General features: G+C 42.7%; 37 protein-coding genes and 1 tRNA gene. 19 read left to right on the top strand and 19 right to left on the bottom strand.

Features of this window, described 5'->3' with window-relative positions; genetic code table 11:
- Nucleotides 1–175, top strand: a 175-nt coding sequence (locus tag KTR07_RS22765; protein ID WP_217315514.1) for a PCMD domain-containing protein, incomplete at its 5' end; no start/stop codon positions are given.
- An 88-nt stretch (nt 176–263) separates the two neighbouring features.
- Here KTR07_RS22765 and KTR07_RS22760 read toward each other — a convergent pair.
- Both KTR07_RS22760 and KTR07_RS22755 read right to left on the bottom strand, forming a co-directional pair.
- Entirely contained in the window at nt 264–1,049 is a 786-nt protein-coding gene (locus KTR07_RS22760) for a porin family protein (protein WP_008766969.1), read from the bottom strand.
- A 12-nt stretch (nt 1,050–1,061) separates the two neighbouring features.
- Nucleotides 1,062–2,186, bottom strand: coding sequence for a PCMD domain-containing protein (locus KTR07_RS22755; protein ID WP_217315513.1), 1,125 nt, complete (start codon nt 2,184–2,186; stop codon nt 1,062–1,064).
- 1,342 nt (nt 2,187–3,528) lie between these two features.
- Between KTR07_RS22755 and KTR07_RS22750 the strand changes: the two genes are divergently transcribed.
- Nucleotides 3,529–3,942: a hypothetical protein gene (locus tag KTR07_RS22750; RefSeq protein WP_008762684.1), complete on the top strand. Its 414-nt coding sequence runs from the start codon at nt 3,529–3,531 to the stop codon at nt 3,940–3,942.
- Nucleotides 3,943–4,063: 121 nt separating this feature from the next.
- Here KTR07_RS22750 and KTR07_RS22745 read toward each other — a convergent pair whose 3' ends face one another.
- Nucleotides 4,064–4,264 (bottom strand): DUF2007-related protein, encoded by a 201-nt coding sequence (locus KTR07_RS22745; RefSeq protein WP_008762685.1) that lies wholly within the window; start codon nt 4,262–4,264, stop codon nt 4,064–4,066.
- Between the two features lie 324 nt (nt 4,265–4,588).
- Between KTR07_RS22745 and KTR07_RS22740 the strand changes: the two genes are divergently transcribed.
- The 6 genes from KTR07_RS22740 to KTR07_RS22715 all read left to right on the top strand — a co-directional run bounded on the left by KTR07_RS22740 (nt 4,589) and on the right by KTR07_RS22715 (nt 13,694).
- Nucleotides 4,589–5,131 (top strand): RNA polymerase sigma-70 factor, encoded by a 543-nt coding sequence (locus tag KTR07_RS22740; RefSeq protein WP_008762686.1) that lies wholly within the window; start codon nt 4,589–4,591, stop codon nt 5,129–5,131.
- Between the two features lie 154 nt (nt 5,132–5,285).
- A complete protein-coding gene (locus KTR07_RS22735; protein ID WP_008762687.1) occupies nt 5,286–6,254 on the top strand; it encodes a FecR family protein in 969 nt (322 codons plus the stop codon).
- A gap of 258 nt (nt 6,255–6,512) precedes the next feature.
- Nucleotides 6,513–9,767 (top strand): SusC/RagA family TonB-linked outer membrane protein, encoded by a 3,255-nt coding sequence (locus tag KTR07_RS22730; RefSeq protein WP_072066767.1) that lies wholly within the window; start codon nt 6,513–6,515, stop codon nt 9,765–9,767.
- Between the two features lie 14 nt (nt 9,768–9,781).
- On the top strand, nt 9,782–11,347 hold the full coding sequence (locus KTR07_RS22725; protein ID WP_072066768.1) for a SusD/RagB family nutrient-binding outer membrane lipoprotein: 1,566 nt from the start codon (nt 9,782–9,784) through the stop codon (nt 11,345–11,347).
- A gap of 23 nt (nt 11,348–11,370) precedes the next feature.
- The gene (locus KTR07_RS22720; protein WP_072066769.1) at nt 11,371–12,474 is read left to right on the top strand and encodes a glycoside hydrolase family 18; all 1,104 of its coding nucleotides are present in this window, start codon (nt 11,371–11,373) and stop codon (nt 12,472–12,474) included.
- Between the two features lie 29 nt (nt 12,475–12,503).
- Nucleotides 12,504–13,694 (top strand): BT_3987 domain-containing protein, encoded by a 1,191-nt coding sequence (locus KTR07_RS22715; protein WP_117981091.1) that lies wholly within the window; start codon nt 12,504–12,506, stop codon nt 13,692–13,694.
- A gap of 114 nt (nt 13,695–13,808) precedes the next feature.
- On the opposite strand, the gene KTR07_RS22710 is transcribed toward KTR07_RS22715, so the two are convergent.
- The 8 genes from KTR07_RS22710 to KTR07_RS22675 all read right to left on the bottom strand — a co-directional run bounded on the left by KTR07_RS22710 (nt 13,809) and on the right by KTR07_RS22675 (nt 21,374).
- Nucleotides 13,809–15,464, bottom strand: a complete 1,656-nt coding sequence (locus KTR07_RS22710) for an AMP-binding protein (RefSeq protein ID WP_008762692.1) — start codon at nt 15,462–15,464, stop codon at nt 13,809–13,811.
- A gap of 7 nt (nt 15,465–15,471) precedes the next feature.
- Nucleotides 15,472–16,026, bottom strand: coding sequence for a helix-turn-helix domain-containing protein (locus KTR07_RS22705; RefSeq protein ID WP_048698562.1), 555 nt, complete (start codon nt 16,024–16,026; stop codon nt 15,472–15,474).
- 39 nt (nt 16,027–16,065) lie between these two features.
- Nucleotides 16,066–16,839: a pyrroline-5-carboxylate reductase gene (gene proC, locus KTR07_RS22700; RefSeq protein WP_016269833.1), complete on the bottom strand. Its 774-nt coding sequence runs from the start codon at nt 16,837–16,839 to the stop codon at nt 16,066–16,068.
- A 135-nt stretch (nt 16,840–16,974) separates the two neighbouring features.
- Nucleotides 16,975–18,096, bottom strand: coding sequence for an aspartate aminotransferase family protein (locus KTR07_RS22695; RefSeq protein ID WP_061473581.1), 1,122 nt, complete (start codon nt 18,094–18,096; stop codon nt 16,975–16,977).
- Nucleotides 18,097–18,109: 13 nt separating this feature from the next.
- Nucleotides 18,110–19,078, bottom strand: a complete 969-nt coding sequence (gene argC, locus KTR07_RS22690) for an N-acetyl-gamma-glutamyl-phosphate reductase (RefSeq protein ID WP_008762696.1) — start codon at nt 19,076–19,078, stop codon at nt 18,110–18,112.
- Nucleotides 19,075–20,283, bottom strand: coding sequence for an argininosuccinate synthase (locus tag KTR07_RS22685; RefSeq protein ID WP_008762697.1), 1,209 nt, complete (start codon nt 20,281–20,283; stop codon nt 19,075–19,077). The genes argC and KTR07_RS22685 overlap by 4 nt, the downstream gene beginning before the upstream one ends.
- Nucleotides 20,284–20,296: 13 nt before the next feature.
- A complete protein-coding gene (locus tag KTR07_RS22680) occupies nt 20,297–20,875 on the bottom strand; it encodes a GNAT family N-acetyltransferase (protein ID WP_008762698.1) in 579 nt (192 codons plus the stop codon).
- Between the two features lie 25 nt (nt 20,876–20,900).
- On the bottom strand, nt 20,901–21,374 hold the full coding sequence (locus KTR07_RS22675) for an arginine repressor (RefSeq protein ID WP_008762699.1): 474 nt from the start codon (nt 21,372–21,374) through the stop codon (nt 20,901–20,903).
- Nucleotides 21,375–21,607: 233 nt separating this feature from the next.
- Here KTR07_RS22675 and rhaB point away from each other — a divergent pair, with 233 nt between their 5' ends.
- The 7 genes from rhaB (at nt 21,608) to KTR07_RS22640 (ending at nt 29,073) form a co-directional block, all read left to right on the top strand.
- Nucleotides 21,608–23,065, top strand: a complete 1,458-nt coding sequence (rhaB, locus tag KTR07_RS22670; RefSeq protein WP_011108961.1) for a rhamnulokinase — start codon at nt 21,608–21,610, stop codon at nt 23,063–23,065.
- A gap of 59 nt (nt 23,066–23,124) precedes the next feature.
- Nucleotides 23,125–24,381 carry an L-rhamnose isomerase gene (locus tag KTR07_RS22665; RefSeq protein WP_010536410.1) on the top strand — a complete coding sequence of 419 codons (1,257 nt, stop codon included), beginning with the start codon at nt 23,125–23,127 and terminating at the stop codon, nt 24,379–24,381.
- Between the two features lie 3 nt (nt 24,382–24,384).
- Nucleotides 24,385–25,404 (top strand): L-rhamnose/proton symporter RhaT, encoded by a 1,020-nt coding sequence (rhaT, locus tag KTR07_RS22660; protein ID WP_008762702.1) that lies wholly within the window; start codon nt 24,385–24,387, stop codon nt 25,402–25,404.
- A gap of 12 nt (nt 25,405–25,416) precedes the next feature.
- Nucleotides 25,417–26,226: a rhamnulose-1-phosphate aldolase gene (rhaD, locus tag KTR07_RS22655; RefSeq protein WP_008766960.1), complete on the top strand. Its 810-nt coding sequence runs from the start codon at nt 25,417–25,419 to the stop codon at nt 26,224–26,226.
- Between the two features lie 95 nt (nt 26,227–26,321).
- Nucleotides 26,322–27,476: a lactaldehyde reductase gene (gene fucO, locus KTR07_RS22650; protein ID WP_008766959.1), complete on the top strand. Its 1,155-nt coding sequence runs from the start codon at nt 26,322–26,324 to the stop codon at nt 27,474–27,476.
- Between the two features lie 141 nt (nt 27,477–27,617).
- A complete protein-coding gene (locus tag KTR07_RS22645; protein WP_008762705.1) occupies nt 27,618–28,517 on the top strand; it encodes an AraC family transcriptional regulator in 900 nt (299 codons plus the stop codon).
- A 124-nt stretch (nt 28,518–28,641) separates the two neighbouring features.
- The gene (locus tag KTR07_RS22640; RefSeq protein WP_011108962.1) at nt 28,642–29,073 is read left to right on the top strand and encodes a DUF4890 domain-containing protein; all 432 of its coding nucleotides are present in this window, start codon (nt 28,642–28,644) and stop codon (nt 29,071–29,073) included.
- Between the two features lie 321 nt (nt 29,074–29,394).
- Here the strand turns inward: KTR07_RS22640 and KTR07_RS22635 are convergent.
- Nucleotides 29,395–29,467, bottom strand: a tRNA-Met gene (locus tag KTR07_RS22635).
- 238 nt (nt 29,468–29,705) lie between these two features.
- Between KTR07_RS22635 and KTR07_RS22630 the strand changes: the two genes are divergently transcribed.
- The 4 genes from KTR07_RS22630 (at nt 29,706) to KTR07_RS22615 (ending at nt 34,177) form a co-directional block, all read left to right on the top strand.
- Nucleotides 29,706–30,296, top strand: coding sequence for a TetR/AcrR family transcriptional regulator (locus tag KTR07_RS22630; protein WP_011108963.1), 591 nt, complete (start codon nt 29,706–29,708; stop codon nt 30,294–30,296).
- 16 nt (nt 30,297–30,312) lie between these two features.
- Nucleotides 30,313–31,059 (top strand): 3-oxoacyl-[acyl-carrier-protein] reductase, encoded by a 747-nt coding sequence (gene fabG / locus KTR07_RS22625; RefSeq protein ID WP_008762708.1) that lies wholly within the window; start codon nt 30,313–30,315, stop codon nt 31,057–31,059.
- A 9-nt stretch (nt 31,060–31,068) separates the two neighbouring features.
- On the top strand, nt 31,069–31,740 hold the full coding sequence (locus tag KTR07_RS22620) for an RluA family pseudouridine synthase (protein WP_008766957.1): 672 nt from the start codon (nt 31,069–31,071) through the stop codon (nt 31,738–31,740).
- A gap of 175 nt (nt 31,741–31,915) precedes the next feature.
- Nucleotides 31,916–34,177: a GH92 family glycosyl hydrolase gene (locus KTR07_RS22615; protein WP_070750582.1), complete on the top strand. Its 2,262-nt coding sequence runs from the start codon at nt 31,916–31,918 to the stop codon at nt 34,175–34,177.
- Nucleotides 34,178–34,441: 264 nt separating this feature from the next.
- Here the strand turns inward: KTR07_RS22615 and KTR07_RS22610 are convergent, their stop codons facing one another.
- The 7 genes from KTR07_RS22610 to KTR07_RS22580 all read right to left on the bottom strand — a co-directional run bounded on the left by KTR07_RS22610 (nt 34,442) and on the right by KTR07_RS22580 (nt 44,769).
- Nucleotides 34,442–38,038: a glycoside hydrolase family 38 C-terminal domain-containing protein gene (locus tag KTR07_RS22610; protein WP_371737222.1), complete on the bottom strand. Its 3,597-nt coding sequence runs from the start codon at nt 38,036–38,038 to the stop codon at nt 34,442–34,444.
- Between the two features lie 595 nt (nt 38,039–38,633).
- On the bottom strand, nt 38,634–39,308 hold the full coding sequence (locus KTR07_RS22605; protein ID WP_008766953.1) for a glycosyltransferase family 32 protein: 675 nt from the start codon (nt 39,306–39,308) through the stop codon (nt 38,634–38,636).
- Between the two features lie 21 nt (nt 39,309–39,329).
- Nucleotides 39,330–40,031, bottom strand: coding sequence for a glycosyltransferase family 32 protein (locus tag KTR07_RS22600; protein ID WP_008766952.1), 702 nt, complete (start codon nt 40,029–40,031; stop codon nt 39,330–39,332).
- Nucleotides 40,032–40,036: 5 nt separating this feature from the next.
- Complete coding sequence (locus KTR07_RS22595; protein WP_008766951.1) at nt 40,037–40,837, bottom strand: hypothetical protein; 801 nt, start codon at nt 40,835–40,837, stop codon at nt 40,037–40,039.
- Between the two features lie 83 nt (nt 40,838–40,920).
- Nucleotides 40,921–41,865: a hypothetical protein gene (locus KTR07_RS22590; protein ID WP_055229899.1), complete on the bottom strand. Its 945-nt coding sequence runs from the start codon at nt 41,863–41,865 to the stop codon at nt 40,921–40,923.
- 83 nt (nt 41,866–41,948) lie between these two features.
- Nucleotides 41,949–43,370 carry a DUF6734 family protein gene (locus KTR07_RS22585; protein ID WP_008762716.1) on the bottom strand — a complete coding sequence of 474 codons (1,422 nt, stop codon included), beginning with the start codon at nt 43,368–43,370 and terminating at the stop codon, nt 41,949–41,951.
- 247 nt (nt 43,371–43,617) lie between these two features.
- On the bottom strand, nt 43,618–44,769 hold the full coding sequence (locus tag KTR07_RS22580; RefSeq protein ID WP_070750583.1) for a glycoside hydrolase family 130 protein: 1,152 nt from the start codon (nt 44,767–44,769) through the stop codon (nt 43,618–43,620).
- Between the last annotated feature and the right edge of the window lie 509 nt (nt 44,770–45,278).

Here is a 45,278-nt window from a genome sequence, read left to right as displayed (position 1 = left end):
TGTTCGATTTGCTATAGCGATTCTTTTTTATACGGGTACTTTATCGGGGGCTTACGAAGAAGGAGCAAAATATAAATTGGCCATTGTTTGTTCTTCAAGTAAAGAAGGTGATTTGTTTAAAGGTGCTGGCGGAAGTACCTTAATTCTTGATGAACTAGAAGTTATGGGAGAATAATTTATCAATGATTAAAAAAGGCGAGAAACTTTTAGTTTCTCGCCTTTTTTAATAGCTATAATGAGATTAATGTAAAGATTGTTTTTTATTAGAATGCATACCCGAATCCTACATTTAAATAAATAGGATACATAGCAAATGAAATCGTATCAAAATCCTTCTTAAAGATATCGTTCAATCCCCATGTTAAATCAGCATACACATTTAAATGTTTGAATGCTCTCCACTCACCGCCTAATTGCAATCCCCATTGGAATTTACGCAGATTGTCAGAGAAATCATAAGTAGCAATGCTTTCACCAGTAAAATCTACTCGCGAACCTGTCTGATCCGGAGTACGCAAGTGACCTTCATATACATGTCCGGAGAAATTTCTTTCAATAAGATAAGATACATACGGACCTGCTGAGACTTTCCAACGTTTGCTTACTTTATAGTTGGCAACTACTGGGATAGTCAGATAAGAGTTTTTGACTTTAGTCTTTACGCCACCGGTCCATAAGCCTTGTAACTCTCCGCCGTTGGTGTTGATAATCTTCATTCCATAGTTCTTTACTGTAGCTTCTGTGGTCATATTCTTGTTTTCAAGTCGTACCCCTACAGTCATTCCCCATTTCGTGTCAAACCATTTAGTTGCGTTTCCTTCAATTGAAATGGCGAGGCCACCAGGGGCATAGCTATCTATTTTACGAATTTCTTCAGGTAGAGGCAATGGAGAAGTTCCTCCAATACTGAAACCTGCCTTGATTCCATATTCCCATCCGTGTAAGTACGACCAGATGATACCTTGATTTCTTTCTTCTTGCGCCTGCGCTGAAAGTGTACTTACTAATAGTAGTACAGCTATAATATTGAGTAATTTATATCTTTTCATTTTCTTGTTTTTTTAGTCTTCGCAAATAAGTTCTACTTCATCGACATACAGTGTACTGCCTACTGCTCCCTTAAAATAAGCACCGTCTACACTGGACGAAAGCACTATACCTAATTTGTATTTTCCATTCTTTAATTTGGTATCATCAATTACTCGTCCTTTTACCGGTTCGAAAGGAATTTCAAAATCAGTCCATTGATCTGATTCAACAACATCTTCCGGTTTAATTCGCGCTAATGATACTAACTTATCTGAAGTAAATACATCATCACCATTAAGCATGACAGAATTGTTCTCAGCTTCATACATAACAGCATAAATATCACATTTGTCTCTTACACCCTCTTGTGGTTTTCCTTCTACGGAATATACATCTCCTGCTTTAAATTTATAATGTCCTTTGAGCGTTTTAGGGCGTTTATAGAACTGGAAACCGAAATTAGTGGCTTTTCTAGGATCTGTTAATGCATTTCCTACCTCAAATGTTCCGATAAATAAGTTACCGGCAGCAATATACATCTTTACCATTGCTCCAAAACTACCGGTATCACGAGTTTCCAATTTAACTCCTTTACCTCTGAAACCATTGGCTACCTGTACAGTTGGGTAATCTGTTTTGGAGTTTGCCATACCTGTCAATTTAAAACCCGGATTACCACTTGACCATTGTAATACTTTAGATATTTCTTGTGAAGTGCCCGGCTGGAATTCATAAAAGATATCGTAGTCATTGGAAGATAATAACTCTTCAAAGTTGAAAGAAGTAGGTAATTCTGCTAAAACAACCTTGACGGTATAAACAGGTTTCCATTGACCGTCTTCTGATGTGACAGTGAATTTCCGGGAATGTGTCTCTTCACTAAAGTCATATGTGGCTTCTGTATCTCCAGCAACTTGATCATTTATTTTTATAGTGGCTCCTTCCGGAATTACAAATTCTAACTTTTGTTTGGACAAGTCAGCTCCCTTGTTTACATATACATTGATCAGCTTTGAATCAGCATTGATGTTTGCTAATTGTACATCATCACCTGTACAAGCATCAATGGCTGCTTCTGAGTTCAGTGCTTCATCCTGTATGCAGGAAGTTGCAGCACAAGCTAGTATGAAACAGGCTATTAAAGTCTTAATTTTCATGCGGTTTAATCTTTTTAGTTACTAATTCAGTCTCTTTATATAAAACTCGGGTGCAAAGTTAAGTTTCTTTTTGAAATCTAGCGCTCTGTTAGTGAGGTAATTCAATAAAATTAGTGCCTTTTATAAAAATAGTGTGGACTAAAAGATGAAAAAGGCTTTTGCTTAGTTTACTAATAATTCATTCCAAAATACCAAAATGGGATAGATCGAATGGGTGCTATATTCGTGCTCGTACTCTTTAAATAACTTGTTGAAGTTTTCGTATAAGCAATTCATAGCTGAAGTGCATTTATCTGCAATGATGCGATAATTGCACAACAAAAGTGCAGTATTATGCATATTTCTGCACTTTTGTTGTGCAGAGAATTATCAAGGATTGCTCAATAGTAATTTAGCATCACTTTTGCTCTCATGCTCTAACAAACTGTCTGTATCCCTTTATTCATCGTGGTTTTCGGTGTGGTAGCAACTGTGGTAGCAGGTATGAGAGCAAATGCTTGCTCTCACTTTTCCAAATCCAATCTCTAACCTTTGTAGTATCTTCGTTTTATTCCTGTAATTCCAATGTCAATTTAGGATAAGACAACTAAATTAGTTTCCTCGTCTTGAAACTATAGTTTCAGCGAAGAGAAACCATAGTTCCAAAGGCTTGAAACCATAGTTCCAAAGGCTTGAAACTTTAGTTCCAACAGCTTGGAATCATTAGTTCAAGCGTTTGAAACTTTCTGAAACATCTGTCGATTGGATTCACTTTGACCGTATGTTTGGATTGACTCGACCATGTTAGTTATTTCAATTGACCAGTTCTTTTAGGAGAAGCATTGAATCATTTATTGGCTAATAATGTATGGGGTATCAGTCATTAATAGCTGAGATGTCAGATATTAACATCCTGTAAATCAAAAGATAGCAATGTAGAAACGATACTAGTCAGGACGAAACAGAGTGAGAGCAACCGTTTGCTCTCATACCTGCCACCACAGTTGCTACCACACCGAAAACTACGATGAATAAAGGGATACAGACAGTTTGTTAGGGCATGAGAGCAAAACTGCTGTCAAATTACTATGGAGGCTATTGTGGAAATTCTGATTAATAAATCTACAGATATTCCATACTTATATTTGAAAAATAGTATCTTTGCAGTGACTAACATTTTATAATGGGACGCAGGGAATCCTGCTTTTGATAAGTTGCAGGCATTTTTTGCTTGTAGCTTTCCTCATAGGCGGTTTCGTACCCCCGTGGGGAGTATGTAATGTACCTCCAGCGTCCTAAGATGTGTTAGTCAACGGGAAAGGCGAAACCGTTCTTTTTTGCCCCTTTATTAAACTTTTATCTTATGGATACTGAAAACGCTTTGACTAACGCGAAAGAAAGTCCCAATGAAATTTTTTTTGAAGAAGAAGCCCGTCTATGGGCAGAGGTGTATGGCAAGCAATCTGATAAGCCGGACCTTGAGTCTCTTCAACGTATGCTGGAGAATATGAACCATTTGTTGCTTAGCTTAGAACTTCCGTGGGAACGCTTTATTCCTATCTTATACCGAAGTTTTGCCCTTTATATGCGTCGTCCGGACGAAAATACAAATAATCGGAAAGCCTACCAACTGTCTGCCCAACTTATGGACTCTGTCGTTTACTTGTCACAGAATACTAACTTGATTCATCACATACACCTTTTCTGTAATATGCAGATTGCCGCTCTTGAAAAGCTAAAGAATGAAAAAGTAGAAATTGAGCAAACTGAAGATTAAACAAACAGAAAGTCAACCAATCTAAAGGTTACTTCGTTTTAAAAGAATCATACAAAGACTGAAAAGCCGAGTGCGATCTCCCATCGTACCCGGCTTTAATCTTATATGTTTAACCTAAAACCTATGAAACTTTTCTTTTATTAATCACACGCATTGCTGCTGTATAATATTCGCATGGAACAGAAATGAGTATACTGTTCAATCCATTGTCTTTCATTGATGCCTCGATATACGCTGCTTTCAATAAACTCTTTACGCTGGCTACTTCCCAGGGACTACCAGCAAAAACATTGACCTGAGAAACCTTTCTACTTGTAATCATATTCTTTTTGTGTTTTAATTGTTATGGCTGCAAATATAGGAAGTTGGATTTATAGATTAGAGCAATTTTGAGTCATAATAGTATAGAAATGATGCAATGATCTGATTTTAGCATAAATTGGTCAGTTTTTAGCATTGGAAAAAAGTGGAGAGAAAGGAGTGAAAGCTATATGCTAGTCGTCAGCCTTCTGATGATTTACCGGCTTATGTCCCATTTTCTCTTCAAAAAGTTCTTTTATTCAATTAAAATATATTTCTTTGCAATCATTAAAGACCTTTGGATATACTTAAACTATACGCATAAGCGCCATTAATATAGATCGAAATGACTGCAATTAATTTTAATTCGATATATACTACCTATTATAGGAGAGCATTCCTGTTTACCTTATCATACGTCCATAATGATTTGGTAGCTGAAGATATTGTATCGGAAGCAATCATTTATTTGTGGGAATTAAGTAAAAAACAGGAAATTCCGAGTATCGAAGCTGTATTAATCACTTATATACGTAGCAAGTCACTCAATTACCTGAAACATTTGCAGGTTCAGGAGAACGTCTACCAAAACCTGACAGATAAGGGACAACGGGAATTGGAAATCCGTATTTCAACCTTGGAAGCCTGTGATCCGAAGGAAGTTATGTCCGAAGAATTACGCTCAAAGGTGAAAACATTGTTGGCTGGTATGCCGGAAAAGACGCGCATTGCATTTATATCCGATCGTCTGGATGGAAAATCTCATAAAGAAATAGCTGAAGAATTGGGTATCAGTGTCAAAGGAGTGGAGTATCATATAAGCAAAGCTGTGAAGCTGCTGCGTGATAATCTGAAAGAGTATGCTCCTTTCCTGATATTTTTTATTTGATGATCTTGAAAATATCTTTTTCTCCTCTTTTTTTAATAACAGCAAAAAAAGTTGTATTTCTCACTAGGGATTATTTTTAGTGAGTGGTATTCTATATGAAAGGGGGAGCAAATATACTCCTGTTTATTACTTATAAAGTAACTCAACTTATAGTATGAATCAGAATTTACTTTTAAAATATATATCCGGAAAAGCCTCTCAAAGGGAGAAAGAAGAAGTTGCAGCATGGATTGATGCCGATGCCGCTAATCTCAAAGAATTTATGTCACTCCGCAAAAGTTATGATGCACTTGTTTGGCAGGATGCGGATGAGTTGAAAACGGGGCGTGACAAGCTGCTTTCACTACGCACTTTTACGATGAAGGCGATGCGGATTGCGGCTATATTTGTTTTGGCTTTCGGATTAAGTTATATACTGATACAAACTCTGCAAAAGGAAAATGTAGAAATGCAGACCGTATATGTGCCTGCCGGACAACGTACGCAAGTGACGCTTGCTGACGGAACAATGGTATGGGTAAACGGAAAAAGTACGCTGACTTTTCCCAGTCAGTTCGCTTCCCGTACCCGTAAAGTGGAACTGGACGGGGAGGCCTATTTCGAAGTTCAGAAAGACCCGGAGAAACAGTTCATTGTTTCCACAGCCCATCAGTCTGCGATTAAAGTGTTGGGCACAAAGTTCAATGTAAAGGCGTATAGGGATTCCGAAGAGATTACTACCACTCTGATAGAAGGGAAAGTGCATTTCGAATTTAATAATACCGCACAGAAGCCTCAGTACATTACTATGGCACCCGGTCAGAAGCTGATCTATTATTCGCAGAGTGGAAAAACGGAGCTCTATACTACTTCCGGTGAGGGAGAACTGGCATGGAAGGATGGTATTATCGTCTTTAAGCAGACATCTTTGCAGGATGCTCTGGAGATTTTGGCAGACAGATATGATGTGGAATTTATCGTTCGACGCAATGTGCCCGATGATGACCTGTTCTCCGGGACATTCACGAGCAGGAGCCTGGAGCAGATACTGAATTATATAGAAGCTTCTTCGAAAATACGCTGGCGTTATCTGAACAGTGTACAAGGAAGTAAAGAGAAGATGAAGATAGAAATTTTTATTTAGTGTTATTAATAACCTTATTTCAAAAAAGCTTATTGCCATGAAAAACAAAGACCCTTGAAACTAAAAAAGATACGGGATGATATTGGTCGTATCTTCCCGTATTGAGCCCAGTAATCGTGAATCTACTTGTTTCCCGACAAGTATAACTACTAGTTTTTTAATTAAACTCGTTACAAATTTATGCAAAATTATTGTATCGTCCAATTTCTTGGAGGATTAAACCTTCTTAGGCGGTCTTCAAGGAAAATATCACTATCTATGAAGTTACTATTTATACTCATTGTCTGCTCATTCGGACTGGCATATGCGTCCGATGGATATGCGCAAAAGACTTCCATCACATTGAAGGCAAACGATTGTACCATAGAGGAAGTGCTTCACAAAATCGAACTTGAGTCCGGATTCGGCTTTTTTGTAAACAGTAAGAATCTTGATTTGAAACGCAAGGTGTCGGTGTCAGTGTCTAATAAGAATATATTCCAGGTTCTGGAGCAAGTTTTTAAAGGTGTGGGCATCGAATATAAAGTTTTGGATAATAAAATAGTACTGGCTGCAAAAGAAAAAGACGTTGCACAGCAGAGAAAAGAAAGACTTATTGCCGGCACGGTAAAAGATAAGAATGGAGAGCCGTTGATTGGTGTCTCTATCCGGGAGAAGAGTTCCGGTGAGGGAACCATCACCGATATGGATGGAAACTATAAGCTTTCCACTTCATCGGCGAATCCTGTTCTTGTATTTTCCTATGTAGGTTATCAGTCAAAAGAAGTACCCGTAAAAGGAAATGTTGCCAATGTGGTGCTGGAAGATGCGACGCAGGAACTGAATGAGGTGGTAGTGACGGCATTGGGTATCAAACGCTCGGAGAAGGCATTGTCATACAACGTGCAGCAGCTGAGCGGTGATGAACTGACTACTGTGAAAGATGCGAACTTCATCTCTTCTCTGAATGGTAAGGTGGCCGGTGTTAATATTAATTCGTCCAATACCACGGGAGGTGCTTCGCGTGTCGTGATGCGTGGTGTCAAATCTATCACTTCTTCCAATCTGGCGCTTTATGTGATCGACGGTGTACCGATGTATAACATGATGAATGGGGGTGGCGGTGGTATCTATGACCAGCAGGGTACGGATGGCGCTGCCGACATTAACCCGGAAGACATCGAATCTATCTCTATGCTGACCGGACCTTCTGCCGCAGCTCTGTATGGTAATGCTGCCGCTGCCGGTGTTGTGCTGATAACCACCAAGAAGGGGTCTGCGGACAAGACTTCTGTCACGGTCTCCAATAATACTACTTTCTCGAAGGTGTCAATGATGCCCGAGATGCAGAGTAAATATGGCAACCTGCCCAACAGCCTGGATAGCTGGGGACCGATTGTAAACAGTGACTACGATCCGCGTGACTTTTTCCAGACCGGAGCGAATGTCATTAATTCATTTGCTTTGTCAACCGGTAACAAGAAGAATCAGGCGTATTTGTCGGCTTCTACTACCAACACCACCAATATATTGCCCAACAGCGGATACAACCGCTATAACTTCACTGTCCGTAATACGACCAGTTTTCTGAAAGACAAGATGACACTCGACGCCGGTGCCAGTTATATTCTTCAGAATGACAAGAATATGATGTCGCAGGGATATTACTATAATCCTCTGCCGGGACTTTACCGTTTCCCTCGTAGTGAGAATTTCGATGATGTACGTATGTTCGAACGTTATAATTCCGGTATGGACCTGATGGAGCAATACTGGCCTTATGGTGGTACTTCAAGCGGTCTTGCCAATCCCTACTGGATACAGAATCGTCAGTTGCGGGAGAATAAGAAGACCCGTTATATGATCAACGCTTCCCTCAAATATCAGTTGTTCGACTGGCTGGATGTAGTAGGACGTGTGAAAATAGATAATTATGATAATCGTAGTACTTATAAGGCATACGCTTCTACTAGCAGTTTGGCATCCGGTAGTCGTGGAACATATGCTGACACATCTTCGCAATCAAAGAATACGTATGCGGATGCGATTGCTACACTGAATAAGAGTTTTAATGACTGGTCGGTCAATGTCAACCTTGGTGTGTCACTGAGCGACAGCCGTTATGAAATGATAGGATATGAGGGCGGATTGAAACTTATCAATTTCTTTGCTGTCCACAATATCGATTTCAATAAAGCATGGAAAGCAAAACAGTCCGGCTGGCACGATCAGACACGCGCTATCTTTGCCAATGCGGAAATTGGTTGGAAATCGATGATCTATCTGACTGCTACCGGACGTAATGACTGGGATTCCAGACTGGCTTTCTCCGATTACAAGTCTTTCTTTTACCCGTCAGTAGGACTTTCTGCCATTCTGACGAGTATGTTTAATGCTCCTGATTGGCTGACATACCTGAAGGTTCGTGGTTCGTACACTGAAGTAGGTAACTCTTACGGCCGCTTCATGACTACCGTTACTTATCCTTATGATGAACAGACCCAGAATTGGACTAGTACATCTTCTTATCCGAACACGAAATTGAAACCGGAACGTACCAAGTCATGGGAAGTTGGTTTGGACGCACGAATTCTTAATGATATCAGTCTTAACCTGACTTATTACCGTTCCAATACATATAATCAGACATTCTATGCGGACTTGTCGCTTTCTTCGGGATATTCTAATATTCCTATCCAGAGTGGAAATATTATGAATGAAGGTATAGAAATGGCATTGGGCTATAATAAGCAGTGGAAAGATTTCTCTTTCAATACGAATTATACATTGACATGGAATAAGAATCGGGTAAAACGGTTAGCTGACGGTGTGTACAACTATGCTACCGGACAATCTATCCAGATGCCGGAGCTGTCTCCGCTTACTTATGGACATACGGATGCCCGCTTGATTTTACGTGTCGGAGGATCAATGGGAGATGTATACGGACAACGCCTGCTCAAACGTGACTTGAATGGTTACATTCTCAATGAGGAAGGTGTCGGACTGACTATGGAGAACAAAGAAACATATCTGGGATCTATCTTGCCTAAGATGAATATGGGCTGGAGTCTTGGGTTCGGTTATAAGGGAGTTAATCTCGGTATGACTTTCACCGGACGTTTCGGAGGTATTGTCATTAGTGAGACGCAATCTGTACTTGACGCTGCCGGAGTTTCCAAGGTCAGTGCGGATGTACGTGATGCAGGAGGTGTGCAGATAAATCAGGGTAAAGTCTCTGCACAGACTTATTATCAAGCGATTCAAGGCACAGCGGCTTATTATACGTATAGTGCTACGAATGTACGACTCGGTGAACTCTCACTTAGCTATACATTGCCTAAAAAGTGGTTTGACAATAAAGTTGGAATGACTGTTGGTCTGGTAGGAAAGAATTTATGGATGATTTATTGTAAGGCTCCTTTCGATCCGGAGCTGACCACTTCGGCTGCATCTAACTTCTATCAAGGATTTGATGCCTATATGCTCCCAAGTACAAGAAACTTCGGATTCAACATTAAATTTCAGTTTTAAATAATAAAATAGGTATGAACAAAATAATAAAATATATCGGGGCAAGTGCAATCGTATGTATGATGGCGGGGTGTACTACTAATTTTGATGATTTTAATACTAATCCTTACCAGCCTTCAAAGGTACCGGCAAGCAACTTACTGTCTACGATGTTTAACGTATATGCTTGTCCACAACAAAATGCTTGTCAGGAGATAAACTGTATGTGGGCTAGTTTTAGTGGTCAGGTAACTGCGACTGCTAACTGGAGCTTTGGAAAAAATGTTTTTGCTTATTATAATGCTTCTGAAAAACATAATGATAGTTCATGGGGAAGACTTTATGGTTATATCTATCCTTCTTTCTTTCTAGTTGAAAACTCCACGGAAAAGAAAGGTGTCATTTACGCTATGGCTCAGTTGACCCGTGTTTATGGTATGCAATTACTTACTTCTCTACAAGGTCCCATTCCTTACACACAGATGAAAGCTGGTGATACGGAAGCACCTTATGACAATGAACAGACTGTATGGCATGCCATGTTTGATGATCTTGATAATGCGATCACTATTCTGAAGTCAGCGGCTACATTCGGAGTGAATCAGGATTTGGCTGTGGTAGATCAGTTTTATAAAGGAGACTGCTCAAAGTGGTTGAAGTTTGCCAATACACTGAAGCTTCGAATGGCTATCCGGATATCAGGAGTAGAACCGGAATATGCTCAGACTAAGGCTGAGGAAGCTGTACTTGGCGGTGTGATGGAAAGTGTGGGCGATAGTTCTTATGATACGACTAATGGTGGAATCAATGAAAACGGATATGCTATTGTCAGCGGATGGCCTGAGGTAAGAGCCAATGCTTGCCTTGTGTCGTACATGAATGGATATAACGATCCTCGCCGTCCTGCTTATTTTACTCCACAGACCCAGACTGCTGCCGGTGGGTATGTAGGTGTTCGTTCGGGGTCGGCAGAAATACCTGAACCTACGGTATACGCCAACTATAGCAAACTTTTTATCGCTACCGACAAAACTTTGCCACAACCCGTAATGTACGCTGCCGAAGCTGCTTTCCTGCGTGCGGAAGGAGCACTGAAAGGCTGGAATATGGGTGGAGATGCCAAGACTTTCTATGAGAAGGGAGTCAGATTGTCTTTTGAGGAATTCGGAGTGTCGGGGGCCGATGATTATCTGGCTGATGCAACATCTGTGCCGGGAAATTATGTGGATAATTTAATTGCCGGACATACCGGAAATAATTATACTAACCAGTCGACCATTACGATCAAGTGGGAGGAGGGAACTGATGATGCGAAGAAACTGGAAAGGGTACTTACCCAGAAATGGATTGCCTGTTATCCCGACCCAATGAACGGATGGGCAGATTTCCGTCGCACAGGCTATCCCAGAATCTTCCCGGCAACTGAATCCATGAATGCCGATTGTAATACGGGGCGTGGACAACGTCGCCTTCGTTTTACACGGAGTGAATACAATAACAATAAGGCGAATGTGGAAGCGGCCGTCAGCATGCTTAGCAATGGAAAAGATTCTAATGGAACTGACCTTTGGTGGGCAATGAAAGAGAATGGTACTTATTAATAGCTTAAATTAGGAATTAAGATATGAAGAAATTATTATATATCATATTGGGAGTAATGGGTGCACTGTTTTTTATACAGTGCAGCGACTGGACTGAAATGGAACCGAAGTTCACCGAACCGGTGAATATCAATGGTGAAGACTATTATAAGGCACTGAGAGAATATAAGAAATCCGATCATCCGATTGTTTTTGGCTGGTACAGTGAATGGACCGGAGCTGGAACGAATATGAACAACCAGTTGAGGGGAATTCCTGATTCAATGGATATCATTTCTCTTTGGGGAGGGGCTTTCAATCTGACTGAAGCACAAAAGAGTGATCTTAAGGAAGTGAGGGAGAAGAAAGGTCTCAGAGTTTTATACTGTCAACATATCACAGATATAGGCAGAAGTCATACGCCCGCTTCTGTTGAGAATGATTTTATCGTTGATGGCGTACAATATAACTCAAAGGAAGAGGCAATGGCTGCTTATTGGGGTTGGTATGGCAATTATGGTGACACCTCGGAAGAAGGACAAGAAAAAGCGATCCGTAAATATGCGCGAGTAATTATAGACTCAATCAATAAGTATAACTATGATGGGTTTGATATTGACTTCGAGCCGAATTTTGGTTATTCCGGTAATCTAAGTGGAAACTCGGACCGTATGCATATTCTTTTGGATGAATTATCGAAAGAATTCGGACCGAAATCAGGAACAGGACGCATATTGATGGTCGACGGAGAACCACAGACACTAAACAAGGAGTCGGGTCCTTTATTAGATTATTATGTGGTTCAGGCTTATTACTGTAGGTCGGATGAAGGATATAGTGATGCTTTGGACGGTCGTTTTGAAAGGTTATTAAATAAATTCGGTTCGATAGAGGATGAGGCTACGATTCTTAGCAAAACAGTGTGGTGTGAGGACTTTGAGAAGCATAAAAGCGATGGAGGACCAGAATTTACAACTCGGGACGGTATTGTGACTTATTCATTGAAAGGAATGGCGATGTACTATCGTCCGGGAGTGGATGCCCGCATTGGCGGAGTGGGCGCCTATCGCTTTAATCTTTGTCGTCCGGTGAATGACTATTTCTTTATGCGTGAGGTTATTCAGGTTTTGAATCCCGCTAATCATTAATTGCAAGAACATAACTAAAAAGGATAATTATGAAGATGATTAAATTTACCAGATATGTTGTACTCGGAGCAGCGTTATTGGCTGTCACCGGATGCGACGACGCAAAATTGTCAACTATTGATAATGGGATATATATTGCAGAAGCTGCTCCTTCCAATACGTTTGGTCAGCAGATAGAGGCACAATTGGTGGACGAGGGAGATGTGATAAAGACATTGACCGTCCGTTTGGTTCGTGCTATTGATCAAGATGTAACTGTAACACTGGATATCGATCAGCAACTCATTGATGAGTATAATCAACAGCATGAAGCGTCTTACGAACTTTTGTCGGAAGAATTCAGAAGTTTTGAACGCACAGTTACGATTCCCGCAGGCGAAGTGTCTGCACCAGTCATTAATCTTACTATAAAGCCGTTTACCACCCCCAATAACGAGGCTTATGCGATTCCGGTACGGATTACTTCCGTAACCGGTCCGATAGGACTTGTTGGTAATGCAAACCATATTCTTTATCTGCTTACTTCCCCTAATAAGCAAAAAGCAGTGATTCTGAAATCAGGTAATAAAACCAGTTTGAAGTTTCAAAATGAGATTCCTGTTACTCAATGGACTATAGAATATTGGATCAGATTCGACAATATAACCGGCAGACCGACTGGAAATTGGGTGGGACTTGCTAATAAGTCGTTCAGGGAAATGATGTTTCCCGGCAATGTAGCTCCTCTTTCTTTTAATGGTATATTGTTACGTTATTGGCCGCAGGGCGTTAAACAAATAGCTCCTGTTCTTCAGTGTCAATTAGATGGAAATTATTTTGATAGTGAAGAATTCTGGTGGCCTGATACATGGTATCATATTACTTATACTTATGATGGATCTACTATTCGTCTTTATAAAGATGGTACAATAAACGCCAGTAAGACAGACTCTAGAGATTTTACATTCAATACAATATCTTTAGCGCAGAGCTTTGGTTGGCGCGTGCAGGTAGAACTTGCTCAGATTCGTCTTTGGAGCAAATGCCTGACAGAGAACGCCATTCAGGAAGGAATGTCACGCCAGATATCCGGAGATTCGGATGGTTTGATTGGGTATTGGAAGTGTGATGAAGGAGAAGGAAATGTATTGAAGGATAATAGTCCGAACGGTAATGATATAACGCTTGCCGGAACTCCTGCATGGAGTGAACAATACAATTTCTATCATCCTAATGATTAAGCGGATGGTCGGAGCTTTATCAATTGATTAGAGAATCCGATACTTACAGATAGTGAAAAGAAAAGCCGGCTGCAAAGGATTACAGCCGGCTTTTTGATAAATGGGTTTTATGCCTTATTTCTCATCGTTCTCGCGAATCTCCACGCGACGAATCTTGCCGCTGATAGTCTTGGGCAGTTCGTCAACGAACTCGATCACACGCGGATATTTATAAGGAGCAGTCACCTTCTTGACGTGGTTCTGCAATTCCTTGATCAGTTCTTCTCCGGCACGTGCTTTATAGTCTTTGGACAATACGATAGTTGCTTTTACTACCTGTCCGCGAATCTCATCGGGTACTCCGGTGATGGCACATTCTATGACGGCAGGGTGCGTCATCAAAGCGCTTTCCACTTCGAACGGGCCGATACGGTAACCGGAACTCTTGATTACGTCGTCTGCACGTCCTACAAACCAAAGGTATCCGTCTTCGTCTTTCCACGCTACATCACCTGTGTAGTAAATGCCGTCGTGCCAAGCCTCGTGTGTACGTTCCGCATCCCGATAGTACTCTTTGAAAAGTCCTAGAGGTTTGCCTTTGCTGGTACGGATCACAATTTGTCCTTGCTCTCCGGCTTCCACGGAGCGGCCTTCACTGTCGATCAGGTCTACGTCATACTGCGGATTGGGCAGTCCCATGCTTCCCGGTTTCGGTTCCATCCAAGGCATGGTGGCAACTGTCAGTGTCGTCTCCGTCTGTCCGAAACCTTCCATCAGCTTGATGCCTGTCAGTTTCTTGAACGTTTCGAATACGGCAGGGTTCAGCGCTTCTCCGGCAATGGTGCAGTACCGCAGTGAAGACAAGTCATATTTAGTCAGGTCTTCATGAATCAGAAAGCGGAAGATGGTTGGAGGTGCGCAAAGGGAAGTCACCTGATACTCCTGTATCTTTTCCAGAATAGCTGCAGGCGTGAACTTTTCGTGGTCATAGACGAAGATGTTGGCTCCGGCAATCCATTGTCCGTAGAGTTTTCCCCATACGGCTTTTCCCCAGCCGGTATCAGCGATGGTGAGGTGGAGGCTGTTTTCGTCCAGATTGTGCCAGAAGCTACCTGTAACGATATGGCCTAACGGATACGTAAAGTCATGTGCTACCATTTTAGGTTCGCCGGTAGTGCCGGAAGTGAAGTACATCAGTGAGATGTCGTCATTCGTATTGGCATGTCTCGGGCGGATGAAAGGGGCAGCGTTATCGATTCCCTGATGGAAATCTTCGAATCCTTCCGGAACTTCCGGACCTACACTGACCAGCTTTTCCACGCTCGGACACTCGGGAAGAGCATCTTTGATGTGTTGCAGTATGATTCCTTCGCCGGCAGCCACAATCATTTTGATGTCGGCAGCGTTGCAGCGATAGATAATATCCTTCTTTGTCAGCAGGTGAGTGGCGGGGATTACCGTTGCTCCCAACTTATGCAGGGCGATGGTGCTGTACCAGAACTCATAGCGGCGCTTCAGAATCAGCATCACCATGTCTCCGCGACCGATGCCGAGGCTCTGGAAGTAAGAGGCCGTCATGTCCGTATAGCGTTTCATATCGGCAAAGGAGAACTGACGGCTTTCGCCCTGGTCATTGGTCCAGAGCAGAGCGTTCTTGTCGGGTTGTTCGGCAGCCCAGGCGTCTACTACATCGTAGCCGAAGTTGAAATTCTCCGGTACGTTTATTTTCAGGTTCTTGATGAAATCCTCTTGTGAGGCAAAGCTAGTCTGTGCTAAAAATCTTTCTACCATAACGTTATTACATAATTACGGCCAGAAAACGTACCGTTTTGCCATCGAGCGCTTTCATGCCATGTGGAAGTTTTGAATTAAAATAAATACTGTCTCCTTGGTTCAGGATGATTTCTTTGCCCTCGATGTTGATCAGCATACGGCCTTCAACCACCAGGTTGAATTCCTGTCCGTTGTGGTGATTATAATGGATCGGCTCATCGTCTCCTTTCGGTTCGACTGTGACGATGAAAGGATCGGCGGTGCGGTTCATGAAGCCCGACGCCAGTGACTGGTATTTGTAAGCCCTGGTACGTTCGATGCTGACTCCTTTGCCGGCACGGGTCACGAAGTAGCTGCTCATTTTCGGCTCTTCGCCAAACATCAAAGCATCCAGTGCGATATTGTAGGTACGGGCTATCTTTTGTAGCATACTAACGGAAATGTCGTATTGTCCTGTCTCTGCGAGCTGGTATTCTTCGGCAGATATGTCGCAGTCGCGGGCGATATCTTCAGACGTTAGTTCCAGTACGTCACGTAATCCGCGAAGGCGTTCTGCGATCTGTTTAATTTGGTCATTCATACAAGTGGTTGTTTTTTGATTATTAATAATTTTGCGGTATTATTTGGATGCTTTCATCGCTTTGATGACGGCGGAGGTAAATCCGTTGTGTTCCAGTTCGTTGATTCCCTTGATCGTAATTCCGCCCGGAGTAGTCACTTTGTCGATTTCTACGCTGGGGTGGGTGTCATTGTTCAGAATTAATGCGGCGGCTCCCTTGACGGACTGGGCCACCATTTCCATCGCATCTTTGGGACGGATGCCCATTTCGATGCCGGCCTGCATGGCTGCCTGGATGTATTTCAATACGTAAGCGATGCCGCAGGAAGTCAGTGCCGTGGTGGCGGCTATCTTATCTTCGGGGATGAGCATGGCCATTCCCATTTCGTTGAACAGACGGAGCATAAACTGGTTCTGTTCATCGTTCGTGTTGCGTGCCGCGATAAGCGTCATACTTTCCAGTTCGCTGATGGCAGTGTTCGGAATCAGGCGGAACATCGGCATCTCCGGAGCTATCACAAAGTGTGCGAGTTCTTCAAAACTGATACCAGCCGCTACGGATACGAGCGTCTGTTTGCTCTTCAGCTTCAACTCGCGCATGACGGACTCCACAAACCAAGGCTTCACGGCGAGAATGACAACATCTGCTCCCGTTGCCGCTTCCGTATTGCTCAGAGTGGTGGAAATGCCCGGAAATTCTTCTTTCAGTTTCTCCAGTTTGCCTGCGCTGGGGTTGGATACAATGATATCTGAGTCTGCTATCAGACTTCCTTTTGCCAGGCCGCGGGCTATAGAACCACCCATGTTTCCTGCACCGATAATAGCTATTTTCATATGCGCTTCTTTTTTAATGTATTCTTACAGACAAAGGTAACGGTAAATTGCGAAAAAACAAAAAGCAGCCTGAATAAGAACTGTTTTTCTGTTCGAGGCTGCTTTTTTGTTCGCTGTTTATTAATCAAATATCAGTTAGAGTACTCTTTTGAAACGGGCAAGGAACTCGTCCGCTTCCTCCATGCTGAGGCAGAGAGGGGGTAATAAACGGAGTACATTCGTTCCGCTGGCTCCCGTAAATACGTGTTCGTCGTAGATGAGGCGGCTGCGCAATTCCTTGATCGGTTCTTCAAATTCGAGTCCGATCATCAGTCCGCGTCCGCGCACTTCTTTGATTTGCGGGAATTTCTTGAGTTCTTCCAGCAGGTAGTCGCCGACTGCTTTTGCATTTTCTACCAGATTGTCCTGTTCGATGACGTCCATTACGGCAAGAGCTGCCGAGCAGGCCAGGTGATTTCCGCCGAATGTAGTTCCCAGTTGTCCGTAGACGGGCTTGAACATCGGGCTGATCAGTACAGCTGCCATCGGGAATCCGTTTCCGATGCCTTTGGCTACGGTGATGATGTCTGGCTGGATATGGTTGTATTGATGGGCAAAGAATTTTCCGCTACGGCCGTATCCACTCTGGATTTCGTCCAGAATCAGAATCGTTCCGGTTTCGGTACAAACCTTGCGAAGTTCCTGCATAAATTCGGTAGTCGGTATTTTGATACCGCCCACTCCTTGTATTCCTTCGATGATAACAGCGCATACGTCACCTTTCGCCAGTTCCTGCTTCATCGCTTCGATGTCATTCAGAGGGAGATAGGTCACATGACCGTTGTTGTTGATTGGAGCAATGATGGTGGGGTTGTTCGTAGCCTCCACTGCAAGGGATGTACGTCCGTGGAAGGCTTTGCTGAAAGAAATGACTTTGGTGCGTCCGTTATAGAAAGAAGCCAGCTTCAGCGCGTTTTCATTGGCTTCGGCTCCGCTGTTGATCAGAAACAGCGAGTAGTCTTCATAACCGGAAATCTTTCCCAATCGTTCGGCTACTTGTTGCTGCAGCTTATTGATCACCGAGTTTGAATAGAAACCAAGGGTTGCTACCTGATTGCTGATCATCTCCACATAGTGGGGATGCGCGTGTCCGATGGAGATGACGGCATGCCCTCCGTAGAGGTCCAGATATTCCGTACCGTTTTCATCCCATACCTTACAGCCTTGTCCTTTGACTATATTGATGTCATATAAAGGATATACGTCGAATAATTTCATAATTCTTCTGTTTTTAGAAAGCGGAAGGTTTCAGCCGTAATCCTACGGTTTCTTCCAGGTTGAACATCAGGTTCATGTTATGAACTGCTTGTCCGCTGGCACCCTTCAGCAAGTTGTCGATACAGGAGATAATCAGCAGTTTGTCACCATGTTTCTCCAGATGTATCAGACATTTATTGGTATTTACGACTTGTTTCAAGTCTATATTCTTATCTACAATATGCACGAAGGAGTCTTTTGCATAATATTCCTCATACATGCGAACGATTTCTTCGAGTGCAACTTTCGTTTTTACGACAAGAGTGGCAAAGATGCCGCGCGGGAAATCTCCCCGATAAGGAATAAAGTCGATCTCTGAATCGAAGCTGTTCTGCAACTGCTTCAGTGATTGCTTGATTTCCGGCACGTGCTGATGATCGAAGGCCTTGTATATACTGATGTTATTGTTACGCCAACTGAAATGACTGGTAGCACCGGGCTTCACGCCGGCACCGGTACTTCCAGTGATGGCATTGACCGAAACATCGCCTGTCAACATCAGATTCTTGGCTAGCGGAAGCAAACCTAACTGGATGCAGGTAGCAAAACAACCGGGGTTGGCTACGTGCTTCGCCGTACAGGTAGCACGACGGTTCAGTTCCGGCAGACCGTAGATGAAGTCATGATCGTCACTCTTGATGCGATAATCCATCGAGAGGTCGATGATTTTCAAATCTTCCGGCACGTTGTGGCTTTCCATGAATTTCTTCGTGTCACCGTGGGCGGTACAGAAGAATAGTACATCTATTGCGTCCAGAGGTAACTGGTCGGTAAATCTCAGGTCGGTTTCTCCGTATAGTCCTTCGTGTACGTCGGTGATTCGGTTTCCGGCATTACTGCTGCTGTTGATGAATACGATTTCAGTTTCCGGATGGTTGAGCAGCAGACGGATTAATTCGCCTGCTGTATATCCTGCGCCACCAATGATTCCTGCTTTAATCATATCTCTTCGTCTTTATGGTTATTGTAGTAAACACGCAGCGGAGTAGAAGTTACCTTAATAAAGCCCTTAGCATCTTCGGCTGTCCAGCCTTTCTGCATTTCACCATATTCGCCGAACTTCGTTTTCACGAGGTCGTCTTCCGATTCTACACCGACGGTAGAGAAAGAAAGCGGGCGGAGCTCGAGGATTGCCGTACCGTTAACGTTACGCTGGCTTTCCTGAAGCATGGCTTCGATGTCACGCATCACCGGTTCGAGATACTGGCTTTCGTGGAGGAACATTCCGTACCAGTTGGCCACCTGATCTTTCCAGTATTGCTGCCATTTGCTCAATGTGTATTTTTCGAGGAAGCGGTGAGCACCGATAATCAACATCGGAGCGGCAGCCTCGAAACCCACACGGCCTTTGATGCCGATAATCGTATCGCCCACGTGCATATCACGTCCGATACCGTATGCGGCACCGATCTCTTCTACCTTCTGGATAGCTTGGATCGGATCATCGAATGTTTCGTCATTGACAGCTTTCAGTTCTCCCTTTTCGAAAGTGAGACGGAGTTGTTCGCTGCCTTCTTTTTCCACATGTTTCAGGTAGGCTGTTTCCGGTAATCCCTGTGCGGAGTCGAGGATTTCGCCACCACAGATGGATGTACCCCACAAACCTACGTTATAAGAGTATTTCAGCTTGGTAAAGTCTGCACTGAAACCATGTTTGTTCAGATAGTCGATTTCTTCCTGACGGCTCAATGCCATATCACGGGTCAGCGTGATGATTTCTACATTCGGAGCCAGTACAAGGAAAGTCATGTCAAAACGAATCTGGTCGTTACCTGCTCCGGTAGAACCGTGGGCGATGGCATCCGCACCGATTTCGTTGGCATAACGTGCGATGGCCAATGCCTGGAAGATACGTTCCGAGCTGACGGAGATCGGGTAAGTACCATTACGCAGCACATTTCCGAAAACCATATATTTCAGACTCTTTTCGTAGTATTCCTGAGTAACGTCCAATGTTACATATTTCACTGCTCCCAGTTTGTAGGCGTTTTCTTCGTTTGTCTTCAGCTGTTCTTCGCTGAAACCGCCCGTATTGGCACAAGCTGCATATACTTCGTAACCTTTTTCTTTAGCGAGGTACATGACGGTGAACGATGTGTCCAGTCCGCCGCTGAATGCCACCACTACTTTTTTCTTCTTTTCTTCCATAGTGCTGTATATATTAAATGTTATTTCTTTCTTGTTCTTTTTTTATGTTCCGCGGGTCTGTCGGATCGTACAGCATGGCTGTGCAGATGCAGAACTTACGGTTTTTAGCTACCAGTATATCGTGGTTGGTGCAGCCTTCGCATCCTTTCCAGAAAGCCTCGTCGTCTGTCAGTTCATTGAAAGTGACGGGGACATATCCTAGTTCGGTGTTCATTTTCATCACTGCAGCTCCGGATGTCAGACTGAAAATCTTAGCTTTCGGCCATCGGAGACGTGCCAGTTGGAAAGATGCTTGTTTGATGCGCTTTGCCAATCCTAATCCGCGAAAATCGGGATGTACAATCAGACCGGAGGTTGCTACGTATTGCTTGTTTCCCCATGATTCGATATAGGTGAAACCTGCGAATGTGTCGCCACAGAGCGCGATTATTGCTTTGCCCTCTTTCATTTTAGTCGCTACGTATTCGTGTGTGCGCTCTGCGATTCCGGTTCCTCGTACGGCAGCAGCATTTCTGATAGTTTCCAAAATAGTGTCAACGTAAACCTCATGTGAGGCGTCGGCTACCATAACATCTATTTGTTGAGTGTCCATTTCTTTATATATAATATAGGTATAGTTATTCGATATTCGGAATGATGAGCGACAAAAGCTGACGTACTTTGCTTGTGGCTACTCCTTCACGCAGAACCAGCATGATGGTATCGTCGCCGGCAATAGTTCCCAGAATCTCGCTGAACTCATTGTTGTCAATATCATAAGCCATGCTGCTGGCGTAACCGGGACGGGTACGAATGACAGCTATATTGCCGGAAAACTGTAGGGAGATAAATCCATTGTTGCGCAACATCTCACCGGCACTCTGGTCAGTGGAACGTTTATACATGATGTTATTCGGCAATACATATACATACTTACCGTTCATACTTGCAGCTTTGGCTACTTTCAGTTGTTTCAAGTCGCGGGAGAGGGTGGCTTGTGTCAGTTCGAAGCCTTCACGGTTCAGCTCTTGCAGTAGTTCTTCCTGCGAGCCTACCTCCTTGCTTGAGATAATCATTTTGATGGCGTCTAACCGATTTGCTTTCTTCTTCATTGTATAATTATTCTAAGAATGGCGCAAAATTATGCATTATTTCGGAGAAAACATGCATAAATCATGCTTTTTTTGCATAAAAAGTAAAATTTATACTGATGTAAGGTTTGGCTATGCAGATTTGTGTCAAAATGCACATCCTTTCTATCAAAATGCGTAAGGAAAAGGAGGAAGGAACCGCCTATCTTTGCAATGTAGGTAAATGGATACCTTAAATATATAGACAAAATACCATGAAACAGAACTTTTTTGCAGTCGACCTGGGCGCAACAAGCGGCCGTACAATCTTAGGCTCTTTTATTGAAGGCGGATTAAATCTGGAGGAGATTAATCGTTTTCCTAACCACTTGATCGAGGTGGGTGGACATTTCTATTGGGATATTTATGCATTATACCGTCACATTATCGACGGATTGAAATTGGTAGCTCACCGTGGCGAATCTATTGCCTCTATCGGTATAGATACATGGGGAGTAGATTTCGTCCTCCTTGGAAAAGATGGAAACCTGCTTCGCCAGCCTTATGCATATCGTGATCCGCATACGGTAGGAGCACCGGAAGCCTTTTTCTCTCGTATCTCTCGTAGCGAGGTATATGGTAAAACTGGTATTCAGGTAATGAATTTTAATTCACTTTTCCAATTAGATACTTTGCGTCGCAATCATGACAGTGCATTGGAGGCAGCAGACAAAGTTCTGTTTATGCCGGATGCGTTGAGCTATATGCTGACCGGGAAGATGGTAACCGAATATACCATTGCTTCCACTGCCCAATTAGTGAATGCACATACGCAACGTCTGGAACCGGAGTTGCTGAAAGCAGTCGGACTGCAAGAAGAGAATTTCGGTCGTTTTGTCTTCCCAGGTGAGAAGATAGGAACATTGACTGAAGAAGTGCAAAAGATAACAGGATTGGGGGCAATTCCTGTGATTGCGGTGGCCGGACATGATACCGGATCTGCTGTAGCAGCTGTTCCCGCACTTGATCGTAATTTCGCATATTTGAGTAGCGGTACTTGGTCGCTGATGGGGGTGGAAACAGATGCACCGGTAATCACTGCTGAAACAGAGGCTTTGAACTTTACGAATGAAGGTGGCGTAGAAGGCACAATTCGCCTTTTGAAGAATATTTGTGGAATGTGGTTGCTGGAACGTTGCCGTCTGAATTGGGGAGATACAAGCTATCCGGAATTAATAACCGAAGCGGATTCGTGTGAACCATTCCGTAGTTTAATCAATCCGGATGACGACTGTTTTGCAAATCCTGCGGATATGGAACAGGCCATTCGTGAATATTGCCGGACTACTGGGCAGCCGGTTCCTGAGCAACGTGGACAAATAGTACGTTGTATCTTTGAGAGTCTGGCTTTGCGTTACCGTCAGGTGTTGGAAAACTTGCGTGCGCTTTCTCCTCGTCCTATCGAAACTCTGCATGTGATTGGTGGAGGTAGCCGTAATGACTTGTTGAATCAGTTTACTGCTAATGCTATCGGCATCCCGGTTGTGGCAGGACCGTCTGAGGCAACAGCTATCGGTAATGTCATGATTCAGGCAATGACGGTGGGAGAGGCGACGGATGTTGCCGGTATGCGTCAGTTGATAAGCCGTTCAATTCCGTTGAAGACTTATCACCCACAGGATATGGCAGCTTGGGATGCGGCTTATATCCATTTTAAAAACTGCGTTCGATAAATTCCGGAGAATCAAAAAATAATCGACAGAATAATATTAACTTTTAATAATAGAATATCATGAAAAAAGAAGAAATGATTCAGAAAGCGTATGAGATTGCTGTTGAACGCTATGCAGCAGTAGGTGTAGATACTGAAAAGGTACTGAAAACCATGCAGGACTTCCACTTGTCACTTCATTGCTGGCAGGCTGATGATGTAACGGGATTTGAAGTGCAGGCAGGTGCACTGAGCGGAGGTATTCAGGCAACCGGTAATTATCCGGGCAAAGCTCGCAATATTGATGAACTGCGTGCCGACATTCTGAAAGCCGCTTCTTATATTCCGGGTACACACCGTTTGAACCTGCACGAAATCTACGGGGATTTTCAAGGTAAAGTGGTAGACCGCGATCAGGTAGAGCCTGAACATTTCAAGAGCTGGATTGAATGGGGTAAAGAGCATAACATGAAACTCGATTTTAACTCTACTTCCTTCTCACATCCGAAATCTGGTGATTTGTCACTGTCTAATCCGGATGAGGGCATCCGTCAGTTCTGGATTGAGCATACCAAACGTTGTCGTGCCGTTGCCGAAGAAATGGGTAAGGCGCAGGGTGACCCGTGTATCATGAATCTTTGGGTACATGACGGAAGCAAGGATATCACTGTAAACCGCATGAAATATCGTGCATTGTTGAAAGATTCTCTGGATCAGATATTTGCTACTGAATATAAAAACATGAAAGACTGTATTGAATCAAAAGTATTCGGTATCGGTCTGGAAAGCTATACAGTAGGTTCCAATGACTTCTACATCGGTTATGGCGCATCCCGTAATAAGATGGTAACTTTGGATACCGGTCACTTCCATCCGACTGAAAGTGTTGCCGACAAAGTATCTTCTCTTTTGCTTTATGTGCCCGAATTGATGCTGCACGTAAGCCGTCCGGTTCGTTGGGATTCCGACCACGTAACCATTATGGATGATCCTACAATGGAACTGTTCAGTGAAATTGTTCGTTGCGGTGCGTTGGAACGCGTACACTACGGTCTCGACTATTTCGATGCTTCTATCAACCGTATCGGTGCTTACGTTATCGGTAGCCGTGCTGCTCAGAAATGTATGACACGCGCTTTGCTCGAACCGATTGCCAAGCTGCGTGAATACGAAGCTAACGGACAGGGATTCCAGCGTCTGGCTCTGCTCGAAGAAGAGAAAGCGCTTCCATGGAATGCAGTATGGGATATGTTCTGCTTGAAGAACAACGTTCCGGTAGGCGAAGATTTCATTGCAGAAATCGAAAAGTACGAAGCGGAAGTAACTTCTAAACGATAAGTGATGGATATTCTAATAGGCTTGTTGATTATAGCCATCGGTAGCTTTTGCCAGTCCAGTTCCTATGTACCTATTAAAAAGGTGAAGGAATGGAGCTGGGAAAGCTTCTGGTTAGTACAAGGTGTGTTTGCCTGGTTAGTGTTCCCGTTTCTGGGATCACTGCTGGGGATACCCGCAGGAGGCAGTTTGTTCGACTTGTGGGGAGCCGGAGGTGCTGGAATGAGCATCTTTTATGGTGTATTATGGGGAATAGGCGGATTGACTTTCGGACTCTCCATGCGTTATCTGGGTGTTGCGCTTGGACAAAGTATCGCATTAGGTACTTGTGCCGGATTCGGAACCCTTTTTCCTGCCATCTTCGCCGGAACCAATCTGTTCGAAGGTAACGGACTGATTCTTCTTCTAGGAGTTTGTATTACGCTGGCGGGTATTGCTATCATTGGTTATGCCGGTGGCTTGCGTGCACAGAATATGAGCGAAGAAGAAAAACGGGCTGCCGTAAAAGACTTTGCATTGACAAAAGGTTTGCTGGTAGCACTTCTTGCGGGTGTGATGAGTGCCTGCTTTGCTTTGGGACTGGATGCCGGAACTCCTATCAAGGAAGCTGCTTTGGCAGGTGGTGTGGATGGACTTTATGCAGGTCTTCCTGTTATCTTCCTCGTGACTTTAGGCGGATTCATGACAAATGCCGCTTACTGCCTGCAGCAGAATATAGCTAATAAGTCTGTCGGTGACTATGCCAAAGGAAAGGTATGGGGTAACAATCTCGTCTTCTGTGCGTTGGCCGGTGTGCTGTGGTATATGCAGTTCTTCGGATTGGAAATGGGTAAGAGCTTCCTCACGGAAAGTCCCGTGTTGCTGGCTTTCTCATGGTGTATCCTGATGGCGCTGAACGTAACCTTTAGTAATGTATGGGGAATCATCCTGAAAGAGTGGAAAGGAGTATCTGCCAAAACAATCACAGTGTTGATCTGTGGTTTGGTAGTCTTGATCTTCTCACTGGTATTCCCGAACTTGTTTTAATAATAAATAGATATGAAATCAATTTTAGAAAATCGTCCGGCACTTGCCAAAGAAGTAAACAAGGTAGCTGAAGTTGCCGGATACTTGTGGCAAAAAGGATGGGCTGAACGTAACGGTGGTAATATCACTGTAAATATCACAGAGTTTGTAGACGATGAAATCCGTCGGATGGAACCGATTAGCGAAGTAAAATCCATTGGCGTTACATTGCCTTATCTGAAAGGATGTTACTTTTATTGCAAAGGAACCAACAAACGCATGCGTGATCTGGCTCGCTGGCCGATGGAAAATGGTTCGGTGATTCGCATTTTAGATGATTGCGCCAGCTATGTGATCATTGCCGACGAAGCGGTGGCGCCGACTTCGGAACTGCCTTCCCACCTGAGCGTACACAATGATTTGCTGAGCAAGAATTCTCCTTATAAAGCATCTGTCCATACTCACCCGATCGAACTGATTGCCATGACTCATTGCGAGAAGTTCCTTCAGAAAGATGTGGCAACCAATCTGTTATGGAGTATGATTCCTGAAACGAAGGCGTTCTGTCCGAGAGGTCTGGGTATCATTCCTTATAAATTGCCTAGTTCGGTAGAGTTGGCGGAAGCCACTATCAAGGAATTGCAGGACTATGATGTAGTCATGTGGGAAAAACACGGTGTTTTTGCCGTAGACTGCGATGCTATGCAGGCTTTTGATCAGATTGACGTGCTGAATAAGTCGGCGCTGATCTATATTGCTGCGAAGAATATGGGCTTCGAACCGGATGGTATGAGTCAGGAACAAATGAAAGAAATGTCCGTTGCTTTCAATCTTCCTAAATAATACTTGTATTAATCACTGAATTTATCTACTTTAGCGACCGCAGCATTTTCTATCGATGGAGAATGTTGCGGTAACTTTAAAATTATGACACAACTATGAATCGCATTATTCTGAATGAGACCTCTTATTTCGGTGCAGGATGCCGGAGTGTAATTGCTGTGGAAGCAGCCAGACGTGGCTTTAAGAAAGCCTTTTTCGTAACAGATAAAGACCTTATCAAATTTGGTGTTGCAGCCGAAATCATTAAAGTATTTGATGACAATCATATTCCGTATGAACTTTATAGTGATGTAAAGGCTAACCCTACCATTGCTAATGTGCAGAATGGTGTGGCTGCCTATAAGGCTTCCGGTGCAGACTTTATCGTAGCTTTGGGTGGTGGTTCTTCTATCGACACGGCAAAGGGGATTGGTATTGTTGTGAATAACCCGGATTTTGCCGATGTGAAATCTCTGGAAGGTGTGGCTGATACCAAACATAAGGCTGTTCCTACCTTTGCATTGCCTACTACTGCCGGAACTGCTGCTGAAGTGACTATCAATTATGTGATTATCGACGAAGATGCACGCAAGAAAATGGTATGTGTAGACCCGAACGATATCCCTGCTGTAGCTATTGTAGATCCGGAACTGATGTATTCCATGCCGAAAGGACTGACTGCCGCTACAGGTATGGACGCGCTGACTCACGCCATCGAAAGTTATATAACTCCGGGTGCATGGGCTATGAGCGATATGTTCGAACTGAAAGCGATTGAAATGATTGCTCAGAACTTGAAAGCAGCGGTAGATAACGGTAAAGACACAGTTGCCCGCGAAGCAATGTCGCAGGCTCAATATATTGCCGGCATGGGATTCTCCAATGTAGGTTTGGGAATCGTACATTCCATGGCTCACCCGTTGGGCGCTTTCTATGATACTCCTCACGGCGTTGCCAATGCGCTGTTGTTACCTTATGTCATGGAGTACAATGCTGAGTCTCCGGCTGCTCCGAAATATATCCATATTGCCAAGGCGATGGGCGTCAATACAGACGGTATGACAGAAACTGAAGGTGTGAAGGCGGCTATCGAGGCAGTGAAAGCGCTTTCTCTGAGTATCGGTATCCCACAGAAATTGCATGAAATCAATGTGAAGGAAGAGGATATTCCGGCATTGGCGGTGGCTGCATTCAATGACGTTTGCACAGGTGGTAATCCGCGTCCTACGTCAGTAGCGGAGATTGAAGTATTATATCGGAAAGCATTCTGATTTTAATTGTATAAGGTTTGTTTTTTATAAGCATCCGGAGGATCTGGACAGGTGCTCTGGATGTTTTTTTACTGTTTAGCGTGTGTTTTTTGAAAATAATTCCTACTTTTGTTCAATTCAATTGTATGAAAACACGCCTGTATGACTGAGGATAATAATTTGGGATTAGAATTTAAATACTTGATAGTTAATGACATGGACCGCAAATTCGGTCTGTGGGTGAATACGGTTGGCTATCAGTCTATCCCTCCCGATTCTCCTTATCCGCTGAAGGAGCATCCGTCCGGTTACTATTTCAATGCCGAAAAAGGAAGAGTATTGCGGGAATATCAATTGGTCTATATTACAAAAGGGCGCGGTTTGTTTTCTTCCGATTCTACTCCTGAAAGACAAGTTTGTAAAGGTCGGCTGATGGTGTTGTTTCCCGGACAGTGGCATACTTATTATCCATTGCGGCAGACCGGATGGACGGAATATTACATTGGTTTTGAAGGTCCGGCGATTGATACGATTGTGGGCGATGCCTTTCTTTCTCAGGAAAGACAGATATTGGAAGTCGGTATTAATGAAGAACTGGTATCTTTGTTTTCCCGCGCTTTGGAAGTGGCAGAAGCGGATAAAATATCTGCCCAGCAATACCTTTCCGGAATCGTACTTCACATGATTGGTATGATTCTTTCGATTTCCAAGAATAAGGTCTTCGAGATGAGTGATGTCGATCAGAAGATCGAGCAGGCAAAGATACTTATGAATGAAAATGTATCCGGCAATATTGATCCGGAGGAACTGGCGATGAGACTGAATATCAGTTACTCATGGTTCCGCAGGGTTTTTAAGGAATATACCGGCTATGCACCCGCCAAATATTTTCAGGAACTGAAACTTCGTAAAGCCAAGCAAATGTTGGTGGGAACTTCCCAGTCAGTAAAAGAAATTTCTTTTTTTCTGGGCTTCCAGTCTACCGAATATTTTTTCTCCTTTTTCAAAAAACGTACCGGGCTTACTCCGCTTGAATACCGCTCGTTCGGTCGGGAAGAATAAACATAAAGTTATTTATTGTTAATCTCCTCGATGTGATTTAACCTTTCCGTTTTAATCTGGTCAAATATAATATTGCAATGATGCAATCGGTTTATTATCAGATTAACTATAAAAGAAAAAAGAAATGAAAAGAATCGTATTTTGGATGGTAGCTTTGCTACTGATGAGTGGTGTGGCAATGGCACAAGGAAATCGCCAGGGTGGAAGACAACAGATGGATCCGAAAACCCGTGCGGAACGTATGACAGAGCGTATGGTGAAAGAATACTCTTTGAATGAAGATCAAAAGCAACAATTACAGGATGTCAACCTTACATGGGTGCAAAAGATGGCTGCTAATCAGGGCGGACGTTCGAAAGATAATAAAGCTGCCAAGATGACTAAGGAAGAGCGGGAAAAGAAGATGGCGGAAATGAAGAAGTCCCGTGAAGATTATGATGCCCAGTTGAAGAAGATTATGACTAAAGAACAATACGATAGCTATGTGAAAAAACAGGCTGAACGTGAGAAACAGATGAAAGAAGGGCGTCAGAACCGGCAAAAAAGACAAGGGTAATATAGATTGTAATGAATGGATGTACTTCCTTTCGGAAGAAGAATTAAGGAGATACTACTGATTTTTGAGGTAGTATCTTTTTTGTATTCGGGTGATTCTTATTTTGCTTTTTGAGGTTGTGAACAAGTCACATCCTGCTTGTTTAAAAATGAGTCTCTTATATAGTTAATTTGTTTGTTACTAATTAATTAACCTGTTAATAACTTTGTTGATAACGTGGTTAATATAAGATTGGGGTTGTGAATAAAGGAACTGTAATCAGTAGAATCTTACCGGAGAGAGATAAAAAAAGAACCACTTAAAAAGCGATTCTTTAGTAAGTTGCGGAGATCCGACTCGAACGAATGACCTTTGGGTTATGAGCCCAACGAGCTACCAACTGCTCCACTCCGCGATGTTTAACGGGTGCAAAGGTACGGCTTTTCTTGAATAAAACAAATTATTCTCCAATTATTTTTTAGAAAAAAGATCGAATTATCTATATTGTGCTGAAAATGAGAGAGGTATTGATGGAACTTTTTTTAGTACCTATTAATATACAAATGTTAATATTCTGTGCGTTTTCTTGTGTGGTCTAAAGAAAAGAATTACTTTTGCTCAAAATATTCAGCAATGTGCAATTTGTATAACCTATGACCGTATCAAAAACGAAAGCCAAGTTAGTAGACGTTGCCCGCCAGCTTTTTGCAAAGATGGGGGTGGAGAACACTACGATGAATGATATCGCCCTCACTTCGAAAAAAGGTAGAAGAACGCTTTATACCTATTTTAAAAGTAAGGATGAAATCTATTTGGCTGTTGTAGAATCGGAATTGGATATCTTGTCGGATATGATGAAGAGGGTGGCTGATAAAAACATTTCGCCGGACGACAAACTGTTGGAACTGATATATACCCGATTGGATGCAGTAAAGGAGGTCGTTTATCGGAATGGAACCCTGCGTGCTTATTTCTTCCGTGATATATGGCGGGTAGAAAAAGTGCGAAAGAAATTTGATGCGAAAGAAATCCAGATTTTTAAAGCTGTGTTGTTGGAGGGACAGGCGAAAGGAGTGTTTCACATTGATGATGTGGAGATGACTGCCGATTTGATACATTACTGTGTGAAGGGAATTGAAGTTCCTTATATCCGTGGGCATATAGGAGCTCATCTGGACGAAGAAACAAGAAATAAATATGTGTCCAACATTGTGTTTGGCGCACTGCATAGAACAGAAATTTAATTAAATAACTTTTAGTATGGGATTATTAGACGGAAAAACAGCCATTGTAACCGGTGCCGCCCGTGGTATTGGCAAGGCTATCGCTCTGAAGTTTGCTGCCGAAGGTGCAAACATTGCATTTACTGACCTGGTCATTGACGAAAATGCAGAAAAAACAAGGGTAGAACTGGAAGCAATGGGTGTGAAAGCCAAAGGTTATGCTTCTAACGCTGCTAACTTTGAAGATACTGCAAAGGTCGTAGAAGAAATCCATAAGGACTTCGGACGTATCGATATTCTGGTGAACAATGCCGGTATCACTCGTGACGGTCTGATGATGCGTATGAGCGAACAACAATGGGATATGGTAATCAATGTGAACCTGAAGTCTGCATTTAACTTCATCCACGCTTGTACACCTGTTATGATGCGTCAGAAAGCTGGTAGCATTATCAACATGGCATCTGTAGTGGGTGTTCACGGTAATGCGGGACAGGCTAACTATGCTGCTTCCAAAGCCGGCATGATTGCATTGGCCAAGTCTATCGCACAAGAACTGGGCTCTCGTGGCATCCGTGCCAACGCCATTGCTCCGGGATTCATCCTGACAGATATGACTGCTGCTCTTTCTGACGAAGTGAGAGCTGAATGGGCAAAGAAAATTCCTTTGCGTCGTGGCGGTACTCCTGAAGATGTGGCAAACATCGCTACCTTCCTGGCATCAGATATGTCTTCTTACGTATCAGGTCAGGTGATTCAGGTAGATGGTGGTATGAATATGTAATCGAACAGTATGACTGTCGTATACGAAGACAACCATATAATTGTAGTCAACAAGACCGCTTCCGAGATTGTCCAGGCAGACAAGACGGGCGATACACCGCTTTCGGAAACTGTGAAGCAGTACCTGAAAGAGAAGTATCAGAAACCCGGAAATGTTTTCATCGGTGTGACACACCGGCTGGACCGCCCCGTAAGCGGCCTTGTTATTTTTGCCAAAACGAGTAAGGCACTCACTCGTCTGAACGAGATGTTCCGTACCAGTGAAGTGAAAAAGACTTACTGGGCAGTAGTAAAGAATGCCCCCAAAGAGCCGGAAGGTGAATTGGTGCATTATCTGGCACGTAACGAGAAGCAGAACAAGAGTTTTGCTTATGACAAAGAAGTGCCGAATAGCAAGAAAGCGATTCTGAATTATCGGCTGATCGGACATTCGGAGAATTACTATCTGCTTGAAGTAGACTTGAAAACCGGACGTCATCATCAGATTCGTTGCCAGTTGGCAAAAATGGGATGTCCCATTAAAGGAGACCTTAAATATGGCGCTCCGCGTTCCAATCCCGATGGCAGTATTTGCCTGCATGCGCGGAAGGTACGCTTCATCCATCCCGTGTCAAAAGAGCTGATAGAGCTCGAAGCCCCTCTTCCCGAAGGAAATTTATGGAAAGGATTTGAACTGCTTTAGTCAGTGCAAGTCCTTTTTCTTTTGCCAAAAGAGTAAATATCCCTGCCATCCATTCGGTAAACTCTGGCGACAGCCTGATAGTTCCGGAATAGAGTTTATATTTGCATCATGAAAACTATAATTCATGAAGTAAATCCTACCATGAAACAATTTCGAATTAACAAGAAAAATACAGATGAACGCATTTAAACTTTTAATGGCTGCTTCCTGCTTTTTAGGTCTGGCAACGAGCGGAGTGGCAAAACAGGACTATTCAAAGAGTGAGGGATTGTTACAGTATGTCGATCCTTATATCGGCTCCGGTTTTCACGGGCATGTATTTGTCGGAACGAGTGTTCCGTACGGCATGGTGCAACTCGGACCCAACAATATCCATAAAGGCTGGGACTGGTGTTCGGGATATCATTATTCCGACAGTATTCTGATTGGTTTCTCTCATACTCATTTAAGCGGTACGGGATGTACCGATCTGGGGGATATTCTGATTATGCCTCTCAATGAAATCCGTACTCCCAGAGGTAACCAGGATGATATACGTGACGGTTATGCGTCGAAATACTCACATGACAATGAGATAGCCCGTCCGGAATATTATTCTTTAATTCTGGACAGATACAATATCAAGGCCGAACTGACAGCTACTGACCGGGTAGGTTTTCATCGTTATACCTATCCCGAAGGAAAACCGGCCTCTATACTGATTGACCTGCGTGAAGGAAACGGTTCCAATGCATACGACAGCTATATTCGCAAAGTAGATGACTATACAGTGGAAGGTTATCGGTATGTCAGAGGGTGGAGCCCGTCGCGAAAAGTATACTTTGTGCTGAAGAGCGATCAGAAGATCGAGAAATTTACGGCTTATGACGATAATACCCCCAAACTTTGGGATCAACTGAAAGTAGAATCGGTGAAAAGTGTGCTTACTTTCGGCAATGTGAAAGAAGTAAAGATTAAAGTGGCTATTTCTTCCGTAAGTTGTGACAATGCAGCGATGAACCTGCAAGCGGAACTTTCTCACTGGGACTTCGACAAGGTGGTGAAGATGAGCAGTGACCGCTGGAACAAACAGTTGGATAAGATGACCGTAGAATCAGACGATGAGGCTGCCAAACGTGTGTTTTATACCGCACACTATCATACCATGATCGCTCCTACATTGTATTGTGATGTCAATGGTGAGTATCGGGGGATGAATGATATGATTTACACAGACCCGAAGAAAGCGAATTATACCACTCTCTCCCTTTGGGATACTTATCGCGCCTTGAATCCTCTGATGACTATCATTCAGCCCGAAATGGTGGACAATGTAATTAATTCAATGCTTTCCATTTATCGGCAACAGGATAAACTTCCTATCTGGCCTTTGATGAGCGGCGAAACAAATTGTATGCCGGGATATAGCTCTGTTCCGGTGATTGCAGATGCTTATCTGAAAGGATTTACCGGATTTGATGCGGAAGAAGCCTTGACGGCTATGAAAGCGACAGCAACTTATGAAGGGCAGAACGGAGTTCCTTACGTGATGGCCAAAGGATATATCCCTGCTGATAAAATCCACGAAGCTACTTCCATCGCTATGGAATATGCAGTAGATGACTGGGGAATCGCCGCTATGGCACAAAAGATGGGGAAGACGGCTGATTATGAGACATTCTCGAAGCGTGCCCATTACTATAAGAACTATTTCGATTCTTCTATCCATTTCATCCGTCCGAAACTGGAAGACGGTTCATGGCGTACTCCGTACGATCCGGCACGTTCTATTCACGGAGTCGGCGATTTCTGTGAGGGCAACGGATGGCAATATACATTCTTCGCTCCGCAAGATCCGTATGGATTGATCAGCCTGTTTGGCGGTGACAAGCCGTTTACATCGAAGCTCGACAGCTTCTTTACGAACAATGACAGTATGGGTGAAGGTGCTTCCAGTGATATCACCGGTCTGATCGGACAATATGCGCATGGCAATGAGCCGAGCCATCACATAGCCTATCTCTATACCTATGCCGGCGAACAGTGGAAAACAGCGGAAAAGGTTCGTTTCATCATGAGCGACTTCTACACAGATCAGCCGGACGGTATCATCGGTAATGAAGACTGTGGACAAATGTCTGCATGGTATCTCCTTTCTGCTATGGGATTCTATCAGGTGAATCCGTCTGACGGTGTGTTTGCATTCGGCAGTCCTCGTTTTAAAAAGATAGAAGTGAAAGTGCGTGGTGGTAAAGTGTTTACTGTTGAAGCACCGAATAATAGTAAAGATAATATCTATATTCAGAAGGTTTATCTGAATGGCAAACCTTATCATAAAAGTTATATTACGTACGATGATATAATTAACGGCAGTACTTTAAAATTTGAGATGGGCAAAAAGCCTGCCAAGAATTTTGGTAAAGCTTCTGCCAATAGGCCGATCGTTTTGAATAAATAGGTAAAAAATAGTTTTTAGGATAGGTATTGGTTAGGATGATGAACGCCTTCAAGTGTTTGCGGAAGCATATATTTGAAGGCGTTTTCTTATTGTCAATGACAGATATGGAGATGAAAAAAGAAGGCGTATCAAAAGTCAAAAGTAACTAAACCCTCCTCCTTCAGGAAGGAGGAGTACCCGTAGGAGGGGAGTTTAGTTACTACTGACTTTTGATACGCCTTCTTTTTGTTTGTGAGATATTACTTCTGTTTTATTTTCGGTTTATCAATAAACCTCCAACTCGTAGATTCTTGCAGCCTTCAGACTGTTGTTTTGTGTAGATTGTGTAACCAGCAGTCTGACGTAACGTACCGAAGTCGGCTTAAACTGGCGAACTACCGTGTTTTTCTTGTTATCACTCAGTTCATCAATCGTTTTCCATTCTTCGTCCGGACTGTTTCTGCCTTGTAAGAAGCAGGTATGAGTGATAAAGACGCTGCCTTCATTTCCGGCATTTACCAACTTCCATCCACGGATCGTCTGTTCCTTTCCGAAGTCGAAGTCAATGTAGTTGGGAGCCGTGCTTGTATCACACCATTTCGTCTTCACATCACCGTCTACGGCATATCTTGCAACTTCTTTTTCGTTGGTTTCATCGGAACATTTGATTAGTTTGGCTTGTTTCAACAGGTTTGTTTTAGTCGTCGCTTCTTCTCCATTGTCTGCTTTCAAGGCTGTGCGGAACAATTCCGAGGCCGGAGTTACTGCCGGATACTTCTCATTAACCAGCGTTGCGGCAAATAATACGATATCTGCATGATCCGGCAAAGTAACCGTAGTCGCTCCTTTAGGAATATCCATGCCAAACTTGAACATATACGTAAACTCATAAGCCTCATCTTTGTCAGAAGCATGACGGTGAGTGCCGACATAAGCGATTTCTGCATCTTTCAGGAAGCCTTCCGTATGTCCCAGATGCTCCCACTGACCGATAAAACCGGTATAGGAAGGTACGGTGATTTCCTGTGAGTTGTTACCGGTGCTGAAGGTAGCAACTGCATCTTCACCGGCAGAGGCTGCCAGGAAATAGATACGGTTGTAAGAATGTCCGGTTGGCAACTGAAGTACATTGCCTTTGCAAGTCAAACCATTGGCAATTTCTTTCTCTCCCAAGCGGAAAGGAATGCCGTCGGCTTTCAGGATGGAGTCGGGGAGAAGTTCTGCTGCATAGCTGTTGCCCGATTCGAAGTTCCCTTCTTTGCGGAAAGCATTCCAACTGAAACATCTGCGATCATAGTCCAAAGGAAGATAAGCGCATGCCGGAGCTTGAAGATCAGCTTTTTTCTTCAGCTTCACTTTAAATGTCTGTATGCTGTAGGGAGCGATGGATACATTCAGCTGGTTCTTGTTGAAGTCAGCACTGCCGATCTCTTTTTCCGTACCGTCTGCAAGTACTGCCTTCTCTATTTCACCGGCGAAGGTGATGGCTGCCTGTTGCGGAGCTGCGCCTCCTGTTTCATATACACGTACTACATATTCATCGGATACTTCCGCTTTTTTCAGCGCTTTGATAACGACTTGATCGTTGCTTGAACGTACAAAAGCAAATTCTTTACCTAGTGTTCCGGCATGTTTCGGACTGCTGAAGGCTTTGATCGGCTGATTCAGAATTTCAGCTTTGATGGCGGTGGCGGGTTTGTCAAGTGCTCCGTTATGTCCTGTGAGGCTATAAGTAAATGTATGGAAGCCGAAGTCCTGGTGATCCTGATAAGCGTAATTTCCTTTTGTTTCCGGTGTATGGAGAAGAGTCAGACGGATCGTGTTGTTATCCGGTTTATCCCAGCCATATTTACTGTCATTTAGGATCGATACACCGTAGCTGTTGTTCTTATCGGTCAGGTCTGCCCATTGCTGCGCATATACTTCGTAAGCGGTCTGTACATTATTACCTCTTTCCACGCTGCCGATTCCCAGATCGTAAGTAGCCTTTTCATTTTCTATATTCAGAGGAAACTCTGCTTTCAGCAGTGTGTTTGTTGACTGCCAGTCTATTTCGTTATAGAAATCTATGCGGTCGGCACGGCTGCCTTCGTAGAGGCGGATGTATTGCTTGAAGAGCGATTTGCCATGCTTCTTCTCAATGCAGAGTGCTTTACGGAGTGCGCCGTTTTCCACTAAAGTGATCTTTGCACCGTCTGTGATGGAGACAGGTTCACGGTCGATGGTCTCTTTCAGGATTTCCCATGCAGGCCATGCGTACGACTTGTTTTCGGTGAAGAGTGCCAGGCGAATCGCTTTTCCGTCTTTTACGAGTTCTTTGTTGTTGCGCTTGTCGGTCAGTGAGATGATATCTCCGTTTTTATCCAGTGTGATTTTGTAGACGGAGTTTTCGATGGCTGAGGCTGCTGAAGGAGAGATCGTTTTTTCAGATCCTCCGGTGCGGACATCGTACACTGCATAACTGTTTGCGGGCAGTGACGCTGCAACCAGGATGTGAGCACGTCCGTTCTCGTAACCGATCATTTGCGAAGCGACTTTCTTGCCTTGTGCATTGTATACAGTGAAGCCTTTCGGGGCTTTAGGCTGTTCGAGGATGATCTCTGTCAAGTCCGATACAGGGAAAGCGTTTGCATTATAAAGAACGACAGGCGTTCCTTTCACGCGTGTATCCATCTGTCCGGCAATGGCGTTGACGGAAGAAGTCAGTACTTGTGAGAATTGTTTCAGAGAGATCAGTTCATCGTTCCATGAGAACTCATAGGCACGGGGGATACTCGTTCCCGTCAGGTCATCATGGAATTGATGGAAGATGAAACGTTTCCATGCCTCCGTCAGCGTGTGTTGCGGATAGCTGGCGGTACCCAGCCATTCGGCAGCGACCGCCGCTCTTTCTGCTGCATCGCCCAACTGTTCGTTTTGTCGGTTGTACAGCTTCATGGCTGCCTGCGAAGTGTAGCAACCTGTTCCGTGAACATCCATCAATAACTCTCCGTCAAATACCGGTAGTTCCGGGTGATTGTTGAACGGCAGATAATCTTTGAACAACTGATCGCTGGTAGCACTGATCACCTCTACCGGGCCATCACCTTTGATTCCCTGTTCTACAGAACGTACCGAACCCAGAGTAGGAGAGCCACCGATATCCCCTGTTCCATAATAGCGGTAGACCGTATTGAGCGGAGTACGTTGGGCTAATTTTTCCAGATCTTTATTCTTCGAGAGATCTTCGTTGTTCCATTTGCGTCCGTAGTCATATCCGTGGGCTAGCATTACTTGTTTGCCGTCAATGCCCTTCCAGAGTCCGATGGTAAACGGATGCTTGCTCTTTCCATAGAAGGGATGATTACGCCAGTCCAGCTTCTGTGAAGAGAAGCCGATCAGTCCGCAGTGTGCGGCAATGGTGGGAAGCGTCCATCCGAATCCGAAGCAGTCCGGCAGGAAGATATCCGTTCCTTCTTTTCCGAACTCTTGCCGGTAGTACGTCTGTCCGAGCATGATGTTACGGATGGAGGCTTCGACGGAAGGAACCAACACATCACTTGCTTCCCAGCTACTTCCGGCGATATGCCAGCGGCCTTCCTCGATGAATTTCTTCATCTCTTCATACTGTTCGGGATAGTATTCCTTCATCCACGCATACTTCACTCCCCCTTCAAAGTTGAAAACGTATTCGGGATATTTCTTTAGCAGAAATAAGTTCTGACTAATGGTATTCCAGACATATTCGTTGATTGTTGTCTGGATGTCCCAGTTCCACTGGGTGTCGAGGTGGGCGTCCGACACCATATAGGCTTTCACCTTTTTCTTCGCGGTGTCATCTTGTGCATAGCTTCCTCCTGCTAAGGCAAGGGCGAGGGCTACGGCAATTACTTTTTTGTTCATCATGGTTTATTTTTAACAAGTTTAGTAGTTTACAAATTTATACAAAACTAATGGAATTAATTCTATTAGGGTTTAGAATAGTACTTCTTTATGGAAATGGCACGGATATTTACCTTTTTGGCACCACTTTACATCTAGAAAGTATTCTTGTCCGGTTCGGGCTGCATCTTGTCAGTCATAAAGAATGATTGCTCAAGAAGCTTTTTGTCATTCAAAACGTGTCCAAATATAGCGGATTTCGAATGATTAGCTGTCCTTTGTAGTGCCAATATGTAGGCAAATATATTTTGTCTGTTCAGAGTACTCTATGGATAATTAGGGTATAAGATAAGTAGCTGATTATCATTCTATAATATATGTTTGTGAACAATGAAAGTACAGCAGGTGTCGGCAATGACAAACCAGTATCAATACTCTCTGACCATTTTATCTTATCATGTTTTTTAGATGTTGCGGTAATAACTCCCATGATATGCTCTCCATTTGTTTCCCGGTCATTACGTTTATTGCAGTTGATGTAGAAAAGAAATTTACAATGATTCTTTTAGTGTTTGTTGATAAAATAGCTTTTCTTGCATAACTTGGTTATATAAACTCAAATTCCCGTTCTCCATGTCCCGGCATGCAGATGAGCTGCATAATCTCCAAAGTGGCATGAGATTTCATTGTGATAAGGTTGCCTGCACCTTTTATCTGTATTTCTTAATAATGTGATGTCTGTATACATTCCATAGTTATCCCAATATGTGTCTGTTAGTAGGCCGGGACCTGTTATGTCTAAAATCTCCTGTTGCGATTTTAAGATTATTGTGGCTCTTTCTGCCATTTCATCCATTATTCTGTGTAAAAAAGGATGTTTAGGGATTCCACCGAACATATAGTTGGCTATTCGAAGTCGATATCTTAAATTCAAGGCTTCTTGCTCTGCCTGGCAGACAATTTTCTCTTCTCCTAAAACCAAATTATACTTTCTCAACTCATCAAGTGGCTTTAAACTTAACATATCTAAATCCATATAGAATCCTCCATAGAGGTATACAAGGGCTAATCTTAAGAAGTCTGCTTTTTGTACATTGTGATAGAATGCATTATAGGCTTCGATGTATTCAGGTAAATCTTGATTTAATATATCCTGTGCATCATCCTTATTATATAGGCGGATATTCCAGTCCGGATGATTGACTTGTATTTCTTGTTTGCATTTCTCGAATAGTTCGGGGAACGGTTCATCTTTGCGTAGAAAGATAAGGTGTATATTCTTTGGGATCATTATTTATTTTATTTTTAAAGGTTACTTACCAAACCAGGTACCAAAGAAATAGTGTATGGCATGAGCCTGATTGATACGCTCTTCCATTTCTTTAGGAATCTGGTTGTTTTTTATTTTCTCTACCTCCCATTGTCCGATAGGATATATTGTCTTTGATTCGAGGATACGTATGTCTTCTTTATGTGGAAATGCGTTGAATGCATGCGTTAGCAAGAAAGGGCCTGTGGAATCCAGTATATCAAATCCGTTATTAACAACTTTCCCACCGGAATGATTGATTAACCTTTGGCATACAAAGTTGATAAAATCATTATCGGGTGTTGACGCCATGAAAGCGTTGCAAATGATATATTCAAAACCAAAGCGTTTAGCATGCCAGTCGGGTTCCTTACCTACGATAAAATCCGATCCTTCTAGTAAGAACTCAATATTTTCGAGGCACTCGAAATCCATGTCTACGTACAATCCTCCATAAACTTTCAAGAGAAGATAGCGTATAGCGTCTGCTCTTTGTATGTTACAAGGATATGTATCATACTTCTCCAGGAAATCAGGGAAATGTTTGCAGACAAATTCCCTGTTCATTTCATCTGTCCATAGGATATATTCCCAATTCGGGAGATATTCTTTCCATGTTTGTGGCAGTTGGTCAAGAGGAGAAGGTACATCTTTTGTTTTCCATGTTTGGTGGATAATTCGTGGGATTCTTAAACTGTTTTTCATAGTCTTTATTGTTGAAATATTTTCTTTTCTTTAATATTTTCTCTTCTATATCGAATGAGGGTTTCATTGCTCTTCAACATGTCCGGAGTGTAGATTTGCGGTTGATAATATGCCTCTTCCAGTTTTTTAAACTTTCCATCCGGCATTATCTGATATTTAGTATCTATACGTTGCCCTTTCAGGTTATCTAGGTGTATAAAATTTCTTTTTATACTATCGAACTGAATGATGTAATTATTTTCAGGAAAGTTCAACTGTTGAACATTCACCGTAAAATCTTTATTGATTTGTGCTTCCATGGTTCTAGCTTTGCTGCATGTTCCAGGCCATTCACAAATGGGAATGTAGTCAATGATTGCTCCTGCAAAATTGAATGTAACTAACCAATGTTTATCCATATCGTGAAGAGCTGACCAAGTTCTGACTATTCCCATGATATATTTTCCATTAGTATCTTCAATGAGAGAAAGAACTGTTTCAATGGGAGGTCTCTTGTCTCTTTTGTCAAGATTAGCATAGAATGGAGAATTGCTTATTCTATAAGATGTACCTTGAGTTACTGCTCTCGTATGTTCAAAATCATCACGAGAGATACTGTTGTTGTCTTGGTAAACAAAGAATGAAATATCATAATTGATGGGTAGCTTTAGGAACTCATTTTTTGAAAAAACATAGAATACACGTTGCAAGTTCTTTTCTTTTATATCCGATAGCTTCACTAAAGAAGTGACTTTGTAGCTGTTTTGGCCATACATAGATAGTCCGCTTGCCATTATTAATATAATTAAAATTGCTACTTTTTTCATGGTTGATTATTATTTATAGATGATGATAGAGTCCACGGTAAAAGTGGACTCTATCGTTTCGTTCTAGGTTATACATTTTTATATTATAAAGATGTTGTATCATATTTCCCACCGTCGTTGGGTCTTACTTGAGTTACAGTATAATATCTGTTAGCAACCTTTGTGCTTCCCTCTAGCTTTAAATTTTCAGTTTTGTAGTAAAGGCGATTAATGTTGCTACATCCATCATCAGAGTTGGAAGTTGCATTATCCATAAATGTATAGTAATACTGTTGTCGTGAAGTATCATATCCTCTTCCTGTAACTACAATAAAATGGTCTGTACCGTCGATGTTTGGATTTAAATCGAGATCATAATCAACTCCTACTATGATAACTCGTTTTGCATTGAGATGTTTATCGATACATTCAATTGCATTTTTGTAGTTTTGAGCTGGATCATTTCCCCAGTTTGTTAATAATCCATTTGCAGAATCAACTAGCTTAAAAACATTTAAGCTACTTCCGTAATTGGATAATCCATATTTTTTTAGTGTTTCTTTGCAAAGACTTAAGCAATTAGCTCCTTCTCTCCAACCAACAAACCTACTTTTGTCCATTAATTCTATTGGATCTTTGGGAACGGGTTTGTCTCCACCTCCAGGTTTCAGACCATCACCGCTAGTTCCTCCACCGCTAGTTCCTCCACCACTAGTTCCACCACCAGTCCACCCGCTACCACTTCCCCAATCTCCACTTCCCCAGTGTCCGCTTCCCCAATACTCGCCAGAACCACTACCGCTGCCGGAACCACTACCGGAACCGAAACCTGATCCGCTACCGTAGATAGTTACGTCCGGTGTCATCCATCCAATGCCACATACATAGACGGTGGTATCTAAGGCTCCTTGGGCATTAAGCCGTTGATAAACTTCTTCTGTCATGCAATCATTGGGACCTGTACCTGCCCCTGAATTGTAACTGGAGATCAATATGGTTTGGTTGATCCCTCTTAATTTTAATTTCTCCGCTTTACTTTTCTTTTCCATAATACATGATAATTTTAGTGTTTATAAATAAAGTCGTTTCTTTTGGATGCATAGATAAGTTTATACACTTGTTTAAGTTGAAATCAATTGATACATATCACCCCATGATAAAGAAGATATTCTACTTCCGTCAGAATTAATTTGTAAGTTTGTTCTTTATCTTTGCTGATTTCAGATGAAAAACAAGGTAGCAATTCGTTGAACAGACATTCAAATGTCTTCTCTTCTTCTATGAGAATCAGAATATTATAACATAAATCGTTAATAAGCACTTCTTTAAAACCCTCATATAGCAGACATGGAATGCATACTATATCAAAGTGGTCTGAATGGCACTCTTTGTTTATACGTTCTTTAAGCAGTTTTTTTGCTTCTGTCGGCCAGGGTTCCGGAATTTCGTAAATGGATAGGTAGGGATTTCTATTAATAGTAAATATGGCTTGTTCCTCTTTTCCGGCATTTAGAAACATGAAATAGGAAGATGAGCATTTCTCCCAATCATACAGATCGGTATAAGATAGCTTTTCCCATTTTTTGGACAAAGAATGAAGATAATCTTGATAGGATGCAATACACATTTGTACACTCAAATCGGGGAAGGTAGTATTTTTAGCCTTGTTTTGCATTCGCTTATGATTATTCGCGAACAATTCTACTACTCTATTGTAATAGTCAGGATATTTATTTAATAGAGTTTTGCTAAGTAAATCACAAATCCGTTGGTTCTTTTTATGTCCGCCGATGATATGTAATAGTTTGGCTTTGTCGTATAGATAAAAATTACAGAAATCATCATAAATGTATCCATTGTCACGAACGCTGTGATCAAGGACTGTTGCCACAGGTTTGTTATAACTGTTTGACTGGGCATAAAACAATATTTGTTCAAAGAGGATATTGTTATTTATGTGAATATCTTTGCTGTTTATATCATTTAAATGGTTTGATTCGATAAAGTTAAATGCAGTCCGGCAGTATTCAGCTATAAACTCCAAGTCATTTCCTCCGATAATTCCTGCATTATATGACATGATAGAGTCTTTTTCTAATTCTTTTTTTAGGAAGGATGGCATTAATAAATCTTTTTGTAGAATATGATTCATCATACTTTTATAATAACTGCTTCCTATTTCTTTGTTCTGAGCAATCAATTCACTCATCTCTATGGTGTTGTCTAGTTTATTAGGCAAATATACATCTCCGTCTACATGTATGAAGGGTTCTTTTTGGAGTGAATAGGTTAATAACTTGGGATATGCCCAATGAGGTTCAGGGCAAGTTAGATTGTCGTATTGAATGATGATATCTGTATACGGTAGTTTCAATTGTTCGGCAAAGATTTCATATCCATGGGAATCGGTATATAAAACGATATTTTGATAGTTGTCTTTTAAAGAAAGACAACTTAATGCCCATGACATTAAATGGTATTGTGGATTCATCCATCCAAAACTATTGTCTAACAATGAATTATTTCCATGCCAAAAGGTTTGTACTATTTTCATAACTATTGATTTGTTGTGTGTTATTTCTATAGTGATAAAATTAGTAATAATGTGGAGGAAAAGGTCCTTCAGATAGGGCTAATTCGCATGGTTGGCGCAAATGTTTACTTTTTTGGCAGTGAAATATGTTTTTTGTGCATCAATCTTGATAAATATAAGAACTGCAAGGATCAGCACAACCTCTGTTCATTCAGAATTGTGTAATCCTTGCAGTTTTATTTATGTCGGGTAGAAAGAAACAGTTTGTTTAGGGCAGCGGATCTGCGGCAGCAGGTTTCTTCGGATTGTAGATAGCCATACCCACCTTGGAATCTGCGCAACCATAATACAGATACCATTTATCCTTATAATAAACCATCCCTTCGATGAACACCGTTCCGTCTACATACTGCCCGCTCTTTTCGAAACTATCCATCGGGCGGAAGAACGGTTCGTCGAGACGGGTGATGAAACGGGTCGGGTCATTGGCGTCGAAGAGGGCTTGTCCGGCAGCGTAAACATTGGCGGTATAGCGTTTGTCGCCTCTGCTTGCACTGTTTTTACCATTATACAGAAGTACGATTCCCTTTGGAGTATAAATAGCTGGAGGACCGCATTCCGTCAGCTGGCTGTCGAAGTGTCCGTCACGGGGTGAAAACAGTTTTCTCAGCGAGCCGTCCGTATTTACGTATGGAGTCCAGTTGACTAAATCTTCGGAAGTGGCGGCAAACACATGTTCCTCTCCCCAATACATGAAGTATTTTCCGTCGATTTTCTTGATCACCTGTTTCCCATTGACAACTTCGGTCAGAATGGAGCCGGACTTGCATCCTAAATTGAAGAACTTGCCGTCATACGCTTTGGCAAAAGCGGGACCGTGCTTTGTCCAGTCTTTCAGATTGCGTGAAGTGGCTATTGCCAGACGCGGAATGTGGCGGTTCCATTGCGTATAGGTCATCACATACAGTCCTTCTGCTGTGACGGCGATACGCGGGTCTTCGCATCCGCCCGGCCATTCCAGTTTCTTTTGAGTATCGTTATCCGGATAAAATACCGGAGTCTTTTCCCGCTTGAAGTGAATACCGTCACTCGAAGTGGCGTATCCGAGACGTGAGGTACGGTGACCGATACCGACACCGGATTTATCTTCTGCCCGATACAGCACGACAATCTTGCCGTCATGCAGGGTAGCCGCCGGATTGAAAGTATCATTGGATTCCCATGCAACGTAATCCTGTGTCATCGGACAATAGAATTTCGTGTCCTCTATAGGAGATATCACCGGATTAGCTCCCTGTGGTCGTTCGAAGCCTCCGAATGCCCAGTCGGGTAATACGTTCTTTTTGTCGTTGGAAGGTTGTCCTAAGGCGGTACAAGTCATCATGGTTGTAGTAACCAGAAATAAAAAGGTTGATTTCATATTATATAATTATTATTTTGGGGAGTAATATATACTCTCTACATATAAATTAAAAAATAAAGATTTGCTGTCATCTGTCACATAAATGGTGGCAAATGAATGATTATGTGATTGTTATAAGGTGACGGCAAGGTGTGATAGCAGAGTGACAGTAGTTTTGCTGTCACTGTGGCATCGCGGAGACGCTTACGGCGAAGAAGGTCGGTTTCTGTGCCTTGATACCAAAGTTTCGTCGGCGAGAAACTAAAGTTTCAACGGTGAGAAACTATGGTTTCATCAGTGAGAAACTTTAGTTCCAGCGGCTTGAAACTCTAGTTTCGGAAGCTTGAAACTTTAGTTTCAAAGGCATGGAAACTCTTGTTTCATACAGTGAAACGATTGGTTCCAAAGCATGGAACTATCGGTTTCACCGTATGAAGCAGTTATCTTATAAGTAAGATGGAGTAGAGACTACTGTACTTCCCTAATAATGGTTGACTTGTTTATCTCTAATAGCTGCTATGTGTTGA

The sequence above is a fragment of the Bacteroides sp. MSK.20.82 genome (genome assembly GCF_019052485.1).
In the GTDB taxonomy this organism is placed as follows: domain Bacteria; phylum Bacteroidota; class Bacteroidia; order Bacteroidales; family Bacteroidaceae; genus Bacteroides; species Bacteroides thetaiotaomicron.
This window is presented reverse-complemented; position numbering and strand designations above follow the sequence as displayed.

Bases quoted from the DNA above. Each gene is read 5' to 3' on its own strand.
- KTR07_RS22760 (WP_008766969.1), bottom strand. From the start codon at position 1,049: ATGAAAAGATATAAATTACTCAATATTATAGCTGTACTACTATTAGTA.
- KTR07_RS22755 (WP_217315513.1), bottom strand. From the start codon at position 2,186: ATGAAAATTAAGACTTTAATAGCCTGTTTCATACTAGCTTGTGCTGCA.
- KTR07_RS22750 (WP_008762684.1), top strand. From the start codon at position 3,529: ATGGATACTGAAAACGCTTTGACTAACGCGAAAGAAAGTCCCAATGAA.
- KTR07_RS22745 (WP_008762685.1), bottom strand. From the start codon at position 4,264: ATGATTACAAGTAGAAAGGTTTCTCAGGTCAATGTTTTTGCTGGTAGT.
- KTR07_RS22740 (WP_008762686.1), top strand. From the start codon at position 4,589: ATGACTGCAATTAATTTTAATTCGATATATACTACCTATTATAGGAGA.
- KTR07_RS22735 (WP_008762687.1), top strand. From the start codon at position 5,286: ATGAATCAGAATTTACTTTTAAAATATATATCCGGAAAAGCCTCTCAA.
- KTR07_RS22730 (WP_072066767.1), top strand. From the start codon at position 6,513: ATGAAGTTACTATTTATACTCATTGTCTGCTCATTCGGACTGGCATAT.
- KTR07_RS22725 (WP_072066768.1), top strand. From the start codon at position 9,782: ATGAACAAAATAATAAAATATATCGGGGCAAGTGCAATCGTATGTATG.
- KTR07_RS22720 (WP_072066769.1), top strand. From the start codon at position 11,371: ATGAAGAAATTATTATATATCATATTGGGAGTAATGGGTGCACTGTTT.
- KTR07_RS22715 (WP_117981091.1), top strand. From the start codon at position 12,504: ATGAAGATGATTAAATTTACCAGATATGTTGTACTCGGAGCAGCGTTA.
- KTR07_RS22710 (WP_008762692.1), bottom strand. From the start codon at position 15,464: ATGGTAGAAAGATTTTTAGCACAGACTAGCTTTGCCTCACAAGAGGAT.
- KTR07_RS22705 (WP_048698562.1), bottom strand. From the start codon at position 16,026: ATGAATGACCAAATTAAACAGATCGCAGAACGCCTTCGCGGATTACGT.
- proC (WP_016269833.1), bottom strand. From the start codon at position 16,839: ATGAAAATAGCTATTATCGGTGCAGGAAACATGGGTGGTTCTATAGCC.
- KTR07_RS22695 (WP_061473581.1), bottom strand. From the start codon at position 18,096: ATGAAATTATTCGACGTATATCCTTTATATGACATCAATATAGTCAAA.
- argC (WP_008762696.1), bottom strand. From the start codon at position 19,078: ATGATTAAAGCAGGAATCATTGGTGGCGCAGGATATACAGCAGGCGAA.
- KTR07_RS22685 (WP_008762697.1), bottom strand. From the start codon at position 20,283: ATGGAAGAAAAGAAGAAAAAAGTAGTGGTGGCATTCAGCGGCGGACTG.
- KTR07_RS22680 (WP_008762698.1), bottom strand. From the start codon at position 20,875: ATGGACACTCAACAAATAGATGTTATGGTAGCCGACGCCTCACATGAG.
- KTR07_RS22675 (WP_008762699.1), bottom strand. From the start codon at position 21,374: ATGAAGAAGAAAGCAAATCGGTTAGACGCCATCAAAATGATTATCTCA.
- rhaB (WP_011108961.1), top strand. From the start codon at position 21,608: ATGAAACAGAACTTTTTTGCAGTCGACCTGGGCGCAACAAGCGGCCGT.
- KTR07_RS22665 (WP_010536410.1), top strand. From the start codon at position 23,125: ATGAAAAAAGAAGAAATGATTCAGAAAGCGTATGAGATTGCTGTTGAA.
- rhaT (WP_008762702.1), top strand. From the start codon at position 24,385: ATGGATATTCTAATAGGCTTGTTGATTATAGCCATCGGTAGCTTTTGC.
- rhaD (WP_008766960.1), top strand. From the start codon at position 25,417: ATGAAATCAATTTTAGAAAATCGTCCGGCACTTGCCAAAGAAGTAAAC.
- fucO (WP_008766959.1), top strand. From the start codon at position 26,322: ATGAATCGCATTATTCTGAATGAGACCTCTTATTTCGGTGCAGGATGC.
- KTR07_RS22645 (WP_008762705.1), top strand. From the start codon at position 27,618: ATGACTGAGGATAATAATTTGGGATTAGAATTTAAATACTTGATAGTT.
- KTR07_RS22640 (WP_011108962.1), top strand. From the start codon at position 28,642: ATGAAAAGAATCGTATTTTGGATGGTAGCTTTGCTACTGATGAGTGGT.
- KTR07_RS22630 (WP_011108963.1), top strand. From the start codon at position 29,706: ATGACCGTATCAAAAACGAAAGCCAAGTTAGTAGACGTTGCCCGCCAG.
- fabG (WP_008762708.1), top strand. From the start codon at position 30,313: ATGGGATTATTAGACGGAAAAACAGCCATTGTAACCGGTGCCGCCCGT.
- KTR07_RS22620 (WP_008766957.1), top strand. From the start codon at position 31,069: ATGACTGTCGTATACGAAGACAACCATATAATTGTAGTCAACAAGACC.
- KTR07_RS22615 (WP_070750582.1), top strand. From the start codon at position 31,916: ATGAACGCATTTAAACTTTTAATGGCTGCTTCCTGCTTTTTAGGTCTG.
- KTR07_RS22610 (WP_371737222.1), bottom strand. From the start codon at position 38,038: ATGAACAAAAAAGTAATTGCCGTAGCCCTCGCCCTTGCCTTAGCAGGA.
- KTR07_RS22605 (WP_008766953.1), bottom strand. From the start codon at position 39,308: ATGATCCCAAAGAATATACACCTTATCTTTCTACGCAAAGATGAACCG.
- KTR07_RS22600 (WP_008766952.1), bottom strand. From the start codon at position 40,031: ATGAAAAACAGTTTAAGAATCCCACGAATTATCCACCAAACATGGAAA.
- KTR07_RS22595 (WP_008766951.1), bottom strand. From the start codon at position 40,837: ATGAAAAAAGTAGCAATTTTAATTATATTAATAATGGCAAGCGGACTA.
- KTR07_RS22590 (WP_055229899.1), bottom strand. From the start codon at position 41,865: ATGGAAAAGAAAAGTAAAGCGGAGAAATTAAAATTAAGAGGGATCAAC.
- KTR07_RS22585 (WP_008762716.1), bottom strand. From the start codon at position 43,370: ATGAAAATAGTACAAACCTTTTGGCATGGAAATAATTCATTGTTAGAC.
- KTR07_RS22580 (WP_070750583.1), bottom strand. From the start codon at position 44,769: ATGAAATCAACCTTTTTATTTCTGGTTACTACAACCATGATGACTTGT.